Genomic DNA, 48,606 nt, shown 5'->3' on the forward strand with positions numbered 1-48,606 from the left:
GTGCGAGAAGCCTGTCCGTCGGCTCGGTTCTTTTTCTCGAGATCGCTGAGCTCACGACGCAGTCTCGAATACTCGAGAAAGTCGCCGCGATCGCATCTCATGGCGGTCCGATACCCCTCCAGCGACGTCTCGGCCTCGCGGACGGACCTGGCCAGACCGACCACCGCACGGTCCGCCTGGAACTGCGCGAACGAGGATTCCAACACCTGCCGGGACCGCGCGCGGCCGAAACGCTCCAGGAGGTTCACGGCCATGTTGTAGGTCGGGCGGAAGCTGGAGTTCAGCGGATAAGTGCGACGCGATGCGAGTGCAGCCACCGCCTGAGGGTCCATGCCCTCGGTCCACTGCACGACCGCGTGTCCTTCGACGTCGATCCCTCGCCGCCCGGCACGTCCGGTGAGCTGGGTGTACTCCCCCGACGTGATGGCCACGCGCGCCTCGCCGTTGAACTTCTCCATCCGTTCCAGAACGACGGTGCGAGCGGGCATGTTGATGCCGAGGGCAAGCGTCTCCGTCGCGAAGACCGCTTTGAGAAGCCGGCGTTGGAAGAGCTCCTCCACGACCTCCTTGAAGGCGGGAAGGAGACCCGCGTGGTGCGCGGCGACGCCGCGCTCGAGATTGTCGAGCCAATCCCAGTAGCCGAGAACGCCCAGGTCCTCGTCGCGGAGCGTGCGCATCCGGTCCTCGATCGTCTCCCGGATCTCCTTGCGCTCCTCTGAGGAGGTCAGTCGGAGACCGGAGCGACGGACCTGCTGCACGGCCGCATCACAGCCTGCGCGGCTGAAGATGAAGAAGATCGCGGGGAGGAGATTCGCTCGCTCCAGGAGCTCGACGACCTGAGGGCGGTCGAGCCGTTCGATCCGTCGCACGTTCGCCGACCGCACGGGTCGCCTCCCGCCCCGTTGCGGCCGCGGCGTCTGTACGCCCGCGTGTCGCTTGCTGCGGTACTCTTGCGCGCGACGGTTGCTCTCGTGGACCGAGCCCCCGAAGGAGCGAATGCGCATGAGCTCCTGATTCACGTGCGCCGTCGCCACGCCTGCTCGGTCGTCGAACAGCGGAAGCAGATCGTCCCGGACGAGGACGTGCTGCTCCAGCGGGACAGGGCGGGTCTCGGACACGACGACCTCGGTGCCGCCGCGGACGGTGTCCAGCCAGTCCCCGAACTCCTCCGCGTTCGACACCGTGGCGCTCAGCGAGACCAGCCGTACCGATGGCGGAAGGTGGATGATGACCTCTTCCCACACCGCGCCGCGAAAACGATCGGCGAGGTAATGGACCTCGTCCATCACGACGTAGCGCAGTCCCGTCAGCGCAGGAGAGTCCGCATACAGCATGTTGCGGAGCACCTCGGTGGTCATGACCACGATACGTGCACCGCCGTTGACGTTGACGTCACCAGTGAGAAGACCGACCTCGTCGGCGCCGTACGCATCGACGAGCTCACGGAACTTCTGATTCGACAGGGCCTTCATCGGTGTCGTGTAGAAGGCCTTGTCCCCGGCAGTCTGCATCGCACGATAGATCGCGAACTCCCCCACGACCGTCTTGCCTGCCCCGGTGGGAGCGGCCACGAGGACGCTCCGGCCCCGCTCCAGGGCGTGACACCCCGCTACCTGGAACGCATCGAGGTCGAACTTCTGACGCGCGGAGAACGCCGCCGTCTCCGGGAAGTCCTGAGCCTCGCGCGCCGCCGCATAGCGGTCGGCGGGAGAGGATGTCATCCCGCGGGCTCCGCCAGGATCTCGTCCTGACGCTTCTTCTTCCTCTTGTCGAAGAGCAGCGACAGGGAGGCGGCCGCGAAATACAGCACGATCAGGATCCCGGCGAGCATGAGCATGCTCACCACGTCAGCTGCGGGCGTCGCCAGCGCGGCGAAGACGGTGGCGATCAGGATCGCCACCCGCCAGCCTTTGAGGATCGCCCTGCCCGACATGATGCCGGCGACGTTCAGAGCGACGAGGAAGACCGGCAGCACGAAGGAGACGCCGATGACGACCATCAGCTTGAAGACGAAGTCGTAGTACTCCGGAGCGCTGTAGAAGTTCACGGCCACTCCCCCGGAAGGCGTGAAGTTGTACATCAGCTCGATGATGTGCGGCATCACCGTCAGCGCGACATAGCACCCCGCGAAGAAGAGCGGCACCGCCGCACCGACGAACGACAGGGTGTAACGGATCTCCTTCTTGGTCAGGCCGGGCATGATGAAGGCCCAGATCTGCCAGAGCCAGATCGGTGCAGACAAAAGGATGCCGAGAGCGAAGGCGATCCGCATCCTCATGTCGAACGCGGCTGTGACCGTCCCGAAGTTGAGCTTCGCGAAGTCGTCCCCACGGCTCTGGGCGACGACCTTGATCGGCTCGGAGATGTAGTCGATGACCGGAGTCGTGATGATGAACGCGACGACCATCCCGACGACGAGCCCCGCAGCGGCGATGAACAGCCGGTTGCGGAGCTCGACGAGATGTGCGCCCAGCGACATCGTCCGATCGCGGCCTCGTTTCTTGCGACCCGAGACCGCAGCGTCGATGGCTGCCACGAGCGTCAGCTGGGTCGTTGTTCAGACGACGGGTTGGACGTCGCCGTCCCCGCCGCCGTGGAGCCCTCGGTCGTTCCCGTCTTCTCGGCCTCGAGCTTGGCCCGCGCCTCGTCCTCTTCCTTCATCGCGCTCATCTCGCCCTTGAAGGCGCGAGCCGACTGTCCCATGCTCTTTGCGAGCGCCGGGAGCTTCGCCGCGCCGAACAGAAGCAGAATCACGGCAAGAAGGATGAGCAGATGCCATCCGTTCAGTCCAGCGAACATAAGAAATTCCCCTCAGTGAGTTCCGAACAGTCTACCCTGCTGAACCCTGAGAGTCACCGTTGTACAGCGCGAGTCCTGCCGCCGCCCATTCCCGGGCTGCGGTTCGCGCCGACAGGGGCTCCAGGACCTCGAGTCGCCCGCCGCATCGCCCGGCCAGCCTCTTCAGGCTCAGCGGGTCGCCGATGCGCAGCCGAGCTGTGACGACACCGTCAGAGACCGTGACATCCGCGGCTCGGTCCAGATAGTCGCGGAGCAGCGGCGCGATCCCCTCCGGGAGACGCACGGTCGCCTCACCGTCCTCCGAGCCGACGGCGAAGAGCTCCGGCACCGGATCCTCGCCGTGCTCGATCGGGATGTCGGTGAGCCGAGGCTCGCTGACCCGGTCGAGGTGGAACGTCCGCATCGCCCGGCGGAGATGACACCAACCCTGCAGATACCACTGGCCGTTGGTGATGAGAACCTTCACCGGATCGACCGTGCGCGTCGTGGACGGCGCGTCGGGCGCCCGGTAGGAGAAGGAGACGGCGACCTGGTCCTGAAGCGCGCGAGCGACCAGCGTGCGCACCTCGTCGACCGGGCCCGGTGCCACGATGACGTCGGCGGGGAGTCCGGCCGCCCCCCGAGAGAGCTTGGCGATGAGGCCGGAGATGACGCCGGACTCGGCGACGGCGGGCACGGCCGCGGCGAGCTGGAGCCCGGCGAGAAGCGCCGCCGCCTCCCTCGCGGTCAGTCTCGGGGCGCGCCGTAGGCCGACGTCGTTGGTGATCTCGATGACGCCCTGCTCATCGAGCAGATCCCAGTTGATGTCGAAGAGCTCCTGATGTTGCTGCCAGTAGCCCTCGTCGCCCGGTAGCCCGATGAGCGTCAGCTTCTCCACCATCGACCGCATCGTGGCGACGGGGACGTCGAAGTCGGCAGCGGCCTCGGCCAGGGAGACCTCACCGCGCTCGAGAAGATACGGCACCAGAGTGAGGTAGGCGCGGACCCGATCCGAGGTCAGAAGCGGCTTGCGTGCGGTCATCGTCTCCTCCCCTCTTCCCCGGAGACCGGTGCGGCATGTGCCGCGACCACGGCCTTGAGCCGGCTCATCACGGCGTCGCGGAGCTCCGGAGGCTCCACCACCCTCACCTCCGGACCGTAGGAGGCGAGCTCGTCGGCGAGGATGTGCAGGTCGACGTACGGGACACGGATTCCCTGGGCCGCCGGGGCCGCCCGACGTCCCAGACGCAGCGACGCCTCTGTGCCCGGAGTGATCTCGAGCAGTGCGGTGTGAGCGGCGGCGACGGCCTCCAGGCTCGCGAGCGCCCGCTCCCCCGCTCCCTCTCGGAGCGTGGCAGGGAACGTGTCGGCGGTCGTCGTGACGTCGCCAACGATTCGGGAGAGGAGGAACATCCGCTCCCCCTCGGCGTCCCGGTCGATCCCGAAGACGTGCCAGCGAGCCTCGTAGTCGAGCAGCGCGAGGGGCTGGACACGCCGCCGCCGCGGTGATTCCTCGCCCGGCTTGAGGTAGTCGAAGCTCACCGTGACGCTGCGCTCGATCGCATCCTGGAGCGGCGCGAAGGCGGCGTCCCGCGCCGTGATCCGTGGCGCGAAGCCGATGATCGGCTCGTCCACATCGATGCCCAGCGCGCGAATCTTGCGGACGCCGGCCTGTGCCTCACCGGAGAGCGAGCCCTCACTCCAGACACTCCCGGCCAGCCGCAGCACGGCGAGCTCTGCCGGGGTGAACTCTATGTCGACGGGCAGATCGTATTCCGCCTTCGGAATGCGATAACGAGCCTCCCGCAGGTCGTTCGGGTCGGCATGGTCGCCGAGCATCTCGATCGGGATGCCCAGCGCACGCAAGTCCTCTTTGTCGCGCTCGAACATCTTCTCCAGCGCGTCTGAACGTGTCCCCGACTCCTGGCGCTGCCGGTAGCCGGAAACGTTCTCGAGGATCTGCTGCTTGGTGAGACCGATCTCCGTGGCCATGAGCGCCACGACCAGGTTGGTCAGGCGCTCCTCAGGCGGGATCTTCGCGGCCACCGTCCTCCTAGGGGGTGTTCGAGTCGACGCCGAGGATGTCCACGACGAAGACGAGCGTCGAGTTGGCCGGGATCGTGCCGGCTGCGGCGTCGCCGTATCCCTGGTCCGGTGGGATGACGATGAGCACCTGCGAGCCGACCGTCTGACCCTTCAGCCCCTCCGCGAAGCCGGGGACGACCTGCGCGAGGTCCAGCCGCACAGGGTTCTTGCCCCAGGAGCTGTCGAAGACCTTCCGTTCCGCCCACGTCACGCCGGTGTAGTGCACCCGGACCGGCAGGTCGCCCGTGACCTTCTCGCCGTCGCCCTTGACGAGCGTCTGCGTCACGAGCCCCGTCGGCGCCTTGGCATCGGGGACGATGATGCCGGGACGGCCATCGGGTGCACGGACGACGGTCGGAAGACCGAGCGCGTCGTTGTACTGCAGCGCTCCCTCTGCGTGCGGGAGGTAGACCTTCATCACGTCGACCACGGCGATCACCGTGTCCCCGTCGGAGACCTTCAGGCCGGTAGCCGTCTGGTCCCCGAGGTCGGCCACAGGGATCCCAGCGACGATTCGAGAGCCCTCGGTGGCGCACATGAGAGCGGTCGCGATGCCCGGCACCTGAGCCTTCCAGGAGTTGACGTTCGAGAGACGTGAGAGATCGCCGTTGTACTCGGTCGCCACCAGCTCCTCGCCGGAGGTGCCGCTGTAGAGGGAGACGTCGATCGCGAGCAGCTGATCTCCCGCGGTGATGGCGCGGCCGGAGCCCGTGATCGCGTTCTCGACGACGACCTTCTTCTCCTTCACCGGGGTGCGGAGAGTCACATCCGGCTTGCTGCCCAGCTCGCCCTTGACCGTCGCTACCTGGGCGAGACCACCGGCGCCGGGGGTCTCGCAGCCCGCCCCGTCGAAGGACGGGCCGCTCGCGCATCCGGCGAGAGCGAGCGCGGCGAGGCTCAGGGTGACCAGGGCAGCGGCAGTTTTACGCACGCACCCCAGTCTAGGCCGATGTCTCCCCGGCGACGTCCGGCGACACCGTCTCGTCGGCGCGTGAGCCCGCGGCGAGTCGCGCGCCGTCTGCCGCGCGCTGGGCCTCGCGGACACGTTTGCGGAGGTTCTTGTCGGTGATCTCCCTGTCGCCGACCGCGCCAGGAGTCCACTGCTCGACGTCTTCGTCTCCGTACGACGCCTTCTTCGTGGCGCGGCGCTTGACATCGGGAGGGATCGCGCCGGGAGCCAGGCGACGCGCAGTGATGAGGAAGCCCGTGTGTGCGACCATCCGATGGTCGGGGCGAACCGCGAGGCCCTCGACGTGCCATCCTCGCACCATGGTCTCCGACGCCTCCGGATCCGTGAACGATCCGGTCCCCCGGATGTACTCCGCCACTCGTGAGAGCTGCGTGGCGGTGGCGACGTAGCAGAGCACGACACCGCCCGGAGCGAGTGCGTCGGCGACGACGTCGACGCACTCCCAGGGCGCGAGCATGTCGAGCACGACCCGATCGACGGAGCCTGCGGGGATCGCCGAGGGGAGCGCGTCCACGAGGTCGCCGACGACCACGTCCCAGCGCGACGGGACCTCGCCGAGGAAGGTCGCCACGTTCGCGCGTGCGACCTCTGCGAAGTCCTCGCGCCGCTCGAAGGAGAGCAGTCGGCCGTCGTCCCCGATCGCCCGGAGGAGCGACAGCGAGAGCGCGCCGGAGCCGACCCCGGCCTCGACGACCGTCGCCCCGGGGAAGACGTCGGCCTGCGTCACGATCTGCGCGGCATCCTTCGGATAGACGATCGCCGCTCCTCGAGGCATCGACATCACGAAGTCGCGCAGAAGCGGGCGCAGAGCGAGGTACTCGTTGCCGGAGCTGTTGGCGACGACGGATCCGTCCGGAAGTCCGATGAGATCACGGTGGCGCAGAACGCCGTGGTGGGTGTGCAGCTCGCCATCCTGTCGGAGCGTGATGGTGTGCATCCTCCCCTTGGGGCCGGTGAGCTGGACGCGATCGCCCTCGCGGAACGGGCCACTCGGTCGGACGGCGCTCACGCGTGATCTCCTCGGTCTGCTGCCAGGCTCATCGACGGCGCGGACGCAGGGCGATGCCGCCGGTACAGCGTGGCGACATCCTCCGGCGTGCGACCGGACAGGCTCGGCCAGAGCTCGTGCGCGCCCGCGTCGTCGAGCGCGACGAGGTGCGGGACGCCGATGGCGACGGTCCCTGCGGACACGGCCGCGCGCAGGCCTGTGGGTGAGTCCTCGAGAGCGACCGTGTGCATCGGATCGACGCCCAGCTCCGTCGACGCCTTGAGATAGGCCTCGGGGTGCGGTTTCGGGCGATCGACGTCGTCTCCCGCCACGATCAGGTCGAAGGACGGGAAGTCGATCAGCGACACGATGTCCTCAGCCATCCGCCGCATCGACATCGTCACGAGCGCGGTGGGGATGCCCGCATCGCGCAGGCTTCGGAGCAGCTCCTGTGCACCGGGCCGGAAGGGCACCCCCAGGGTGGCGAGCTGGCGCCTGACCTCGGCAGTGAGGTGATCGATGATCTCCCCCACACCCATGTCCACCCCGACGGCCTGCAGGATGCGGGCGCTGTCCTCCAGGCCGCTCCCCACGAGGGTGAGCGCCTGCTCATGTGTCCACGTGCCGCCGAAGGACTCCACGAGCGGGATCTCCGCGGCCATCCAATAGGGCTCGGTGTCGACGAGGGTTCCGTCCATGTCCCAGAGGACGGCGCGGGGAAGCTGAGTCACCGATCCATCGTAGCCGGGAGGGCCTGACGAACCCGCCCTCGCGTACGGACAGACGGCTACCCTGGAAGGATTCGACGCCGCACCCGCGGCGCGGAGAGGAGCGTAGTGCAGGCACTCGGACCCCGGATCGTGGTCACCGCCTTCGACGGATGGAACGACGCCGGCGAGGCTGCGACCTCGGCGGTGGGGCTGCTGCGAAGCCGCGGCGACTACGAGCTCGTCCACGCCGTCGACCCCGAGTCGTACTTCGACTACCAGTACACCCGGCCTGCGGTGGGCATGGACCCTGACGGCGTCCGGCGGCTTCGTTGGCCTCGCGCAGAGATGTGGCGACCGCGCGACGAGAGCGAGGCCACGCGGTTCTGGCTCCTCACCGGGGTAGAGCCGGCTCGTGCCTGGCAGGCCTTCGCCGCCGAGTTCATCGACGTCGCCCTCCGCGACGACGTCACCGGCTTCGTGAGCCTGGGCGCGATGCTCTCGGACGTCCCGCACACGCGCCCGATCTCGGTCTTCGCCTCGAGCGAGAACGAGGACGTCCGCGGTGTCCTCGACCTCGAGAGGTCCTCATACGAAGGGCCGGTCGGGATCCTCAGCGTGCTGGAGCACGCGGCGGAGACGGCGGGGATCCCCTCGGCCAGCCTCTGGGCCAGCGTCCCGCACTACGTCGCCTCAGCCGCGCCGTCCCCCAAGGCGACCCTCGCCCTCCTCGACCGGCTGCAGGAGATCGCCGACGTCGACGTCCCTCGCGGTCAGCTCGCCACCGAGGCCGCGGCCTGGGAGGCATCGATCGACGCCGCGGCCGCCGAGGACGAAGACATGGCCGAGTACATCCAGCAGCTCGAGCGCACGAGAGACACCTGGGACTCGCCTGAGGCGTCGGGCGACGCGATCGCCCAGGCCTTCGAGCGCTATCTGCGCCGAGACGGCGACGGCCCCGGCGACCACAAGCGCTGAGCGCCGTGGGGCCCGCCGCTCCTCGACGGGTCAGGCGGCGACGACCCCGGTGCCCAGCAGCACGAGGAGGGTCACGCCGAGCAGGATCCGGTAGATCACGAACGGCAGGAAGCTCTTCTTCGAGATCCACTTCATGAAGAAGGCGATCACGGCGAGACCCACCACAAATGCCACGCCGGTGGCGGCCAGTGTCTCACCGGGTGAGAACACCGTCGGCTCGTCGAGGCTCTTCACGAGCTGGAAGACGCCCGAGCCGAAGACCGCGGGGATCGCAAGCAGGAAGGCGTAGCGCGCGGCGGCTGCTCGCTCATAGCCCATGAAGAGCCCCGCGGTGATCGTGCCGCCCGAGCGGGAGACCCCGGGGATGAGCGCGAGCGCCTGCGCGAAGCCGTACACGACACCGTGCGGGACGGTGAGTTCTTGGAGCTTGCGGCGCTTGGCGCCGACGGCGTCGGCGATGCCGAGCAGGACGCCGAACACGATGAGCATGATCGCGACGATCCACAACGAGCGGAAGACCGTCTCGATCTGCTCCTGGAAGAACAGTCCCAGGACGACGATCGGGATGCTCCCGATGATGATCAGCCAACCCATCCTGGCGTCGGGGTCGTTGCGGGGGAGCCGGCCGACCAATGCAAGGGACCAGTGCTTGATGATCCTCACGATGTCGCGCCAGAAGAAGACGACGACGGCCGCCTCGGTGCCGATCTGGGTGATCGCGGTGAAGGCGGCGCCTGGGTCCTCCGCCGACGGCAGAAAGGCGCCGACGATGCGCAGATGCGCGCTGGACGAGATCGGAAGGAACTCGGTGAGTCCCTGGACCAGGCCGAGGAAAAGGGCTTCGAGCAGATGCATTGCGCGGGCTTTCGGTCGAGCGAGGACGTCCGCGGGCAGGTGCCGTCAGTACGTCCGGAACAGGTCGGCCAGCACCTGCTGCCCGAAGACAAGCGATTCTACGGGAACTCGTTCGTCCACCCCGTGGAACATCCCCGTGAAGTCCAGATCCGCCGGCAGTCGAAGCGGGGCGAAGCCGTATCCGGTGATGCCGATCGTCGCGAGAGCCTTGTTGTCGGTCCCCGCGCCAAGCAGGTAGGGGATCACCGGGACACCGGGGTCGTGGCGACCGAGCGCACCGACCATGGCATCCACGAGGTCTCCCTCGAACGGCGTCTCCATCCCGATGTCGCGGACCATCATCTCGATCTCGACGTCCTCCCCGACGATCTCCTGCAGCTGAGCGAGGACGGCGTCCTCCGTCCCGGGGAGAACGCGGACATCGACGAGCGCCTCCGCGCGCTCAGGGATCACGTTGTGCTTGTATCCCGCGGAGAGGACCGTGGGGTTCGTCGTGGTCCGGAAGGTCGAGCGGAGGAAGGCCTCCGCCGGGCCCGCCGCCGCGGCCAGGGTGTCGGGATCCTCGGCCGAGAGCCCAGTGAGCACGCTGAGCCGGTCAAGGAGCTCTTGCGTCGTCGGCGTCAGCCGCAGAGGCCATCGCGTCCGCCCGATCGCCGCGACCGCCTCGGCCAGCCGGGTGACCGCGTTGTCCTGGTGCAGGCGGCTGCCGTGTCCGGCGCGTCCTCGTGCCACGAGGCGGATCCACATCAGGGCCTTCTCCCCGGTCTGGAGCAGATACGCCCTGTGGCCTGCGACGTCGATCGAGTATCCGCCCACCTCGCTGATCGCCTCGGTGGCGCCGGCGAACCATTCCGGCCGTTCACGGACGACAAGAGCCGACCCTTCCACGCCCCCGTTCTCCTCGTCCGCGAAGAAGGCGAGGATCAGATCGCGTTCGGGCTGCTCACCGGCGCGAAGGAGGTCAGCGACAGCAGTGAGGATCATCGCGTCCATGTTCTTCATGTCCACCGCTCCCCTCCCCCAGAGCATGCCGTCCTTGACGACGCCCGCGAACGGATCGACGGACCAGTCATCTGCCATGGCTGGGACGACGTCGAGGTGGCCGTGGACGACCAGGGCCGGCTTGCCACGGTCCCGGCCCGGCACCCTGGCCATGACGTTGGTGCGACGCGGAACCGGTTCGAAATACTCCGCGGACAGCCCGAGCCCTTCCAGATACGCGCCGACGAACTCTGCGGCCTCCCGCTCGCCTCGCGCGTCGCCGCCTCCGAAGTTCGAGGTGTCGAACCGGATGAGCTCCGCGGCCAGGCTCGCGACTTCCGGGAGTTCGTGTTCGGGGGCAGGCATGCCCCCAGCGTAGCGAAAGCCTTCGACGCGCCCGGGCGGAGGGATCGGTTCGAGCGAGCCAGGAGAACGTGCTAATCTCGATCTTCGGTTGGCAACGACCGAACACCAGCGCGGGTGGCGGAATAGGTAGACGCGCTAGCTTGAGGTGCTAGTGCCCGCATAGGGCGTGGGGGTTCAAGTCCCCCCTCGCGCACAGACAGAAGAAGGCGGTCCCGGAAGGGGCCGCCTTCTTCCGTCTGTCAGGCGGCGCCGACGCCGAAGACGAGGCCCAGCAGGTACGTCACGGCCGCGGCCCCGAATCCGATGGCGAGCTGGCGAAGAGCCCGCCGCAGCGGCGGCCCGCCGGACAGGATGCCCACCATCGCCCCCGTGCTCATGAGGGCGATGCCGACGAGCACGAGTGCCGTGACGACCGCGGCCAGGCCTTGAAGGCCGAAGATCCACGGGAGCACGGGGATGATCGCGCCCGAGGAGAAGAGGAGGAAGCTCGAGATCGCGGCTCCCCAGTCGCTTCCGACCACGTCGTGCTCGGCCCCCCGCGAGCCGGCCGCATGGATCGGTCCGGTGACCGTCCGACGGGCGCCCAGCTTCGCCGCCGCCACCACGCGCCTGGCCTTCGTGAGCGCTTCCTCCGCCGCGACGCCACGGGCGCGGTAGACGAGGGCGAGCTCGTTCTCGTCGATGTCGAGGTCGCCCGCTGAGGCCGCCGCGTCGTCGTTCGCCTCCGTCGCCGCGAGGAGCTCCCGCTGGGAGCGCACCGAGACGAACTCCCCCGCCCCCATCGAGAGGGCGCCGGCGAGGAGGCCGGCGATGCCGCTGAAGAGCACGAAGCCGCTCCCGACCCCCGTGGCACCGATCCCCATGACGAGCGCGAGGTTGCTCACGAGTCCGTCGTTCGCACCGAACACCGCGGCTCGGAACGACCCGGAGAGCCGCCGTCGGCCGCGAGCCGCCAGGCCGCGGACCACCTCGTAATGGACCTTCTCGTCCGCCCGCATGGCCGGCGTGGCGAAGACCTCGGCGTCGTAGGGAGATCGTGCCTCGGCGTTCTGCGCGAGCGCGAGCACGAAGATCGAGCCGAAGCGCCCCGCCATCCATCCGAGGAGACGGGAGCGCAGGCCCGGCCGCGGCAGCCTCGTCGGCTCCTCCCCGAGCAGCTCCAGCCAGTGCAGTTCGTGCCGCCGCTCCGCCTCGGCGAGCGACAGCAGGATCTCCTGCTCCTCGCCGGTCCGCCGCTCGGCGAGACGCTGGTACACCCGGCCCTCAGCCCGTTCCTCGACGAGATAGCGCGCCCAGCGGCGGCGGTCCGCATCTGTCGGTTCATGGATCGTCGTCATGGGCTCCCTATCGTGCGCGCCGTCCTCCGGCGCCGTTCTCCTGCACCTTCCACGCTATCGACGCGCCCACCGAGGATCCGCGTCAGGACGCGGATTGACAGCATTTCGGGTTCCCTCATCAGAAGGGCGCACTCCGCCCGAACGGTGCAGAGGCAGTCTCTCGCCGGATCAGGAGCGGACTCGACGGCGGAGCACCTCGATCCGCGACTGCAGCTGCGCGACGGTCGCCTGCGCGACCGCCGGGCCGCCGCAGAGACGTCGCAGCTCGGCATGGACCGCCCCGTGCGGCTCCCCCGTCTGACGCGCGTAGAGCCCGACCAGGCTGTTCAGAAGCTGACGCTGCTCCTTGAGCGTGCGATGCAGTGGTGCGGGGAGCGTGGTGGCCTGTTCCGGTCCTGCCTGCGCCTCTCGCGCCTCTCGGAGTCGGGACTGCCTCGCCTGCCGTTGCAGGAGGAGCTCGTGCACGTGCTCCGGCTCGAGGAGGCCAGGCAAACCGATGAACTCCTCCTCCTCCGGCGTTCCCGGCTCGGCGAGCTGTCCGAAGTCCTTTCCCTCGAACACGACGCGATCGAAGTGAGCGAGTGACGAGATCGCCTGGTAACTGTATTCCTGCGTGAGCGCATCGGAGGCTTCCTCCTCCCGGTTCGCGGCGTCCAGCAGAGCGTCGTCGAGGCTGTCCTCCTCTTTCGTCTTGCGGTCCAGCGCGTGGTCACGCTGCCTCTCCATCTCGTTCGCGAGCTTCATCAGCACGGGCACGTTGGGCAGAAACACGCTCGCTGCCTCGCCGCGGCGCCGGGCGCGCACGAAACGGCCGATCGCCTGGGCAAAGAACAGCGGCGTCGACGAGGAGGTCGCGTACACGCCGACCGCGAGCCGCGGCACGTCCACGCCCTCGGAGACCATCCGCACGGCCACCATCCACCGGCTCGTCCCCGCGCTGAACGACTCGATCCGTCGCGAGGCCTCGGCCTCGTCGGAGAGCACGACGGTCGGCCGCTCGCCCGTGAGCTCGCGAAGGATCACCGCATAGGAGCGCGCGACCGCCTGATCTGTCGCGATCACGAGGCCGCCGGCGTCCGGCACATGGTGTCGGATCTCGGTGAGGCGTCGATCGGCGGCCGACAGCACGGCCGGCATCCATTCCCCCTCCGGGTCCAGGGCCGTTCGCCATGCCTGTGCGGTGACGTCCTTGGTGTTGTCCTGCCCGAGATGCGCCTCGAGCTCGTCCCCCGCGCTCGTCCGCCACCGCATCTTGCCCGCATACATGTGGAACAGCACCGGACGGACCACGCCGTCCGCCAGCGCACGCCCGTAGCCGTAGCGGTAGTCCGTCTGCGATATCCGAGCCCCCGACTCATCCGGCGCGTACTCCACGAAGGGGATCGGCGCGGTGTCGCTGCGGAACGGCGTGCCGGAGAGCAGCAGACGCCGGCGGGCCGAAGAGTACGCGTCGCGGATCGCATCGCCCCAGCTCAGCGCGTCACCGCCGTGGTGCACCTCGTCCAGGATCACGAGCGTTCGCGCCGACTCGGTCAGATGCCGGTGCACCGAGGACTTCGCCGCGACCTGCGCGTAGGTGACGACCACGCCGTGATACTCCCGCGAGGGCGCCCAGTGGCTGTTGCGGAACCGCGGGTCGAGGCGGATGTGCACGCGGGAGGCGGCGTCGGCCCACTGGGTCTTCAGATGCTCGGTCGGGGCGACGACGATCACGCGGTCGACCTCGCGCATCCGGAGCAGCTCGACCGCGAGCGTGAGCGCGAACGTCGTCTTGCCGGCACCCGGAGTCGCCGCCACGAGGAAATCACGCCGATCGGCGGCGAAGTACTCTTCCAATGCCTCTCGCTGCCACGCCCTCAGCTTGTCTGCGGTGCCCCAGGGCGCGCGCTGAGGAAAGGAAGGAGAGAGCATGGGACTCCACGATAGACGAGGCAGCGGACCTCGGGGCTCCGCGCTGCGGGCGTCCGTCGCCTTCGAGGGATAGGCTCGTCAGCGCGATGCGGCACACCGCGTCGCCGGCACGCCCGAGGAGGTCCCATGACCGGTCACGAACCGCCCCGCAGCCCCTTCGTCCCCAACGACACGGCGCATCCGTGGCGTCGTTTCGTGGCTGTGGGCGACTCCTTCACCGAGGGCATCGGCGATCCCGACGACTCCGTTCCCGGCGGCCACCGCGGGTGGGCCGATCGTGTCGCCGAGGTGCTCGCAACCCAGGTCGACGACTTCGCCTACGCCAACCTCGCGGTCCGCGGGAAGCTCATTCGGCAGATCAGCGACGAGCAGGTCGAGCCCGCGATCGCCCTCAACCCCGACCTCATCTCGATCTGTGCGGGCGGCAACGACGTGATCCGACCGGGGACGGATCCGGATGAGATCGCGAACCTCCTCGACGACGCCGTGACCCGGCTGTCCCGCACGGGAGCGGCCGTCGTGCTGTTCACCGGCATCGACACGAACTTCACGCCTGTCTTCCGCCCGTTCCGTGGCAAGGTCGCGATCTATAACGAGAACGTGCGGGCGATCGCGGACCGGCACGACTGTATCGTCGCCGATCAGTGGGGGCTCAAGGTGATCCAGGACACGCGCTTCTTCGCTGACGACCGTCTCCACATGAACGCGCTCGGTCATCACGAGGTCGCCCGTATGGTGCTGCGCGCGCTCAACGTGCCGAACGACCTCCAGGAGAGGGAGCCGGACCCGCTTCCGGGGCGGAGCTGGCGGGAGGCGGCGGCGGGCGATCTGGTCTGGGCACGCGAGTATCTCGTGCCGTGGGTGCTCCGCCGTCTCCGGCACCAGTCCTCCGGCGATCACATCGAGGCGAAGCGCCCCGCTCCGGCGCCCGTCGTGCTGCCGACGGCCGACCCTTCGGAGAAGCAGGGTCTCTGACTGACGCCGCGTCGCCCGGGGCGAGCGGCCTCACGGCGAGCGTTCAGGATCCCGGTGGATGGCGGAGCGCCCAGAGCGCCACCGCCGTCGTGGACGCGACGTTGAGCGAGTCCACCCCGCCCGCCATCGGGATCGCCACGGTCGCGTCGGCGATCGCGAGCGCCCGTGCGGAGAGGCCGTCGCCTTCCGTGCCGAAGGCCAGGGCGACGCGCTCATGTCGGGCGGCCGCAAACTTATCGAGCGACACCGCGTCCTCGTCGAGCGCGAGCGCGGCGAGGAGAAACCGCGCATCCGTCAGCGTGTCGGACAGCGCCTCCCAGCTCGCGAAGCGGCCCCACGGAACCTGGAAGACGGTCCCCATGCTCACACGGACGCTGCGCCGGTAGAGCGGGTCCGCGCAGCCCGGCGAGACGAGAACGGCGTCGGCCCCGAGCCCGGCCGCGGCCCGAAACGCCGCACCGACGTTCGTGTGGTCCCGGACGTCCTCGAGCACGAGCACGGTCCTCGCGTCTCGGATCAGCTCCTCGACGGAGGGCTGATCCGGCCGGTGCATCGCGGCAAGAGCGCCGCGATGCACCGCGTATCCGGTCACCCCCTCGGCGACATCGTCCGGCACGAGGTACACGGGCACCGCAGCGGTGTCGGGCGTGCTCGCGAGGAACGCCACGATCCCATCCAACCAGCGCCGCTGCACCAGGACAGAGCGAGGCCGGTGTCCCGCGGCCAGTGCACGGGCGATGACCTTCGCGGACTCGGCGATGTACAACCCGCCCTTCGGCTCCGTCCGCTGCCGCAGCGCCGTGTCGGTGAGACCGCGGTAGTCGTCCAGACGCAGATCGCCCGGGTCGTCGAGAGGCACGATGTTCACCCGTCCACCCTCCCAGCCTCGGTACGCAGGTGCCCTCTAGACTCGCGGAGGGAGGTTCCGTGTCCACAGTCTCGGCGCAGATGCGCACGCAGATCGCCGACGCCGCGCGGGTGCTCCACGGACGGCGGATCGCCTTCCTCACCGGAGCGGGGATCTCGACGGAGTCGGGGATCCCCGCCTACCGCGGAGAGGGATCGACCCCGCGTCGCGCGCCGATGACGGTGCAGGACTTCCTCGCCTCCGACACTGCACGCCGGCGCTACTGGGTCGGCGGACACCTCGGCTGGCGCTCCTTCGGCTCTGCCGAGCCCAATGCCGGCCATCGCGCGATCGCCGCCCTCGAGCGTGCCGGCGTCACCGGCGGAGTGGTCACCCAGAACGTCGACGGACTGCATCTGCGAGCGGGGTCGTCGCGGGTGGTCGAGCTGCACGGCACGATGCGCGGTGTGACCTGTCTCCGTTGCGGGCAGGCATACGACCGCGGTGCGATCGCGGAGCAGATCGACGCTCGCAACCCCTGGATCACCGTCCCGGAGAACGTCGTCCTCCGTCCCGACGGGGATGTCGCCCCGGAGAGCACCGACGGCTTCGTCCTGCCCACCTGCACCGTGTGCGAAGGGATGCTGAAGCCCGATGTCGTCTTCTTCGGCGAGTTCGTCCCCAGCGACCGTTTCCGCGTGGTCGAGGCGCTCATCGCCTCATGCGACGCCCTCCTCGTGGCCGGCTCCTCGCTTGTCGTGAACTCCGGGATCCGCGTGATCGAGCGTGCGCGCCGTCGCGGCCTTCCCCTCGTCATCGTCAACCTCGAGCCGACCAGGGCCGATGTCTGGGCCGATGCCACCGTCGCCGGCCGCACCGGCGACGTCCTTCCCGCCCTTCAGGAGCTTCTCGCGTGACCTTCATCACCCTCGTCCGACATGGCCAGACCGACTGGAACCTCGCTCGCCGCATCCAAGGGTCGACCGACATCCCCCTCAACGAGACGGGACGCGAGGACGCCCGCACAGCGGCGAAGGCGCTCGCCCGCGACGCGCACGACGCGGTCTACGCCAGCCCGCTACGGCGTGCGCAGGAGACCGCGGGGATCATCGCCGCGGAGCTGGGACTGGCTGCGCCTGCGCTCACGCGGGGGCTGCGCGAGCGCGAGTTCGGCGAGGCGGAGGGCATGTCCGTCCCTGACTACCTGGAGCGATATGGGGACTGGCATGCAGAGGTGCCGGGGGCGGAGACGATGCACGCCGTTCGCGACCGTGCCCTCGACTCGATCGACCGCATCGCCCGCGCGGCTCGCCGGCGATCGAGTCCCCGCACGGAGTCCATCGTGGTCGTGAGTCACGGTGGCGTCATCCGCGCCCTCCTGCTCCACGTCTCCGGCGGCGCCCTCCCCCGCGACGGCGAGCCGCTGCGCAATGGATCGGTGCACCGCTTCGTCGCCGATAGAGGCGAGCTCCGGCTGCTCGACCCCATCGGCGTCTGACCCGTCCGAGTCAGCGTCCCGCACGGGCGAGGACGGCGCGGGCGTGTCGCAGCAGGGGCCCGTCGATCATCCGTCCGCGAAACCGGAAGACCCCTGCCTCGCTCTCGGCCGCGGCCAGCACGTCGGAGGCCCAGGCGATGTCGGAGTCGGCGGGCCGATAGGCCTCGCGGATCGCCGGCGCCTGCTTCGGGTGGATGCAGGCTGTCGCCCGGAAACCGGAGGCTGCGGCGTCCTCGGCCTCCGTCGACAGCCCGTCGAGGTCGTCGATGTCGAGGTGGACCGCGTCGATCGCGGCCTTGCCCGCAGCCCCCGCGGCGAGCAGCACGCGCGCACGCGCGAACCGGGCGATGTCGCGATAGCCCGCGTCGGAGCGACGGCTGGACATGCCGCCGAGCGAGGCGACGAGGTCTTCCGCGCCCCACATGAGCGCCGCCACCCGCGGATGCCGGGCGATCTCCGGAGCCGACTGCACACCGAGGGCGGTCTCGCACAGCGCGATCGCCCGGTACCGCTCATCCAGGACGTCGAAGGACGACGCTTGCTCTGCCTTCGCGACCATCACCCACCGGAGCCCGGTCCCCGCCAGCGCACGGAGATCGGCGTCGGCGTCGTCTGTGCCCAGCGGGTTGATCCGGACGATGGTGCTCGCGGGATCCAGGTCCGCGGACGCCAGCGCGAGACGCGCGGAGTCCTTGGCGTCGGGCAGCACCGCGTCTTCCAGGTCGATGATCACGGCGTCCGCGCGCACGGACGCCGTGGCGTAGCGATCCGGCCTATCCGCGGGACAGAAGAGCAGCGCGGGCCCTCGCTCCCAGGGAGCTGAGCCCTCGGAGGGGTGGTCCCTCGGTGTCGGCTCAGCAGCGGTCATCGTCGTTCCCCGTCCGGGAGCCGGTGGACGAGCACGGTTCTGGACGCGGTCGCGACGACGATCCCGTCCTGGTTCCGCCCCGTGTGCGCGAACGTGCAGATCCCCTCGCCCTCGCGAGACGAGGACAGGCGCTTCTCGGTGACCACGCTCTCGGTGTAGAGCGTGTCGCCCGCGAAGAGAGGATGAGGGAAGGCGATGTCGCCGAGACCCAGCTGAGCGACCAGCGTCCCCTGCGTCAGCTGAGCGACCGAAGAGCCCACCATGGTGGAGAGCGTCCACATGGAGTTCATCAGACGCTGCCCGAAGGGCTTCTGCTCCGCTGCGAAGGCGGCGTCCAGATGGAGCGCCTGGGTGTTCATCGTGAGGGTCGTGAACAGGACGTTGTCTGCCTCGGTGGCCGTCCGGCCAGGACGGTGCAGGTAACGGGCACCGAGCTCGAGCTCCTCGTAGTACAGACCCCGCTGGACGATGTCGGTCATATCCGCCACGCTACCCGGCCAGGCCCAGCGCACGGGCGATCACGAGCAGCTGCACCTCGGTGGTCCCCTCGCCGATCTCGAGGATCTTCGAGTCGCGGTAGTGGCGAGCCACCGGGTACTCGTTCATGAAGCCGTTCCCGCCGAAGATCTGGGTCGCGTCGCGGGCGTTGTCCATCGCCGCCTCGCCGGCGACGAGCTTGGCGATCGCCGCCTGCTCGGCGAACGGCTCCCCCGCGTCACGCAGGCGCGCCGCGTGGTGCCAGGCGAGCCGTGCGGCATGCACCCTGGCACGCATGCGCGCGAGGGTGAACTGCGCGTTCTGGCGGGTGCTCAGGGCGCTGCCGAAGATGATCCTGCTCCTGGCGTAGTCCACGGCCGCCTCGAGGCACCCTTCCGCGGCACCGGTCGCGAGCGCCGCGATCGCGATCCTCCCCTCGTCCAGGATGCTGAGGAAGTTCGCGAACCCGCGACCACGCTCACCGAGCACGTTCTCCTCCGGCACCCGCACGTCGTCGAAGGTCAACGGATGTGTATCCGACGCATGCCATCCCACCTTGTCGTAGGCGGGTTGCACGGTGAACCCCGGTGTCCCGCTGGGGACGATGATCGTCGAGATCTCCTTCCGGACCTTCCCTTCGACCTCCCGTTCGCCCGTGACCGCGGTGACCGTCACGAAGCGCGTGATCGAGGTGCCGGAGTTCGTGATGAACTGCTTGGAGCCGTTGATCACCCACTCTCGGCCGTCGAGCCGCGCGGTCGTCTTGGTCGCGCCGGCGTCGCTTCCCGCCTCGGGCTCGGTGAGGCCGAAGCCGGCGAGGGCCTGCCCGGAGAGCAGCGCAGGGAGCAGCTCCTGCCTCTGCGCCTCCGTCCCGAACCGGAACACCGGCATGGCGCCGAGGCTGACCCCGGCCTCCAGGGTGATGGCGATCGACTGGTCGACCCGGCCGAGCCCCTCGATCGCGAGACAGAGCGCGAAGTAGTCGCCACCCTGCCCGCCGTGCTCCTCGGGGAACGGCAGGCCGAAGAGGCCCAGCTCGCCCATCTGACGAACGACGTCCATCGGGAGGGTGTGGGTGCGGTCGGCCTCATAGGACTGCGGGGCGACGACGGTGTCGGCGAACTCCCGGACCATTCCGGCGAGCTCACGCTCCTCGGGGCTCATGTCGATCATCACGGCTGCTCCTCCTCGGTCTCTTCCTGACTGTCGATGGCGGCGACGATCTGATCGCGCCGTACCTGGTCTCCGATCGTGACCCGCAATCGCACCGTTCCGTCGTGCGAGGCGAGCACGGGGTGCTCCATCTTCATCGCCTCGATCGACACGATCCGCGCTCCCGCTCTCACCGTCGTGCCGTCCATGACGTGCAGGGCGACGACCGCTCCCGGCATCGGGGCGCGAAGGACCGGATCAGTTCCGCCCGCGGCACGCTCCCGGCGAGCGAGCCTGCGATTCGCCGCCTCGCGGCGGGTGAGGGGTGTCAGCGCGGTCGCACGACCCTCGGCGTGCACCCACACCACGCCGTCGGTGCCGACGGCTGCGGTGACGTCCTCCGGGGGTCCCTCCCCTGCCGCAGCGGTCAGCACCGTCTCGCCGAACGCGAAGGACACCTCGGGCACGACGGACTCCGCGTTCAGCCGCCACCCGTGCCGAGAGGTCCACAGCGGAGAGGCGTGCGCATGAGGCTCCGCTCCTCCGGCGGCCTCCGCCGCACGCCGATCCCGTACGACACGCGCCGCAGCAGCAAGGCCGCCCGCACTCGGCGCCGGGTCCGCGAACGGCGGGCGGCGGTCGATGAGCCCGGTGTCGAGGTCGCCCGCGACCACCGCGGGATCGGCGAGCAGGTCACGCAGATAGGGGATGTTGGACTCGACGCCGAGGAGGATGGTGGCCGCGAGCCCGGCATCGAGCCGTCGCAGCGCTTCATCCCGGTCGTCGCCGTGCGCGATGACCTTCGCGAGCATCGGGTCGTAGTCGGCGGTCACCGTGCTCCCGGTCTCGATCGCGGCGTCCACCCGGACGTCGGTGGCCGGGGCCCACAGCAGCACCTCGCCGGTCGCGGGCAGGAAGCCGCGCGCAGGCGTCTCCGCGTACACCCGCGCTTCGACGGCGTGCCCGCTCATCGTCACCTCCTGCTGGGTGAGGGCGAGTGGATGGCCTGCCGCGATACGCAGCTGCTGCTCGACCAGGTCGATGCCGGTCACGAGCTCCGTGACCGGGTGCTCCACCTGCAGTCGTGTGTTCATCTCGATGAAGAAGAACTCGTCCGGCCGGTCCGCCGCCACGAGGAACTCGACGGTCCCCGCCCCGCGATACTCCACCGAGGCCGCGGCCGCGCACGCGGCCTCGCCGAGCCTTCGACGGGTCTCCGCGTCGATCGTCGGCGACGGCGCCTCCTCGATCACCTTCTGATGCCGGCGCTGCAGCGTGCACTCTCGCTCGCCCAGGTGGATCACCGTTCCGTGGGCGTCCGCGAGCACCTGCACCTCGATATGCCGCGGACGCTCGACGAGACGTTCCAGCAGCAGGGTGTCATCGCCGAAGCTCGCCGCGGCGACCCGTCGCGCTGTCGCGAGCGCATCGGGAAGCTCACCGAGGGTGCGCACGACCTGCATGCCCTTGCCGCCGCCGCCCGCGGAGGGCTTCACGAGCAGGGGCAGACCCGCCTCTCCCGCCGCCGTCACGATCTCCAGGTCAGAGAGCCCCGCAGCGCTGAAGCCGGGGACGATCGGCACTCCGCGAGCGGCGACGTGGTCGCGGGCGCGGATCTTGTCGGCCATGACGTCGAGCGCGCGCTCCCCTGGGCCGACGAAGACGATGTCTGCAGCTGCGCATGCCTGGGCGAAAGCGGCGTTCTCGGAGAGGAAGCCGTAGCCGGGATGGATCGCCTGCGCATCCGTCTCGACGGCGGCGCGCACCACCGCCCCGATGTCGAGGTAGGAGGCGGCCGCTGCGGCGGGGCCGATCCGGATCGCCTCGTCGGCCTCCCGCACATGCGGCGCGTCGGCATCAGCGTCCGAGTAGACGGCGACGCTGCGGATGCCCAGCCGGCGGAGCGTGCGGATCACGCGGCGAGCGATCTCGCCACGATTGGCGACGAGGACGGTGGAGAAGAGCTGCGCGGTCATGGCGTCACATCCGGAACAGGCCGAAGCGGGAGTCGGGCAGGGGGGAACGCGAGACCACGTCGAGCGCGAGTCCCAGGAGGTCGCGGGTCTGCTCCGGGTCGACGATGCCGTCGTCCCAGAGTCGGGCGGTCGCGTAGTACGGCTCCCCGCGCTCCTCATAGGACGCACGGATCGGCTCCTCGAAGGCCGAACGCTCCTCGGCGTTCCATTCCTCGCCGCGGGCGGCGAGCTGGTCGGCCTTCACGGTCGACAGCACGGATGCGGCCTGCGCACCGCCCATGACCGAGATGCGGCTCGCCGGCCACGTCCAGAGGAAGCGCGGTGAATAGGCACGGCCGCACATCGAGTAGTTGCCGGCGCCGAACGAGCCGCCGATGACCACCGTGAGCTTCGGCACGCGCGTCGTCGCCACCGCGGTGACCATCTTCGCTCCGTCCTTGGCGATGCCTCCCGCCTCGGCGTCGCGGCCGACCATGAATCCCGTGATGTTCTGCAGGAAGAGGAGCGGGATGCCCCGCTGGTCGCAGAGCTCGATGAAATGGGCGCCCTTCTGGGCGGACTCCGAGAACAGGACCCCGTTGTTCGCGATGACGCCGATCGGATGCCCGTGCAGACGGGCGAAGCCGGTGACGAGCGTGTCGCCGTAGTCCGGCTTGAACTCCGCGAAGCTTCCGCCGTCGACGAGGCGCACGATCACCTCATGCACGTCGTAGGACGCGTTCACGTCCACCGGGACCACGTCGTACAGACTCGAGTCCTCCGCCGGCTCGACGGCGGCGAGCACCTCCCAGGCCGGCTCGGCCGGGGGTGGAAGCGTGGCGACGATGTCACGGACGATCTCGAGGGCGTGCTCATCGTCCTCGGCGAGATGGTCGACCACACCGGAGACACGCGCGTGGAGCTCTCCCCCGCCGAGCTCCTCCGCGGTCACGACCTCGCCGATCGCGGCCTTCACGAGCGGCGGGCCGCCGAGGAAGATGGTGCCCTGGCCACGAACGATCACCGTCTCGTCGCTCATCGCGGGGACGTAGGCGCCGCCCGCCGTGCACGAGCCGAGGACTGCGGCGATCTGCGGGATCCGCTCTGCCGACATCCTCGCCTGGTTGAAGAAGATACGGCCGAAATGCTCGCGATCAGGGAAGACCTCGTCCTGCATCGGCAGGAAGGCGCCCCCTGAGTCGACGAGCGCGATGCAGGGCAGCCGGTTCTCGAGCGCGATCTCCTGCGCACGCAGGTGTTTCTTGACAGTCATGGGGAAGTACGTACCGCCCTTGACCGTGGCGTCGTTGCAGATCACCATCACCGCCCGGCCGTGGATCAGGCCGATGCCTGCGATCACTCCCGCGCCCGGCGCCTCGCCCCCGTACAGACCCTCTGCGGCGAGCGGCGCGACCTCGAGGAACGGGCTTCCCTCGTCGAGCAGACGGCGGACGCGCTCGCGTGGTAGGAGCTTTCCTCGAGCCACGTGACGTTCACGGGAGGGCTCCGGCCCTCCCATCGCCGCCTGCGCGACACGTGTGCGCAAGGCTTCGGCGAGAGAGCGCTGGGTCGGCGCGTCCGTCATCGTGCGGTCCTCCTCGACTCGCGATCCGCTCCGCTCCGCTCCGGCTATGGTGGCGACAAGTGAAACCGGTTAGTGTGCATTAACCAACATTCCCAGGTTAGCGAGGATTAACTGAAGTGGCAACCACGGCACGCGAGCAGGCCAAGCTCGACCGCAAGGAATCACTCGTCCGCGCCGCCTCCGCGCTCTTCGCGGAGCGCGGCTACGCAAGCGTGAGCCTGGAGGAGATCGGTGCGGCGGTGGGCGTGAGCGGGCCTGCCGTCTATCGCCATTTCACCGGGAAACAGGCGCTGCTGGGCGCGGTGCTGGTGGGCGTGAGCGAACGGCTGGTCCTCGACGGCCGCCGGGTCTGCGCCGACGTCGCCGACCCGGGCGAGCGTATGGCGGCGCTCGTCCGCTTCCATGTCGACTTCGCGCTTCGCGAACCGGACGTGATCCGGGTCCAGGACCGTGATGTCGCCCATCTCGGCGACGAGGACCGGCAGCGAGTGCGGGCCCTGCAACGGAACTACATCGAGCTCTGGGTCGACGCGCTCGAACCACTGATCGAAGCCGCACCGCCCGAGCTCCGCCTCCGCGTGCAGGCCTGCTTCGGACTGATCAACTCCACTCCGCACAGCACGAGGGCTGCCGAACGATCCTCGACGCGCACCGGCTCGATCCTCGCCGCGATGGCGCTCGCGGCTTTGCGCGCCAGTTGAGACACCGACCTCGCGGCGGACACGCCTGCGTCCAGACGTAGGATGGAATCCTCGACCGAGGGAGTGCCGCCTGTGAACCCCGCGCCCGCACCCGCCTGGCGGATGTGGCTCATCTGGGTGGTCGGGGTCGCGGCCTACGTCCTCTCGGTCACAAACCGCACCTCGCTCTCCTCGGTCGGTGTCGACGCCGCGCATCTCTTCCACGCCGACGCGTCCACGCTCTCGCTGTTCGCGGTGCTCCAGCTCGCGGTCTACGGGCTCATGCAGATCCCGGTGGGCATCCTGCTCGACCGCCATGGCTCTCGACCGGTCATGGTTGCCGGCATGGTCCTCATGACGATCGGTCAGCTGGTGATGGCGTTCGCGCCGAACGTCGGCATCGCGATCGTCGCTCGCATGATCCTCGGCGCCGGCGACGCCGCGATATTCCCCGGCGTCCTCCGCGTGGTCGCCACCTGGTTTCCCGCCCAGCGGGGCCCGCTGATGGCCCAGCTCACCGGTGTCGTCGGGCAGATGGGACAGCTTCTCGCCCTCGTGCCCATGGCGGCGCTCCTGCACGCGACGTCCTGGACCATTGCGTTCGGGAGCCTCGCGGGACTCGGCGTGCTGTTCGCCGTCCTTGTCCTGGGAGTCATCCGCAACCGTCCGCCTGAGTTCACGAAGGACGTCTCGGTCAACACCGACACCGGCGCCATCCGCGTCGTGACCTCCCGCGCGGACCTCCGAGTATCCCTCCGCGCGGCGCTCGCGCAGCCGGGCACGCGTCTCGGCTTCTGGTCGCACTTCACCACACCGTTCGCCGGAACCGCCTTCATCATGCTCTGGGGTGTCCCGTTCCTGACCGTCGGCGAGGGCCTCTCCCCCGCGACCGCGTCGCTCGTCACGACGGTCTTCGTCGTCTGCGGTGTCGGGTTCGGGCCTCTCATCGGCGCACTGTCCTCCCGGCATCCGACCAGCCGGTCGCTCGTGATCGTGCTGCCGACCGTCGCGATCCAGCTCGTCGCCTGGCTCGCGGTCATCGCGTGGCCGGGTCCCGCTCCGCTCTGGCTGCTCATCCTCCTCGCCATCGCCCTCGCCTCTGGAGGCCCTGCCTCCATGGTCGCGTTCGACCATGCCCGCGCGCACAATCCGCAACATCGCCTGAGCACAGCGACCGGGATCGTCAACGCCGGCGGTTTCCTCGCCGGTCTCGTCGCGATCTTCCTGATCGGTCTCGTCCTCGATCTGCAGGGCGCGGGGTCGCCCGACACCTACACGCTCGACGCCTTCCGCTGGGCCTTCCTCATGCAGGTTCCGCTGTGGCTGCTCGGCACCGCGCTCATCCTGCGCGAGCGACGCCTCACCCGTCTGCGGCTCGGGCTCGACCGTCCACGGCGGCGCTGAGCCGCAGACGGTCGACCAGAGACGGGAGGCCGGCGTCAGAGAAGAAGCATGGCGCGCCCCGGCTCCTCGAGCACGTCTGCGACGGCCTTGAGGAACTGTGCGCCCTCCGCGCCGTCGACCAGACGGTGATCGAAGGACAGACTCAGCGTCATGACCTGTCGCAGGGCGACCTCACCCCGGTGCTCCCACGGCTGACGGCGGACGGCGCCCACCGCGAGGATCCCGGACTGACCCGGCGGAAGGATCGGAGTCCCGGCGTCGATCCCGAACACGCCGATGTTCGTCAGCGAGAACGTTCCGCCGACGAGGTCAGCGGGTGAAGTCCTGCCCGCGCGCGCGGTCTCGGTCAGCGCGCCGAGCGCGCCGGCCAGATCCCGCAGGGACAGCCGTTCGGCATCCCTGATGACCGGCACGATCAGTCCCCGCTCCGTCGCCGCGGCGATGCCGAGGTCGACGTAGTGGTTGTGCACGATCTCTCCCCCGCCCTCGTCCCAGGTCGCGTTGAGACCGGGGAACCGGGACAGCGCGAGGCAGACGGCCTTCGCGATCACCGCGAGCGGACCGATCCGGGGGCCGTCCCGGAGCACCTGGTCCTCCCGCAGCGACGCGATGAGCTCCATGGTCGCCGTGACGTCCACCGTGTGGAAGGTCGTGACGTGCGGTGCGGTGAAGGCGCTGCGGACCATCGCCTCCGCGGTGTGCTTGCGCACCCCGCGGATCGGGAACCGGGTCGTCGCCCGATCCCCCGCCGGCCGCTGCGGCGAAGGCAGCGGGGGCGCCCCCCGCTCCGCGTCCGGCGCCGAGGAGACACCGGACGCCCGGTCCGAGATCCGCTCGCGATAGGTGTCCACGTCGGCGCGGGTGATCACGCGGTCGCCGAGCTCGGCGGCAACGAGGACGAGGTCGATCCCCAGCCCCTTGGCATATGCGCGTACCGGCGGCGTGGAGCGCGGACGCTCCTGCGCGTGCACGGGCGGCGCCTCGACGACGACCGCGTCGTGCGGCGCCGCCTCCAGCACCGCCGTGTCCGCCGTGTCCGCCGTGTCGGTCGGCGTACCGCCCCGACGTGCACGACGAGCGGGACGGCCCTTCGCGGCCGGCGCGCTGCCATAGCCGACGAGGTTGGGCTGTGCCTTCTCCTCCTCCGCCTCGTCCGAGGACGCCGGGGTCACCGGATCCTCGCCCTCGACCGTGAACGCGATCAGCGGCGCGCCCACCTCGACGGTGTCACCCGCTGCGGCATGCAGCGCAGCGACCGTGCCTTCGTAGGGCGACGGCAGCTCGACCACGGCCTTCGCCGTCTCGACCTCCGCGAGGGTCTGGTTCAGCGTCACCGTGTCGCCCTCGGCGACGAGCCACTGCACGACCTCCGCCTCGGTCAGGCCCTCGCCGAGGTCGGGGAGAAGGAACTCCTGCTTCATCGGTCGGCTCCCGTCAGGACGTTCGGCTCCTCGAGCAGACGGTCCACCGCATCCAGGATGCGATCGAGATCCGGCAGATGGAACTTCTCCAGCTTGGCCGGCGGATAGGGCACGTCATGCCCCGTCACGCGCAGCGGCGCAGACTCGAGCCAGGTGAAGCACTTCTCGGTGATGCTCGCGATCACCTCCGCACCCACTCCGGCCTCGCGAGACGCTTCGTGCACGACGACGACGCGTCCGGTGCGACGCACCGACGCGCAGACGGTGTCATAGTCGACCGGCGAAAGGGAGCGGAGGTCGATCACCTCGAGCGAACGCCCCTCGTCAGCCGCGGCCTCAGCGGCGTCGAGCGCGGTCTTGACCATGTTCCCGTAAGCGAGGATCGTCGCGTCCGTGCCCGCCCGCACGACCTGGGCGAGCCCCATCGGAGCCGCATCCGCGGCAGGCGCGTCCAGATCCACCTCGCCCTTGGCGTGATACTGCCGCTTGGGCTCGAAGAAGATGACCGGGTCGTCGCTCGCGATCGCCTGCTGCAAGACGGTGTAGGCGTCCTGCGGATTCGAGACCGCGACGACCCTCAGCCCCGCCGTGTGCACGAAGTACGCCTCCGGCGACTCCGAGTGGTGCTCCGCCGCACCGACGCCGCCTGCCCAGGGCACGCGGATCGTGATCGGCATCTTCACACGCCCCTGGGTGCGGTAGTGGAGCTTGGCGACCTGCGAGACGATCTGGTCGAACGCCGGGTAGATGAAGCCGTCGAACTGGATCTCCACCACCGGACGGTATCCGCGGAAGGCGAGCCCGACGGCGGTGCCGACGATGCCGGACTCCGCCAACGGCGTGTCGATCACCCGCTGTGCGCCGAACTCGTCGAGGAGCCCGTCCGTGATCCGGAAGACGCCGCCGAGCTTGCCGATGTCCTCACCGAGCAGCACGACCTTCTCGTCGTCGAGCATCGCCTGGCGGAGGCCGGCGGTGAGCGCCTTGCCCATCGTGAGCTGCGTCATCTCAGGCCTCCTCGAACGTGGACAGATAGGTGGCATAGGCGGCACGTTGCTCCTCGAGACCGGAGTGCGGCCTCGCATACACCGCGTCGAAGACCCCGAGCGGCTCGCGCGTGGTCATCCCGAGGGTCGCCGCACGAAGCTCCCGCGCAGCGGTTTCGGCCGCCGCGGCGATCTCCGCGGCCTGCGCGTCATCCAGGGCGCCGGCCTCGCGCAGCAGGCGCTCCACCCGTGTGAGCGGGTCACGCCCTCGCCATTCGTCCAGCTCGTCCGCACCGCGATAGCGCGTCGGGTCGTCCGCGGTGGTGTGTGGTCCCATCCGGTAGGTCACGGCCTCGATGAACACCGGCCCCTTCCCCGCACGGGCGTGCTCAAGCGCCCAGCGCATCGCCGCCATGCTGGCCAGCACGTCGTTGCCGTCGACACGCAGACTGGGGATCCCGAACCCCGGAGCCCGCCCCGCGATCGGGTACGCCGACTGCACCGTCACCGGCTCGGAGATCGCCCAGTGGTTGTTCTGGCACACGAAGACGACCGGCGCTCGATAGGAGGAGGCGAAGATCATGGCCTCGTTGACATCGCCCTGGCTCGTCGCGCCGTCGCCGAAATAGGTCACGGCCACCTCGTCCGTGCCTTCGTGGGCGATCCCCATCGCATAGCCGACCGCATGCAGCGTCTGCGCGCCGATGATGATCTGCGCCGGTGCGACCTTGCGCTCGGCCGGGTCATACCCCGCCCCCTCCTCTCCGCGCCAGACGCGCACGAAGTCACCGGGCTCGGCGTCCCGTGTGTAGAGGACGCCGACCTCGCGATAGCTCGGGAAGACCATGTCGTCCCTGCGGAGGGCCCGTGCGGTGCCCACCTGGGCGGCCTCCTGCCCCTGACACGGCGCCCACAGGCCGAGCTGACCCTGGCGCTGCAGAGCGATGCCCTCGGCGTCGATGCGTCGGACGATGCTCATGTCGCGGTACAGCTCACGCAGCTGATCGAGCGTGACATCGGCGACGTAAGGGTCCAGGAGCGCATGCGCGCGTCGTGCCCCCTCTGGCGTGATCAGCTGCTCGGTGAGCGCGAGATCCGATTCCTTGTCGGCGATCGGTGTGATGCTGGGTGACATCCGCGTCCTCCTTCGTCGACCGCCCTCGTGAGGCGGCACGGCGTCATCGCCGTTGACCCGAGGCTACGACCGGTCAGCACCTAGCTCAAGCATTCGGGGACTTCTTGAGCATGTTGCCAAAATGGCTGCGATGGACGGCTGCTAGCGTTTGGCACTATGTCCGCACTCGACCGTATCGACCTCGACCTTCTCGACGCGCTCGCCGTCGAGCCACGCGCCACCGTCGTCGCTCTCGCCGAGAGGCTCGGCCTCTCTCGCAACACCGTCCAGGCCAGGATGACCCGCCTCGAGCAGTCCGGCGTGTTCCTTCCCTACGAACGCTCCTATGCGCCCGCGGTGATCGGCTTCCCGCTGCAGGCCTTCGTCAACATCGGTGTGCGCCAGACCGAGCTCCCTCGGATCATCGCCGAACTGTCCCGGGTGCCGGAGATCGTGCAGGCGCACGGTCTCAGCGGCTCGGTCGACATCCTGGCCAGAGTCGCATGCCGCGATGCGAGGCATCTCTTCGACACCGACGCGCGGATCCTGTCGATCGACGGCGTGGAACGGACCGAGACGTCTCTCGCGATGGGCGAGGTGATCCCGTTCCGCGTCGCCGGGCTCATCGGGATGGCGCGTAGGGAAGTCTGAGGAAGCGGCGGATGGCGCCCGCCGCGGCGGCAGGCGCCTCATAGTGGATGAGGTGGCCCACGCCGTTGATCTCGAAGAGCCCGGCTCGGGGGAAGAGGGTAACCAGGTGCCGCTCCGCCTCGATCGGGGTGATGTCGTCGCGCTCGGCGGCGACGAGGAGCGTGGGCACGTCGATCCGCGCCGCGTACTCGCGGACATCGTGGGACACGCTCGTCACGAACGCGTCCCGCAGCATGTCGCGATCGGCGAAGCGTGAGAAGTAGCGATCGTGCTGGTCGTGGATGAACCGTCGGAGAGCGGGGTCATCCGTCTTCGCCATCGTGACGCTCATCACCCGCACGATCAGCGGATGCCGAAGAAGTGCCGTGCCGATGCTTCGGGGCAGTCGCGCTCCCAGCGCGTAGTAGAGGATCGCGAGACGGGTCATGAAGGCCTTCGGACCTTCCAGAGCCGGCGCGCCGATCGGGTTCACAAGGATCAGACGCGGCGTGTCCAGCCCGCCGGCGACGGCGGCCGCGCTCACGATCGAGCCGAAGGAGTGCCCGAGGACGATCGCCCCCGGTGCCACCTGGGCGACGAAGGCGGCGAGCCAGTCGGCATAAGCGGCGATGTCATGTCTCCGGCCGGGAAGCGGCGCGGTCTCACCGAAGCCCGGGAGATCGGGCATGATCACCCTCACATCCGGCAGGTACGCGACCACCGGCTCCAGGCCGTGATGATCGCCGCGGAAGCCGTGCACCGCGACCACGGTCGTGGCCTCGGGATCATCGGCCCCGTAGGTCCAGTACGCCGTCGTGCCGCCGAGGAGATCGACCTCGCCTCTTCGCACGGGAATGCGGCTCAGACGTTCGGCGTAGGGCGAGGGGACGGACACCCTTCGAGTCTACGGGCGCGCCGGCCCGGGCATGTCCGTGCCGCGTCCTAGCGTGAGGGCATGGCCCCCGATCCCCTCCTCCCCTCCTGGATCGACCGTGTGGGCGTCTTCGACCTGGAGACGACAGGAGTCGACGTCGTCCAGGATCGGATCGTGACCGCGCACGTCGGTGTCCTCGACCGACACGGCCGCGAGATCGCGGCGCGTTCTTGGCTCGCCGACCCCGGGGTCCCCATCCCCGACGAGGCCACGGCGATCCACGGCGTCACGACCGAGCGCGCCCGCCGCCACGGCGCCTCCGCAGCACATGTCGTGGGAACGGTCACCGCATCGCTCCGCTCCCTCCTCGCGCAGGGTGTTCCGATCGTCGCCTACAACGCCTCCTTCGACTTCTCACTGCTCGCGCACGAAGCCCGCCGCCACGGCATCGAGCCTCTGGTCCGCCCCTCCCCCGTGATCGATCCCCTGGTGATCGACAAGGCCTACGACCGTTACCGTCCAGGCAAACGCACCCTCGCGGTGGTCGCGGCCCATTACGACGTCCTGCTCGACGACGCCCACGAGGCCTCCGCCGATGCCATCGCTGCCGGGCGCGTGGCCCAGGCCTTGGCTCGTCGGTTCCGCCTGCCGGAATCGGCCGGCGAGCTGCATACCCGCCAGATCGGCTGGGCGCGGGCGCAGGCCGAGAGTCTCACCGAGTACTTTGTCCGTATCGGCCGCCTGGATCCCGCTCAGAGCCTTGATGGCGCGTGGCCGGTGCGGTGAGGAGATATCCCTCTTTCGGAGGATGCGATGCAGGGAGCCGTGTCCTTAGGCTCGACTCATGAGCGACGTGTTCGGATGGATCGTGATCGCCGTGATGATCGCACTCCCCGTCGCGCTCGCGGTCATGATGGCCGTGAGCCTCTTCTCCCGCCGGCCGGTGGAGGAGAAGTACGAGCATTCCCGCGGCGGCGGGGCGATCGGAGTCTTCGACGCGATCTGGTCTCCCTCCGCGCACGAGGCCGGCATGGAACGTGACCGTGCGACCAAGCGCACGGCGCCCGCTCCGTCCCCGGGCGATCCGCCGTGGTCCATCTCTGGCGACCGCATCCGGATCGACGTCACGGAGCGGTCGTAGCCCGACGAGTACAGGGCTATGACCGTAGCGCTGCGTATCCTCCTGCAAGGTCTGTCGCCGCGAGCCCTGTGCCGCGCAGGTAGCTCGCGGCTGTCGACGACCGACGGCCACTGGCGCAATACGCCACGATGGGTCGGTTCCGGCCGATCTCGGCGGCACGGCTCGCGAGCTCGGCCAGCGGAATGCGCACGGCCCCGGGGATGCCCCCGCTCGCGTACTCGCCGGGGTTGCGCACGTCCACGAACACGACCGAATCCTGGGCCAGGAGGTCCTGCACGTTCTCAGGCTGCACTCTCGGCGCGGCCTCCACGAGCGCGCTGTCGAGCAGAGCTTCCTCGGACACGTAGCCGAGGACGTTGTCGATCCCTACGCGGCCAAGCCGAGTCCTCGCCTCAGCGGCTCGATCTTCGGAAACGACCACCACAACCTCATCGGCGAGGTCGGCGAACATCCCGACGGTCTCCGCGAAACGACCGTTCAGATCCACGTTGATCGCCGCGGGAAGCGTCCCCAGGCTGAAACGCGCCGCATCCCTCCCGTCGATCAGAAGCGTCCCGGCGGGCACTGCCTCCGGCGCGATGGGCGCCGGCGCGGTGGTGTCGAGCAGCGGGTGGACCCGGCGGTTCGCGATGGCGTCCTGTGAGAAGTAGCGTGGGATCGATGGCTGCCCTTGGAGCAGCCGGTCGACGAACTCTTCTTCGGACAGAGGCTGCAGCGCGGGATTGGTCGCGCGCTGCTCCCCGATCGTCGACTCCGGCGCGTCGGAGAGGTTCCGTCCGCACGCAGACCCTGCGCCGTGCCCTGGAAAGACGCGGACGGAGTCCGGAAGGCCCCTGAACAGGCTCACCGTGCGATGCATGGCCTGGGCGAGCTCGCGAGGATCTGCCCCGACGGCCACGGCCAGATCCGGCCTGCCGACGTCTCCGATGAACAGCGCGTCCCCGGTGAACACGGCGCTGGGCTCACCTCGCCCGGGCTCGTGGACGAGAAGACTGATGGATTCCCAGGTATGCCCTGGCGTCTCAAGGACCTCGATCTCCAGATCGCCCAGACGCAGCCTGTCGCCATGTGCGAACCGGCGGATCGGATAGTCCGCCTCGGCCTTTGCGCCGTAGCCGATCCACGCGCCGGTGGCCTCGGCGACCTCCAGGTGCCCGGCGAGGAAGTCCGCGTGGAAGTGCGTGTTCATCACACCGACGATTCGCAGGTCGGCTTCGTCTGCGTCGTGGAGGTAGTCCGCGACGTCCCGTCGGGGATCGACGAGCAGAGCCTGACCCGACCGCTCGTCGCCGAGCAGGTATGAGGCCTGAGAGAGACAGTCGATGTAGTACCGGTTGATGATCATCAGCTCGTCCTTTCCGATCGGATCACATGCGCCCCGGAAGAATCGCATTCCAGTAGAGGAACGGCAGGAGATAGCGCTTCAGGACCCACATGTCCAGGCGCTCCTTCGTCGTGTCGATCCCCGGGAAGCTCGGCGCGGGCGCGTCGCCATAGGTGAACTCCGCCAGCACCACCTTTCCGCGCGCCGTCGTCAGGGGACAGCAGGTGTAGCCGTCATATGAGGCCGACAACGGCCGTCCGCCGAGGAACGCGAGGAGGTTGGTGACGAGGACCGGCGCCTGCTTGCGAATCGCCGCTCCTGTCTTCGAGGTGGGAAGCGCAGCGACGTCGCCGATCGCGAACACGTTCGGGAATCTCAGATGCTGGAGGGTGCCGGGATCCACATCGACATATCCCCGCGGATCGCCGGGGGCAGCGAGCGGAGACTCCCGCACCCAGTCGGGGGCGGACTGCGGCGGGACGAAATGGGCGAAGTCGTAGGCCAGCGTCTCTTCGCCGTCGGCGTGGGCGAAGGTCACGGTGCGCGCATCGGCGTCGATCCTGGTCAGCTCACGCTCCAGAAGGACGCGGATCCCGTAGCGGGCTGCGACCTGCGTAAGCGTGTCGGCGAACGGCTTCACACTGAAGATCGCCGCGGCGGGAAGCACCATGGTGATGGAGATGTCCTTGTCTACGCCGGTCCTCCGCCAGTGATCGGCCGCGAGATAGGCGATCTTCTGGGGAGCGCCGCCACACTTGACCGGGCCGGGTGGCGCGCTGAACAACGCGTCGCCCGAGCGCATCGCCCGGATCTTCTCGGCCGTCTTGGGGGCGAGGTCGTACCGATAGTTGCTCGAGGCGTGCGGTCCCTCGACCGCGGCGGCGAGGCCAGGAATCCCGTCCCAGTTCAGCTGGATCCCCGGGCACAGGACGAGAGTCTCGAATGAGATCTCCGAACCGTCGTCGAGCACGACCGCGGACCGATCCGGCGAGACCTGCACCGCGCTCGCCCGTATCCAGTCTGCCCCTGCCGGCATGACCGCGGACTCCCGCCGTCTCGTCGCCTCCGCGCTCACGAGCCCCGCCCCGACCAGCGTCCACATCGGCTGGTAGAAGTGCGCGTCGGCAGGCTCGACCACGGCGATTCGGAGGCGCTTCCGCGCCAGTCGGGATGCCACGCTGAGACCGGCATTGCCGCCCCCGATGATCACGACGTCATAGCCCATCTCATCCCCCCAGACATTCTTCGAGAGACCGGCGGGCACAACGTAACACAGCGTCCCACGGCCACGAAGGAGGCTGGCCTGGGGAAGCCGACGCCGCCCAACGGGGCGGCATGGGACCACGAAGGCCCCCGGCTCCTGGAGCCGGGGGCCTTCGTCAGCCGCTTACTTGGCGGAGCCGCCGAAGTTCTTGAAGCGCTGGTTGAACTTCTCGACACGACCGGCCGAGTCCATGATGCGCTGCTTGCCCGTGTAGAACGGGTGGGACGCCGAGGAGATCTCGACGTCGATGACGGGATACTCCACGCCGTCCAGCTCGATCGTCTTGTCGCTCGTGACGGTCGAACGGGTGAGGAAGGTCTCACCCGAGCCGAGGTCGCGGAAAACGACGGCCTGGTAGTCGGGGTGAATGTCAGTCTTCATGGGAATCCTTACGTGGCGCCCTGGATTGTGCCAGGGACGAGGGAAGTCTGCGGTGCTGAGAGCACCAAGGTTCGATTCTAGCAGAAGGGACGCGCGCGGCTCGATCAGCCCGCGGCACGCGCGGCGAAACGACCGTCCACGCTGTCGAGCAGGATCGGGAGGCCGAACGTCTCCTCCAGCGCCTCGGCGGTGAGCGCCTCGGCGATCGGTCCCGCGGCGACCACATGCCCCTCTCGGAGGAGCAGCGCGTGCGTGAAACCAGGCGGGATCTCCTCCACATGGTGGGTCACCATGATCATCGCCGGCGTCGCCGGGGATTGCGCATAGCCGCCGAGCAGCGCGAGCAGTTCCTCACGGGAGCCGAGATCGAGGCTCGCCGACGGCTCGTCCAGCAGGAGCAGCTCCGGATCGGTCATCACGGCACGGGCGATCTGCACGCGCTTCTGTTCGCCGTCGCTGAGGGTCCCGAACACGCGGTCGGCGAGATGGTCCAGCTTCCACTGCTCGAGCACACGACGTGCACGGCGTTCGTCGATCAACTCGTAGGACTCGTTCCAGCGGCCGGTCACCGAGTACGCGGCGGTCATGACCGTGTCGAGGACGGTCTCCTCTCGCGGGATACGCCGTGCCATCGCGGAGGAGGCGAACCCGATCCGGGGGCGGAGCTCGAAGACGTCGGCGCGCCCCAGCGTCTCCCCCAGGATGTCGACACGACCGCTCGTCGGATGCAGAAGCGTGTCGGCGAGCTGGAGCAGCGTCGTCTTCCCCGCACCGTTCGGACCGAGGACGACCCAGCGCTGGTCGTCCTCGACGACCCAACTGAGATGATCGACGATGTTTCGGCCGTCGCGACGCACGACGACATCGGTGAGTTCCAAGACGCCAGGCATGGCTCTCAGCCTATCGGCTCAGGCGATGAGCTCGGCGTAGAGAGCCCTCGTCGTGTCGGCGATCGCGCCCCAGCTGAACTCGCGGGCAGCGCGCTCGCGCCCTGCCTCGCCGAAGGCCGCCGCCCGCGCCCGGTCGGCGGTCACCTCCGTGAGCGCCGTGGCAAGATCATCGACGAAGCGCTCCGGATCGACCGGCGTCCCGGTGCCGTCCTGGACCTGCTCGATCGGCACGAGCCGTCCCGTCTCTCCGTCTGCCACGACCTCGGGGATCCCGCCGGTCGCTGTGCCCACGACGGCCGCGCCACACGCCATCGCCTCCAGGTTCACGATCCCCAGCGGCTCGTACACGGACGGGCACACGAAGGTCGTCGCCGCGGTCAGGATCGCGGACAGCTCCCGCCGCGGGAGCATCCGCTCGATCCACACCACGCCGTCGCGCGTCCGCTGGAGGGACCGGACGAGGCCCTGCACCTCGGCCATGATCTCCGGCGTGTCAGGGGCTCCCGCGCACAGGACGAGCTGGACGTCGGTCGGCAGCGCGGCGGCGGCCCGAAGAAGATAAGGGAGACCCTTCTGGCGAGTGATCCGTCCCACGAAGACGATCGAAGGACGGTCCGGGTCGATTCCCTGCGCTCTCAGGAAGGCGTCGTCCCGCACCGGATGCCAGGCCTCGACGTCGATGCCGTTGTGGATCACGTGCACCCGACCCGGGTCCACCTGCGGATAGCTTCGGAGGATGTCCGCACGCATGCCGGCGCTCACTGCCACGACCGCGGCAGCGTTCTCGTACGCCAGCCGCTCGATCCCGCTCGAGACCGCGTAGCCGCCGCCGAGCTGCTCGGCCTTCCAAGGACGCAGCGGCTCAAGGCTGTGCGCGGTGAGGACATGGGGGATGTCGTGCAGCTGCGCGGCGATGTGCCCTGCGAAGTTGGCATACCAGGTGTGGCTGTGCACGAGGTCCGCGCCCGCGACATCCGGGACGATGGTCAGGTCGGTGCCCAGGGTCTGCAGCGCAGGATTGGCGGAAACGAGCTCGGCCGGCGTCGGGTAGGACGCGGTTCCCCGCTCGATCCTTTCCCCTCCGAAAGCGCGGACGCGCACCTCCATGCGTGCGCGGAGCGCCTTCACGAGCTCCGCCACATGCACTCCGGCGCCGCCGTAGACCTCTGGCGGATACTCCTTGGTGACCATGTCCACGCGCATGCCCTGAACGCTAGTACAAGGCTGTGAAGGGCATCTATGGTGGAGCCATGTCGGTACCCAAGAAGGTCTTCGGGATCATCCTCGCCGGCGGCGAGGGCAAGCGACTCATGCCGCTGACCGCGGACAGGGCCAAGCCGGCGGTGCCGTTCGGCGGACAGTACCGACTCATCGACTTCGCGATCTCGAACCTCATCAACTCCGGTCTCCGGCAGATCGTCGTGCTCACGCAGTACAAGTCGCACAGCCTCGACCGGCACATCTCCCAGACCTGGCGGATGTCCGCCCTCCTGGACTCCTACGTCACCTCGGTGCCCGCTCAGCAGCGGCTGGGAAAGCGCTGGTTCTCCGGCTCCGCCGATGCCATCCTGCAGAGCTTGAACCTCATCACCGACGAGCGGCCGGACATCGTGGTCGTGGTCGGCGCCGACCACGTGTACCGCATGGACTTCCGTCAGATGCTCGAGGCACATGTCGCGTCGGGCGCGAAAGCCACCGTCGCGGGGATCCGTCAGCCGCTCGCCCTTGCCTCCCAGTTCGGCGTCATCGACGTTGCCGCGGACGGCTCCGGCCGGATCAATCGGTTTCTGGAGAAGCCCCTTGACGCGACCGGCCTGCCGGACGCACCTCACGAGGTGCTGGCCTCGATGGGCAACTACATCTTCGACGCCGACGCCCTCATCGAGGCCGTCGAGTCCGACGGCGAGCTCTCCACCTCCAATCACGACATGGGCGGTGACATCGTGCCGTCGTTCGTCGAGAGAGGCGAGGCCGGGTTCTACGACATGCGCGAGAACGAGGTGCCAGGGTCGTCTCCTCGCGACCGCGCCTACTGGCGGGACGTGGGGACGATCGACTCGTTCTTCGACGCGCATATGGACCTCATCTCGACCCTCCCGGTGTTCAACCTCTACAACATGGAATGGCCGATCCACTCGCAGGCGGTGAACTCGCCGCCCGCGAAGTTCGTGCGGGACTCGGTCGGCCGTATGGGCAACGCGATCGACTCGATCGTGTCGCTCGGTTCTGTGCTGTCGGGCACCCACCTCGAACGGAGCGTGGTCGGACCGTGGACACTCGCCGGAGGAGGATCGACGATCACCGACTCCGTCCTCTTCGACGGCGTCCGTGTCGGTCAGGGCGCACGCGTCCACCATGCGATCCTGGACAAGAACGTGGTGCTCCTGGACGGTGCGACCGTCGGGGTCGACCGGGAGCGCGACCTCGCCCGCGGGTTCACGGTCACCGACTCCGGAATCACCGTGGTCGGGAAGGGCATCCGGATCGAGCCCTGAGAGCCGCTACGCTCGTCGCGTGACCGCTGCGCGCTTCCTCGTCGTCCTCGATGCCGACTCCACCCTCATCCAGGACGAGGTGATCGAGCTCATCGCAGACGAGGCAGGTCGTCGCGCCGAGGTGCAGGCGGCGACAGAGGCCGCGATGCGCGGCGAGGTCGACTTCGCCGCGAGCCTGCGCTCCCGCGTCTCCGCTCTGGAGGGGGTTCCGCTCGCCGCCTTCGAACGGGTGCGCGCCCGTGTCCGGCCGACGCCGGGCGTTCGGGACCTCACGGCGGCCGTCCATACCCGAGGTGGGATCGTAGGAGTCGTCTCCGGCGGCTTCCACGAGATCCTCGACCACATCGCGCCAAGCCTCGGCGTCGACCGCTGGCGGGCGAACCGGCTGGAGGTCCGGGACGACGCTCTGTCGGGTCGCGTTGAGGGCGAGGTCGTCGACGCGACGGCCAAGGCGGACTCCCTTCTCGCCTGGGCCGCCGAGTTCGGAGTTCTCCCGGCGCGCACGATCGCGATCGGCGACGGTGCGAACGACCTCCGGATGATGGACGCCGCAGGACTCGGTCTCGCCTTCAACGCGAAGCCCGCCGTGCGTGCCGCCGCGAATCTCGTGATCGCTCGTGGGGACCTCGCCCAGGTCATCCCGCTCCTGCCCTGAGCCCCGTCCGGCACCGGGTCCCGATCGCTCCACGCCGAGCCTCGTCGTCCGGATGTGTCGGGGCCGGAGCTACCCTTTCCTCATGGATGTCATCCTGGTTCCCGGCCTCTGGCTCGATGCCGACTCCTGGACTCCCGTGCTCCCGGCGCTCCAGGCAGCCGGGCACCGTCCACGGCCACTCACCCTGCCAGGAGTCGGCGAACCCGCCTCCGCCTCGGCGGGGATCGGGATCGACGACTGGGTCGCGGAGGTCGTCCGAGCTGTCGACGCGGCTGCCCAGCCGGTCGTCCTCGTCGGCCACTCCGGTGGAGGGAACGTGGTCTGGGGTGCTGCGGATGCTCGTCCGGACAACGTGCGTCGGCTCGTCTTCGTCGACACCGTTCCTCCGCCCTCCGAGCACGGCATCGGCGAGTTCACGACCGTGGACGGGGTGATCCCGTTCCCCGGCTGGGACTCCTTCGACGCGCCGGATGTCGCTGATCTCGACGACGCCGCGCGCGCACGCACCACCTCGCTCCTGCACAGCATTCCCGCACGCGTGCCCACCGACCCCCTGACCCTCACCGACCCGCGACGCTATGACGTTCCCGTGACCCTGCTCATGGGCACGCTCACGAAGGATGAACTTGATGAGTATCTGGCGCAGTGGGGCGCCTACGGCGAGGAGTACCGTGCGATCCGCGATGTCGAGGTCGTGCGGATCGGCTCAGGGCACTGGCCGCAGTTCTCCGTACCGGGACGGCTCGCCGAACTGCTCGTGTCCGCGATCGACCGTTGACACTGCGACGTCGCCCTCGGGCCCCGGTCAGTGCCCCATGCCGAGGCCGCCGTCGACCGGGATGACGGCTCCGGAGATGTAGGCGGCATCGTCCGAGGCGAGCCACGTGACCACTCCGGCGACTTCGTCCGCCGTGGCGAAGCGCCCGGCGGGGATGCTCGCCTTGTACTGCTTCTGGGTCTCCTCGGGCAGCTCCGCGGTCATGTCCGTCTCGATGAACCCCGGGGCGACGACGTTGGCCGTGATCCCCCGGCCGCCGAGCTCACGAGTGAGCGACCGCGCGAAACCCACAAGGGCGCTCTTGGACGCCGAATAGTTGATCTGCCCCGCCGAGCCGTACAGCCCGACGACGCTCGAGATGAGGATGACACGACCGAAACGAGCCCGGAGCATCCCCTTCGAGGCCCGCTTGACGACGCGGAAGGTGCCGCCGAGATTGGTCGCCACGACGCTGTCGAAGTCGTCCTCGCTCATGCGGAGCAGCAGCGTGTCCTTCGTGATGCCGGCGTTGGCGACGACGACCTCGACCGGGCCGAGCTGCCGCTCGACCTCGGAGAACGCCGCGTCGAGCGACATCGCGTCGGTCACGTCCGCCCGGACGGTGAGAGTCCCCTCAGGCCCCTGACCGCTGCGTGCCGTCACCGCCACCCGATAGCCGTCGCGGACGAACCGCTCGGCGATCGCATAGCCGATCCCGCGATTTCCGCCGGTCACGAGTACAACGCGGTCCGTCGCCATCCATAGCTCCCTGGTTCGGTGTCTTCAGCCCGGCCAGCCTACCGATCGGAGGCCCGGTGAATTGACAACGCCCTGGACACGCCGCGAGTCTGGGGGGCCGGTGTTCGCGATCACCGTGATCACCGGCCTCGTCCTCTTCGGCTCCGCGTTCCTCGCGTACCTCCCGTCCTCGTCCTCCTGAACGGCCGTCCGTCTCCGCTGACGGGACGCGCGCATGGGCACCGTCGGGGGAACTGTCGGCGTAGGCTGGGATCACCGTGAGAAAGACCGCGAACGCACCTTCCGTCACCTCCCTCCCGCGTGCTCCGCAGGACGAGGCGCGCGGGCGTGTGCGCCACTACATCATCACGATGGGGATCCGCGTCGCCTGCTTCCTGCTCATGGTCCTCGTGCAACCCTACGGGTGGTACACCTGGGTCTTCGGCATCGCCGCGGCAGTTCTGCCGTACGTCGCCGTCGTTTTCGCCAACGCCGGCGACGACTCGGTCCCGACCGTCGCGGAGACGCCGGCGCAAGAACTGGCTCCGCCGGTCGAGCCCGCAGTCGAGGCCGGCACGACGACGATCACCCTCCGAGAGAGCGGCGTCCTGCCGCCGTCGACTCACGACGAGCCCACGCCGTGAGCCTTCTGTCCGGGACTCCGGAAGCAGCCGAATGCTCGCGCGCCGGCTGCCGAGCGTCGGCGACCGTGCGCATCGTCTGGCGGAATCCGCGCATCCACGGCCCCGAGCGGCGCAAGGTGTGGCTCGCCTGCCCGGAGCACCGGGACTACCTTCGTGACTTCCTCCGAGCGAGGGACTTCCCCGTCGAGGTCGAGGAGCGCGCACCGTGAGGCGCCAGAGGCTGCTCCGTTGGGCCGGATACGTGGCGGTCGCCATCGTGTTCGCGGTCGTGTGCGCGTTCCTCTCCAACTGGCAGTTCGAGAGGAACGACGGCAAGGAGACGCAGATCCGCCTCGTCGAGGCCAACTACGACGCCGCGCCGGTCCCGCTCGGCGATCTGCTCGCTCACGACGCGACCCTCGCCGAGGAGGACCAGTGGCGCCCCGTCGAGCTGCGCGGCGTCTACGAGCAGGAGCAGCAGCTCCTGGTCCGCAACCGCCCGCACGGCGGCACCAGCGCGTTCGAGGTGCTCGTGCCCTTCCGCACCGACGACGGGCGGGTGTTCGTCGTGAACCGCGGGTGGGTCGCGCCCGGCGAGGGCCAGACTCCGGACGCGGTGCCGTCGGCGCCCGCGGGCGAGGTCTCCGTCGTCGTCCGTCTCCGTCCGGGTGAGCCCCTCCCCCCGTCCGGCAGAGGCGCGCCGGACGGGCAGGTGCCGAGCATCAACCTGCCGTCCGTCGCCGAGAAGATCGGCGGGAGCGACGTCGACACCGGCGCCTACGGCGAGCTGGTCCGCGAGGATCCGGCGCCAGCCACGCGCCCGCACGCCTTCGACGCGCCGTCCGAGGATCCGGGTCCCCACCTCTCCTATGCGATCCAGTGGATCCTCTTCGCCCTCATGGGCTTCATCTTCATCGGCTACATCATCCGCACCGAGATCGTGAAGCACCGCGAGGAGAGCGCAGGGCGCCCGCCTCGCGGACCGCGCCGTCGCCGCGATCGCGACATGGCCGACGAGGACGCCCTGCTGGACGCCGTCGAGAGCCCCTGAGAGCTCGCGGCCTCCGGCTCAGGCGAGCTCGATGAGGTCTTGGTACTCCTTGCTCCAGATGTCCTCGACGCCGTCCGGGAGGATGAGCACCCGCTCAGGGTTGAGCGAGGCCACGGCGCCAGGATCGTGGGACACCAGGACGACCGCGCCCTCATAGTGTGCGAGGGCGCCGAGGATCTCCTCGCGCGAGGCGGGATCGAGGTTGTTCGTCGGCTCGTCGAGCAGCAGCATGTTCGCCGAGGAGACCACGAGCGTGGCGAGCGACAACCGGGTCTTCTCCCCTCCGGACAGCACACCGGCGGGCTTGTGCACGTCGTCGCCGGTGAAGAGGAACGAGCCGAGGACCTTGCGCGCGTCGGTCTCGTTCAGATCGGGCGCCGAGGACATCATGTTCTCCAGCACGGATCGCGAGACGTCGAGGTTCTCGTGCTCCTGCGCGTAGTAGCCCACCTTCAGGCCGTGCCCCGGCTCGAGCCGCCCGGTGTCCGGCTCGTCGACGCCGGCGAGGATGCGCAGCAGCGTGGTCTTCCCCGCCCCGTTCAGACCGAGCACGACGACCTTGGAGCCGCGGTCGATCGCGAGGTCGACGTCGGTGAAGATCTCCAGAGAGCCGTAGGACTTGCTGAGACCTGAGGCCTGCATCGGCGTCTTCCCGCAGGGCGCGGGCTTCGGGAAACGGAGCTTGGCCACCCTGTCCTCCTGGCGCACCTCCTCGAGCCCGGAGAGGAGCTTCTCAGCGCGGGCCATCATCTGATGCGCGGCTGCGGCCTTGCTCGCCTTGGCACCGAAACGTGCGGCCTGCTGCTGGAGCGACGTCGCCTTCTTCTCGGCGTTCGCGCGCTCCTTCTTGCGACGTTCCTCGTCGGCGACGCGCTGGCGCAGGTAGTTCTTCCAGTTCATGTTGTAGATGTCGATGACCTGGCGGTTCGCGTCGAGGTAGAACACCCGGTTGACCGTCTCGCCGACCAGCTCGACGTCATGGCTGATGACGATCAGGCCGCCCTTGTAGCCCTTGAGGAAATCACGCAACCACACGACGCTGTCCGCGTCGAGATGGTTGGTCGGCTCGTCGAGGATCATCGTCTCCGCGTCGGAGAAGAGGATCCGGGCGAGCTCGATGCGCCGACGCTGGCCGCCGGAGAGCGTCTTCAGCGGCTGGTCGAGGATGCGGTCGGGCAGCGAGAGGTTGTGCGCGATGGACGCCGCCTCCGCCTCCGCCGCGTACCCGCCGAGCGCCTCGAAGCGCTCGGTGAGGTTGCCGAAGCGGCGCATCGCCCTGTCCGCGATCGCGGGGTCGTCCGAGCCCATCGACTCCGAGGCCTCGCGCATGCCGAGCGTCAGGCTCCCGAGGCCGCGCGCGTCGAGAATACGGGTGCGGGCCAGCATCTCCGGGTCACCCGAACGCGGGTCCTGAGGCAGGTAGCCGAGTTCTCCGCTGCGGTCGACTCGTCCGTCGGAGGGCAGCAGATCCCCCGCCAGCACCTTGGTGAGGGTGGTCTTGCCCGCTCCGTTGCGCCCGACGAGCCCGATCTTGTCGCCATCGGCGACGCGAAAGGACACGCCCTCCATGAGGAGGCGTGCTCCGACGCGGATCTCGAGGTCGTGCACGGCGAGCACAGCAGACGTCCGTTCTTCCGAAGGGGGTGGCGGCCGGATGGCCAGCCTCCCAGTATAGGCCGCGCCGTCCTCCCTCCTCCGACGCCGGCGGGCTCAGGGGACGATGCCCCGGGCTACGAGCGCCTCCCCCACCTGATCGGCGTGCCGCATCGTCAAGGACAGCACGGGGACGGACGCCCCAGCGCCGAGCCGCACGCCACGCGCGGTCTGCGCCTCTCGAACATGGCCGACGATGCCGCCGACGACGGGGATCATCGCGATCGTGAGGGACAGCGTCAGCGCCACGACGTCCGGGTCCAGGCCGACGCGGCGGGTCGGCGCCAGCAGCCGCCGGAGCGCTTCCAGAAGCTCTCCGAGGCGGGTGGTGGCGGTGACGAGCTCGGCGAGAAGCAGGAGTGCCACGATCCGGCCGGTGTTCACGACGGCGGCTTCCGCCGAGGAGAAGACCAGGAGGGCCGTGCCGAGGACGAGGACCAGCCAGCGCAGCCGCCACCATGCGCACCCGAGCGCGCGCCATGACTGGCCGGTCGCCGGATAGGCCACGCTCGTGCCGATCAGCGCCGCCGTGGAGCCGACGATCCCGAGCGGGAGAAACGACAGCGCGAGGGCGATCCCCGCGAGCACGAGCAGCTTCACCCCTGCCGGGATCCGGTGCAGCACGGTGCTCCCGGGACGGAAGAGCGGCCTCATCCGCAGCTCCGCCGGTAGGCGAGGATCACGTCGTCCGGAGCGCCGACCGCCCGCACCCGGCCGCCGTCGAAGAGAACCGCCTCGTCGCAGCGCGCCGCGAGCTCCAGATCGTGGGTCACGATGATCAGCGGCACCCCGATGCGCTCGATCAGGAGGTCTCCGATCATGCGCGCGTTGCGCAGGTCGAGCATCGTCGTCGGCTCGTCGGCGACGACCAGGCCCGGGTCGGTCGCGAGGACCGCGGCGATCGCCAGAAGCTGCCTCTGGCCGCCGGACAACTCGGCGACCGGCACGTCCGCGCTGTCGGCGAGCCCATATCGGTCCAGGACGGCGGCGACCCGTTCCTTCGCCTCCGCTGCCGGGAGGTCACGCACTGAGAGCGCGACGTCCTCCGCGGGCGTCGGCATGAGGATCTGCGCCTCAGGGTTGGCGAAGACGAAGCCGACCAGGCGCCGCACCGTCATGCGCTCCCTCCGCACATCGTGCCCGAGAACCCGTACCTCTCCGGACGACGGCTCGGAAAGCCCGTTGAGCAGCCGGACGAAGGTGGACTTGCCCGACCCGTTGGCCCCGACGATCGCGGTCCTGCGCGCGCCGAGCCGGAGGGACACCTCGCTCAGCACCGTGCGACCGTCGACTCGAACGGTGACGTCCGAGACGACGACCTCAGGCGGCACGCGGCGCGCCTGCCTCGCCGGGGATCCCGCGCGCGCCCGCCCGCTGCGGAAAGGCCCGCGGATACGCACGATGGAGAGCGGTGACGAGCACGGTCGCTGCGGCGACCTTCAGAAGATCGCCGGGGAGGAAAACGAGACAGGACAGCATGGTCGGCCCGAGCGGGACTCCGGTCACGAGCGCCTGCACCGGCACTCCGAAGAGGTACACGACGAGAACGCCGCCGCCGAGAGCCGCGAGCCCCGCGCGCCACCAGGAGAACGATCCGGTTCGCATGATCAGCCCGACCACGACGACGCCGGCGACCCAGCCGACGAGATAGCCCGCCGTCGGTCCGAGGAACACTCCCAGTCCGCCCCGCCCGCCTGCCAGGACCGGCAGGCCCACCGCGGCCAGGGCGAAGACGACGAGGGCGGCCAGGGGCGCGCGTCGTGCGCCGAGCACGAGCCCGGCGAGCATCACCCCGAGCGTCTGGGCGGTGATCGGCACCCCGCCCGGCAGCGGGACCGTCACCATGCCGAGGACGACGATCAATGCCGCGAACACGGCGATGCGGGCGACATCGGCGCCGGCTGTACGAACGGGAGCGGCCATGCCATTCCTTCCTGAACACTGTTCACCTGAACGGCGTTCAGTATACTGGTCGGATGTCGCCGCCGCGCACCGGTCGCCACGACCGCGACCACATCGTGGCCACCGCACTGGTCCTCCTCGACGAGGTGGGCCTCGCCGATCTCACCATGCGCCGTCTGGCCGCCGAGCTCGACGTGCAGCCGAGCGCCCTCTACTGGCACATCCGCAGCAAGCAGGAGCTGCTCGCGGCCGTCGCCGACCGGATCCTCGATCGCGTGCAGGTGCCGGCCAATGCCTCTCCGACCGTCGAGGATCGTCTGCACGCGGCCGCCCACGGCATCCGCGACGCGCTCCTCGCCTACCGTGACGGCGCCGAGGTCGTCCTGAGCACCGAGGCGCTGCGTCTCGGCTCCTCCCGAGCGCTCGATCTCCTCACCTCGGCCTTGCTTTCCGCCGACGGCGGTTCCGACGAGACCGCGGTCGCCGCGGCTGAGGCCGCTCTCCAGTTCATCCTCGGGCACACCACTCTCGTGCAGCAGCGGATGCACGCCGAGAGCCACGGTGCGGCGGCGGATGATGTCGACGACACCACGCCGGATCGGGTGTTCGAGACGGGCATCCGCCTTCTCGCGCGAGGCTTCAGCCCTGTCTCCGGTCGCCGAGCCTGAGCCCAGGGATGAGAGCGACGAGCGACAACGCTCCCGCGATCGCGAAGACCACGGCGAAGCCCGCCGGCCCTTGTCCCACAGCCGCGACGGCGAGGCCGGAGACCGCGATCGCCACTGCGGAGCCGGTCGAATCGGCGATCGACAGCGCAGAGGAGTTGAAGCCTTCGCTCCCCTGCGCCGAGTAGGCGAGTGTGAGCACGGTCAGCCGCGGATACAGCAGCCCCATCCCGCCGCCGGCGAGACCCCACCCGACGACGACGACCCACGGCATCGCCCCCGTGATCGCGCACAGGAGGACGGCGACGAGCGCCAGAAGAAGGAGCCCGAGCGCGATCAGCGCGATGCGCCTGCTCCCGAGTCGATCGCCGTGGCGGCCCTGGATCGAAGACGCGCCGGCCCACGCCAGCGCGGCGGCGGTGAGGGCCAACCCGGCCCAGGTCGGCGAGAACCCGAACCTCTGCATGAGCAGATACGGGATGTACGCCTCCGCGGCGAAGAACGCACCGGCGACCATGCCTCGCAAGAGCACGACGCTCGGCAGCCCCGGTACGCTCCGCAGGGTCCCTGCGGGAAGCAGCGGGCGGATCGCCAACGCGATCACGATCACGGCGAGAAGCGCGAACGGCGATGACCACGGAGCCGGGGCGTCGACGGCGAGCCCCACCCCGACCGCCGAGAGCGCGACAACGACCGCGAGCAGCAGCCGTGGGGCGATGCGGCTTCCGGCCTGCGCCGGATCCCCGGCCCCGAGGTCCACGCCGCGCAGGCGGGAGACGACGAGGACGAACGCGATCGCCACGAGCACGGCGACGCCGAGGAACGCCCACCGCCAGTGCAGGTACTGCGCCACCGCCCCGGCGAGGAACGGACCGATCATCGACGGGACCACCCAGGCAGCGGCGAACGCCGCGAAGATCCTGCCGTGGAGGTCGGGCGGATAGAACCGGGCCACCACCACGTACAGAGCGACGGTCTGTGCGCCCGCCCCGAGACCCTGGACCAAACGCCCGATCAGGAGCACAGGCATGTCCGCCGCAACCCCGGCGATGAGAAGTCCCGCGATGAAGAGACCGACCGCGACATAGAGCGGAAGCCGGGGGCCGACGCGATCGCTCCACGCCCCTGCCGCGACCATTCCGATCACGCCGGTCGCGAGGGTCCCCCCGAAGGCGACAGCATAGAGCGACTCGCCGTGCAGCTCCGCGCTCACGATCGGCATCACCGTCGTCACCGCGAGCGATTCGATGGCGGCGAGGAAGATGAGGGCGACCGCGCCGATCGTCACCCCGGCGTAGCGTCCTTTCCAGACCGACACGGCAGCATCGGTCACGGGGGCGGCGCTCACGTGTTCCGCAGCGCCGCGATACGCAGCACCGCCTCGCGCAGCATCTCGGGAGAGCAGCCCAGGTTGATGCGCACGTGTCCTGCCCCCTCGACGCCGAACGTCGGTCCTCGGTTGAGGGCGACGCGCGCTTCCTTCAAGATGCGGACGGCCGGATCCTCCCCCCACCCGAGCTCGCGGAGGTCGACCCAGGCGAGGTACCCGGCCTCGGGAATCCGATACCGAGCCTCGGGAAGGTGCTCCGCCAAGAGATCCGCCAGCAGCCGGCGGTTGACATCGAGCGCGGCGAGGAGCGCGTCAAGCCAGCCGTCGCTCTCCTCACTCCAGGCCGCGACGGACGCCAGAGCTCCGAAGAGGCCCGTTCGCCATTCGACCTCGGGGGGCAGCCCGCGTACGATCGCGGCGGTCCGCTCCCCTGCCGTCACCATCACCGCACACTTGAGGCCGGCCAGGTTGTAGGCCTTGCTCGCGCTGGTGACGGCGAACCCGACCTCGGCCGCGGTCGCAGAGGCGTCCAAGAACGGCGTGTAGACAACCCCCTGCCCCACGAGCGGCGCGTGAATCTCATCGCTGACCACGGTCGCGCCATGCGCCTTCGCGATCTCTGCCAGGCGGGCCAGAGTCTCGCGCGAATGCACGGTCCCGGTGGGGTTGTGCGGGTTGCAGAGCAGCACCGCGCGCGCACCCTCGGCCAACGCACGTTCGATACCCTCCAGATCGAGCTCCCAAGAGGTACCCGTGTCGCGCAGCGCGACAGGCTCGACGACGCCCCCGGCCTCCGCGACGCAGTCGAAGAAAGGCGGATAGACCGGTGGCGCGATCACGACGCGATCTCCCGGCGCGATGACCTGCCGCAGGATCTCGACGACCCCCATCATCACGTCACACGTCGAGCGGACCTGTGCCGGCTCCACCTTCCATCCGAAACGACGCAGGGCGAAGGCGGCGAAGGACGAGCGGATACCCGGGTCGGCCGGCGTGTATCCCGTGTCGCCGAGGTCCACCGCCTCGTGCAGCCGAGTGCTGATCGCGTCGGCGAGCGGGAAGTCCGTCTCCGCGACGAAGAGCGGCAGGACATCCTCGGGATAGGTGCGCCATTTGGTGCTGGTGCGCTGGCGCAGAAGGTCGAGGGGAAGAGCACGGAGCGGGGGGATCGTCACTCCTCGACCCTATCCACCCCGCGACCGCCGAGGGCCCGTGCATCGGCAGATGACGACCGGCGAGACAACAGGGGGTTGGGGGGGGGGGGGGCGGGCCCCCCCCCCCCCCGCACACAGAAGGCGGCAGGAACGCCCACCCC

50 protein-coding genes and 1 tRNA gene (1 of these 51 only partly in view) are annotated in these 48,606 nt (G+C 69.4%); 17 read left to right on the forward strand and 34 right to left on the reverse strand.

The window, feature by feature from the left end; all coding sequences use genetic code 11:
* The 8 genes from ACP15J_RS01925 to ACP15J_RS01960 all read right to left on the reverse strand — a co-directional run.
* Window positions 1–1,721, reverse strand: the 5' portion of a protein-coding gene (locus tag ACP15J_RS01925) for a DEAD/DEAH box helicase (RefSeq protein WP_424935719.1). The gene continues 757 nt to the left of window position 1, outside the view; the window shows 1,721 of its 2,478 coding nt (coding positions 1–1,721); its start codon is at window positions 1,719–1,721; its stop codon lies beyond the left edge, outside the window.
* Window positions 1,718–2,479: a twin-arginine translocase subunit TatC gene (gene tatC, locus ACP15J_RS01930; RefSeq protein ID WP_424980868.1), complete on the reverse strand. Its 762-nt coding sequence runs from the start codon at window positions 2,477–2,479 to the stop codon at window positions 1,718–1,720. The genes ACP15J_RS01925 and tatC overlap by 4 nt, the downstream gene beginning before the upstream one ends.
* A 62-nt stretch (window positions 2,480–2,541) precedes the next feature.
* Entirely contained in the window at window positions 2,542–2,799 is a 258-nt protein-coding gene (gene tatA, locus ACP15J_RS01935; protein ID WP_197220690.1) for a twin-arginine translocase TatA/TatE family subunit, read from the reverse strand.
* A 31-nt stretch (window positions 2,800–2,830) separates the two neighbouring features.
* Window positions 2,831–3,820, reverse strand: a complete 990-nt coding sequence (locus tag ACP15J_RS01940) for a helix-turn-helix transcriptional regulator (protein ID WP_424935718.1) — start codon at window positions 3,818–3,820, stop codon at window positions 2,831–2,833.
* A complete protein-coding gene (locus ACP15J_RS01945; RefSeq protein ID WP_424935717.1) occupies window positions 3,817–4,824 on the reverse strand; it encodes a helix-turn-helix transcriptional regulator in 1,008 nt (335 codons plus the stop codon). The genes ACP15J_RS01940 and ACP15J_RS01945 overlap by 4 nt, the downstream gene beginning before the upstream one ends.
* 7 nt (window positions 4,825–4,831) lie before the next feature.
* Window positions 4,832–5,794 (reverse strand): FKBP-type peptidyl-prolyl cis-trans isomerase, encoded by a 963-nt coding sequence (locus ACP15J_RS01950; RefSeq protein ID WP_424935716.1) that lies wholly within the window; start codon window positions 5,792–5,794, stop codon window positions 4,832–4,834.
* Window positions 5,795–5,804: 10 nt separating this feature from the next.
* Complete coding sequence (locus tag ACP15J_RS01955; RefSeq protein WP_424935715.1) at window positions 5,805–6,842, reverse strand: tRNA (adenine-N1)-methyltransferase; 1,038 nt, start codon at window positions 6,840–6,842, stop codon at window positions 5,805–5,807.
* Window positions 6,839–7,519 carry an HAD family hydrolase gene (locus ACP15J_RS01960; RefSeq protein WP_424980869.1) on the reverse strand — a complete coding sequence of 227 codons (681 nt, stop codon included), beginning with the start codon at window positions 7,517–7,519 and terminating at the stop codon, window positions 6,839–6,841. The genes ACP15J_RS01955 and ACP15J_RS01960 overlap by 4 nt, the downstream gene beginning before the upstream one ends.
* A gap of 138 nt (window positions 7,520–7,657) precedes the next feature.
* Here ACP15J_RS01960 and ACP15J_RS01965 point away from each other — a divergent pair, with 138 nt between their 5' ends.
* The gene (locus ACP15J_RS01965) at window positions 7,658–8,506 is read left to right on the forward strand and encodes a PAC2 family protein (RefSeq protein ID WP_424935713.1); all 849 of its coding nucleotides are present in this window, start codon (window positions 7,658–7,660) and stop codon (window positions 8,504–8,506) included.
* Window positions 8,507–8,536: 30 nt separating this feature from the next.
* Here the strand turns inward: ACP15J_RS01965 and ACP15J_RS01970 are convergent, their stop codons facing one another.
* Entirely contained in the window at window positions 8,537–9,361 is an 825-nt protein-coding gene (locus ACP15J_RS01970) for an undecaprenyl-diphosphate phosphatase (protein ID WP_424935712.1), read from the reverse strand.
* A 45-nt stretch (window positions 9,362–9,406) separates the two neighbouring features.
* Window positions 9,407–10,708, reverse strand: coding sequence for a M20/M25/M40 family metallo-hydrolase (locus tag ACP15J_RS01975; RefSeq protein WP_424935711.1), 1,302 nt, complete (start codon window positions 10,706–10,708; stop codon window positions 9,407–9,409).
* Window positions 10,709–10,816: 108 nt separating this feature from the next.
* Here ACP15J_RS01975 and ACP15J_RS01980 point away from each other — a divergent pair.
* A tRNA-Leu gene (locus ACP15J_RS01980) sits at window positions 10,817–10,901 on the forward strand.
* Between the two features lie 46 nt (window positions 10,902–10,947).
* Here the strand turns inward: ACP15J_RS01980 and ACP15J_RS01985 are convergent.
* Window positions 10,948–12,045 (reverse strand): VIT1/CCC1 transporter family protein, encoded by a 1,098-nt coding sequence (locus tag ACP15J_RS01985; RefSeq protein ID WP_424935710.1) that lies wholly within the window; start codon window positions 12,043–12,045, stop codon window positions 10,948–10,950.
* A 168-nt stretch (window positions 12,046–12,213) separates the two neighbouring features.
* The gene (locus tag ACP15J_RS01990) at window positions 12,214–13,956 is read right to left on the reverse strand and encodes a DEAD/DEAH box helicase (protein ID WP_424935709.1); all 1,743 of its coding nucleotides are present in this window, start codon (window positions 13,954–13,956) and stop codon (window positions 12,214–12,216) included.
* Between the two features lie 126 nt (window positions 13,957–14,082).
* Between ACP15J_RS01990 and ACP15J_RS01995 the strand changes: the two genes are divergently transcribed.
* Window positions 14,083–14,931, forward strand: a complete 849-nt coding sequence (locus ACP15J_RS01995; protein ID WP_424935708.1) for an SGNH/GDSL hydrolase family protein — start codon at window positions 14,083–14,085, stop codon at window positions 14,929–14,931.
* A gap of 43 nt (window positions 14,932–14,974) precedes the next feature.
* Here ACP15J_RS01995 and ACP15J_RS02000 read toward each other — a convergent pair whose 3' ends face one another.
* Window positions 14,975–15,799 (reverse strand): TrmH family RNA methyltransferase, encoded by an 825-nt coding sequence (locus tag ACP15J_RS02000; protein ID WP_424980828.1) that lies wholly within the window; start codon window positions 15,797–15,799, stop codon window positions 14,975–14,977.
* An 80-nt stretch (window positions 15,800–15,879) separates the two neighbouring features.
* Between ACP15J_RS02000 and ACP15J_RS02005 the strand changes: the two genes are divergently transcribed.
* Window positions 15,880–16,695: a Sir2 family NAD-dependent protein deacetylase gene (locus tag ACP15J_RS02005; protein WP_424980870.1), complete on the forward strand. Its 816-nt coding sequence runs from the start codon at window positions 15,880–15,882 to the stop codon at window positions 16,693–16,695.
* Complete coding sequence (locus ACP15J_RS02010) at window positions 16,692–17,276, forward strand: histidine phosphatase family protein (protein WP_424935705.1); 585 nt, start codon at window positions 16,692–16,694, stop codon at window positions 17,274–17,276. Before ACP15J_RS02005 ends, ACP15J_RS02010 begins: the two co-directional genes overlap by 4 nt.
* Before the next feature lie 10 nt (window positions 17,277–17,286).
* Here the strand turns inward: ACP15J_RS02010 and ACP15J_RS02015 are convergent, their stop codons facing one another.
* The 5 genes from ACP15J_RS02015 to ACP15J_RS02035 are packed head-to-tail and all read right to left on the reverse strand — an operon-like array spanning window position 17,287 to window position 23,313.
* Window positions 17,287–18,144, reverse strand: a complete 858-nt coding sequence (locus ACP15J_RS02015; RefSeq protein WP_424935704.1) for an HpcH/HpaI aldolase/citrate lyase family protein — start codon at window positions 18,142–18,144, stop codon at window positions 17,287–17,289.
* Window positions 18,141–18,623: a MaoC family dehydratase gene (locus tag ACP15J_RS02020; protein ID WP_424935703.1), complete on the reverse strand. Its 483-nt coding sequence runs from the start codon at window positions 18,621–18,623 to the stop codon at window positions 18,141–18,143. The genes ACP15J_RS02015 and ACP15J_RS02020 overlap by 4 nt, the downstream gene beginning before the upstream one ends.
* 10 nt (window positions 18,624–18,633) lie before the next feature.
* Window positions 18,634–19,794, reverse strand: coding sequence for an acyl-CoA dehydrogenase family protein (locus tag ACP15J_RS02025; RefSeq protein ID WP_424935702.1), 1,161 nt, complete (start codon window positions 19,792–19,794; stop codon window positions 18,634–18,636).
* Window positions 19,794–21,749 carry a biotin carboxylase N-terminal domain-containing protein gene (locus tag ACP15J_RS02030; RefSeq protein WP_424935701.1) on the reverse strand — a complete coding sequence of 652 codons (1,956 nt, stop codon included), beginning with the start codon at window positions 21,747–21,749 and terminating at the stop codon, window positions 19,794–19,796. The genes ACP15J_RS02025 and ACP15J_RS02030 overlap by 1 nt, the downstream gene beginning before the upstream one ends.
* A 4-nt stretch (window positions 21,750–21,753) precedes the next feature.
* Window positions 21,754–23,313, reverse strand: coding sequence for a carboxyl transferase domain-containing protein (locus ACP15J_RS02035; protein WP_424935700.1), 1,560 nt, complete (start codon window positions 23,311–23,313; stop codon window positions 21,754–21,756).
* Between the two features lie 116 nt (window positions 23,314–23,429).
* Between ACP15J_RS02035 and ACP15J_RS02040 the strand changes: the two genes are divergently transcribed.
* Together ACP15J_RS02040 and ACP15J_RS02045 are read left to right on the forward strand one after the other, a co-directional pair.
* Window positions 23,430–24,014, forward strand: a complete 585-nt coding sequence (locus tag ACP15J_RS02040; protein ID WP_424935699.1) for a TetR/AcrR family transcriptional regulator — start codon at window positions 23,430–23,432, stop codon at window positions 24,012–24,014.
* A 42-nt stretch (window positions 24,015–24,056) separates the two neighbouring features.
* The gene (locus tag ACP15J_RS02045; protein WP_424935698.1) at window positions 24,057–25,397 is read left to right on the forward strand and encodes an MFS transporter; all 1,341 of its coding nucleotides are present in this window, start codon (window positions 24,057–24,059) and stop codon (window positions 25,395–25,397) included.
* 35 nt (window positions 25,398–25,432) lie between these two features.
* Here ACP15J_RS02045 and ACP15J_RS02050 read toward each other — a convergent pair whose 3' ends face one another.
* The 3 genes from ACP15J_RS02050 to pdhA are packed head-to-tail and all read right to left on the reverse strand — an operon-like array spanning window position 25,433 to window position 28,939.
* The gene (locus ACP15J_RS02050; RefSeq protein WP_424935697.1) at window positions 25,433–26,818 is read right to left on the reverse strand and encodes a dihydrolipoamide acetyltransferase family protein; all 1,386 of its coding nucleotides are present in this window, start codon (window positions 26,816–26,818) and stop codon (window positions 25,433–25,435) included.
* On the reverse strand, window positions 26,815–27,825 hold the full coding sequence (locus tag ACP15J_RS02055) for an alpha-ketoacid dehydrogenase subunit beta (protein WP_424935696.1): 1,011 nt from the start codon (window positions 27,823–27,825) through the stop codon (window positions 26,815–26,817). Before ACP15J_RS02055 ends, ACP15J_RS02050 begins: the two co-directional genes overlap by 4 nt.
* Before the next feature lies 1 nt (window position 27,826).
* Window positions 27,827–28,939 (reverse strand): pyruvate dehydrogenase (acetyl-transferring) E1 component subunit alpha, encoded by a 1,113-nt coding sequence (gene pdhA, locus ACP15J_RS02060; protein WP_424935695.1) that lies wholly within the window; start codon window positions 28,937–28,939, stop codon window positions 27,827–27,829.
* 156 nt (window positions 28,940–29,095) lie between these two features.
* On the opposite strand from pdhA, the gene ACP15J_RS02065 reads away from it, so the two are divergent.
* On the forward strand, window positions 29,096–29,569 hold the full coding sequence (locus ACP15J_RS02065) for an Lrp/AsnC family transcriptional regulator (RefSeq protein ID WP_197220681.1): 474 nt from the start codon (window positions 29,096–29,098) through the stop codon (window positions 29,567–29,569).
* Here ACP15J_RS02065 and ACP15J_RS02070 read toward each other — a convergent pair.
* The gene (locus ACP15J_RS02070; RefSeq protein ID WP_424935694.1) at window positions 29,541–30,443 is read right to left on the reverse strand and encodes an alpha/beta fold hydrolase; all 903 of its coding nucleotides are present in this window, start codon (window positions 30,441–30,443) and stop codon (window positions 29,541–29,543) included. The two genes, ACP15J_RS02065 and ACP15J_RS02070, sit on opposite strands and share 29 nt — an antisense overlap.
* 60 nt (window positions 30,444–30,503) lie before the next feature.
* Between ACP15J_RS02070 and ACP15J_RS02075 the strand changes: the two genes are divergently transcribed.
* Both ACP15J_RS02075 and ACP15J_RS02080 read left to right on the forward strand, forming a co-directional pair.
* Window positions 30,504–31,208 carry a 3'-5' exonuclease gene (locus ACP15J_RS02075; RefSeq protein ID WP_424935693.1) on the forward strand — a complete coding sequence of 235 codons (705 nt, stop codon included), beginning with the start codon at window positions 30,504–30,506 and terminating at the stop codon, window positions 31,206–31,208.
* A gap of 58 nt (window positions 31,209–31,266) precedes the next feature.
* A complete protein-coding gene (locus tag ACP15J_RS02080; protein WP_424935692.1) occupies window positions 31,267–31,563 on the forward strand; it encodes a hypothetical protein in 297 nt (98 codons plus the stop codon).
* 16 nt (window positions 31,564–31,579) lie between these two features.
* Here the strand turns inward: ACP15J_RS02080 and ACP15J_RS02085 are convergent, their stop codons facing one another.
* The 5 genes from ACP15J_RS02085 to glgA form a co-directional block, all read right to left on the reverse strand.
* A complete protein-coding gene (locus tag ACP15J_RS02085) occupies window positions 31,580–32,908 on the reverse strand; it encodes an MBL fold metallo-hydrolase (protein WP_424935691.1) in 1,329 nt (442 codons plus the stop codon).
* 22 nt (window positions 32,909–32,930) lie between these two features.
* Window positions 32,931–34,112 carry an NAD(P)/FAD-dependent oxidoreductase gene (locus ACP15J_RS02090; RefSeq protein WP_424935690.1) on the reverse strand — a complete coding sequence of 394 codons (1,182 nt, stop codon included), beginning with the start codon at window positions 34,110–34,112 and terminating at the stop codon, window positions 32,931–32,933.
* Window positions 34,113–34,274: 162 nt separating this feature from the next.
* Window positions 34,275–34,532 carry a type B 50S ribosomal protein L31 gene (locus ACP15J_RS02095; protein ID WP_157312653.1) on the reverse strand — a complete coding sequence of 86 codons (258 nt, stop codon included), beginning with the start codon at window positions 34,530–34,532 and terminating at the stop codon, window positions 34,275–34,277.
* A 104-nt stretch (window positions 34,533–34,636) separates the two neighbouring features.
* A complete protein-coding gene (locus tag ACP15J_RS02100; protein WP_424935689.1) occupies window positions 34,637–35,422 on the reverse strand; it encodes an ABC transporter ATP-binding protein in 786 nt (261 codons plus the stop codon).
* An 18-nt stretch (window positions 35,423–35,440) separates the two neighbouring features.
* The gene (glgA, locus tag ACP15J_RS02105; protein ID WP_424935688.1) at window positions 35,441–36,625 is read right to left on the reverse strand and encodes a glycogen synthase; all 1,185 of its coding nucleotides are present in this window, start codon (window positions 36,623–36,625) and stop codon (window positions 35,441–35,443) included.
* 47 nt (window positions 36,626–36,672) lie between these two features.
* Between glgA and ACP15J_RS02110 the strand changes: the two genes are divergently transcribed.
* The 3 genes from ACP15J_RS02110 to ACP15J_RS02120 all read left to right on the forward strand — a co-directional run bounded on the left by ACP15J_RS02110 (window position 36,673) and on the right by ACP15J_RS02120 (window position 39,350).
* Complete coding sequence (locus ACP15J_RS02110; RefSeq protein ID WP_424935687.1) at window positions 36,673–37,917, forward strand: glucose-1-phosphate adenylyltransferase; 1,245 nt, start codon at window positions 36,673–36,675, stop codon at window positions 37,915–37,917.
* Window positions 37,918–37,936: 19 nt separating this feature from the next.
* On the forward strand, window positions 37,937–38,572 hold the full coding sequence (gene serB / locus ACP15J_RS02115; protein ID WP_424935686.1) for a phosphoserine phosphatase SerB: 636 nt from the start codon (window positions 37,937–37,939) through the stop codon (window positions 38,570–38,572).
* Between the two features lie 82 nt (window positions 38,573–38,654).
* The gene (locus ACP15J_RS02120; protein ID WP_424935685.1) at window positions 38,655–39,350 is read left to right on the forward strand and encodes an alpha/beta fold hydrolase; all 696 of its coding nucleotides are present in this window, start codon (window positions 38,655–38,657) and stop codon (window positions 39,348–39,350) included.
* Between the two features lie 27 nt (window positions 39,351–39,377).
* On the opposite strand, the gene fabG is transcribed toward ACP15J_RS02120, so the two are convergent.
* Window positions 39,378–40,088: a 3-oxoacyl-ACP reductase FabG gene (gene fabG, locus ACP15J_RS02125; RefSeq protein ID WP_424935684.1), complete on the reverse strand. Its 711-nt coding sequence runs from the start codon at window positions 40,086–40,088 to the stop codon at window positions 39,378–39,380.
* A 257-nt stretch (window positions 40,089–40,345) separates the two neighbouring features.
* Between fabG and ACP15J_RS02130 the strand changes: the two genes are divergently transcribed.
* Genes ACP15J_RS02130 through ACP15J_RS02140 form a run of 3 tightly spaced genes read left to right on the forward strand, consistent with a single transcriptional unit; the run spans window position 40,346 to window position 41,741 of the window.
* Window positions 40,346–40,711 carry a DUF3099 domain-containing protein gene (locus ACP15J_RS02130; RefSeq protein WP_424935683.1) on the forward strand — a complete coding sequence of 122 codons (366 nt, stop codon included), beginning with the start codon at window positions 40,346–40,348 and terminating at the stop codon, window positions 40,709–40,711.
* The gene (locus tag ACP15J_RS02135; RefSeq protein ID WP_424935682.1) at window positions 40,708–40,920 is read left to right on the forward strand and encodes a hypothetical protein; all 213 of its coding nucleotides are present in this window, start codon (window positions 40,708–40,710) and stop codon (window positions 40,918–40,920) included. The genes ACP15J_RS02130 and ACP15J_RS02135 overlap by 4 nt, the downstream gene beginning before the upstream one ends.
* A complete protein-coding gene (locus tag ACP15J_RS02140; RefSeq protein WP_424935681.1) occupies window positions 40,917–41,741 on the forward strand; it encodes an SURF1 family protein in 825 nt (274 codons plus the stop codon). The genes ACP15J_RS02135 and ACP15J_RS02140 overlap by 4 nt, the downstream gene beginning before the upstream one ends.
* Before the next feature lie 18 nt (window positions 41,742–41,759).
* Here ACP15J_RS02140 and ACP15J_RS02145 read toward each other — a convergent pair whose 3' ends face one another.
* The 4 genes from ACP15J_RS02145 to ACP15J_RS02160 form a co-directional block, all read right to left on the reverse strand.
* Window positions 41,760–43,358, reverse strand: a complete 1,599-nt coding sequence (locus tag ACP15J_RS02145) for an ABC-F family ATP-binding cassette domain-containing protein (protein ID WP_424935680.1) — start codon at window positions 43,356–43,358, stop codon at window positions 41,760–41,762.
* 93 nt (window positions 43,359–43,451) lie between these two features.
* Window positions 43,452–44,048: a CbiQ family ECF transporter T component gene (locus ACP15J_RS02150; protein WP_424935679.1), complete on the reverse strand. Its 597-nt coding sequence runs from the start codon at window positions 44,046–44,048 to the stop codon at window positions 43,452–43,454.
* A complete protein-coding gene (locus ACP15J_RS02155; protein WP_424935678.1) occupies window positions 44,045–44,725 on the reverse strand; it encodes an energy-coupling factor ABC transporter ATP-binding protein in 681 nt (226 codons plus the stop codon). The genes ACP15J_RS02150 and ACP15J_RS02155 overlap by 4 nt, the downstream gene beginning before the upstream one ends.
* Entirely contained in the window at window positions 44,715–45,317 is a 603-nt protein-coding gene (locus ACP15J_RS02160; protein WP_424935677.1) for a biotin transporter BioY, read from the reverse strand. The genes ACP15J_RS02155 and ACP15J_RS02160 overlap by 11 nt, the downstream gene beginning before the upstream one ends.
* A gap of 53 nt (window positions 45,318–45,370) precedes the next feature.
* On the opposite strand from ACP15J_RS02160, the gene ACP15J_RS02165 reads away from it, so the two are divergent.
* Entirely contained in the window at window positions 45,371–45,964 is a 594-nt protein-coding gene (locus ACP15J_RS02165; protein ID WP_424935676.1) for a TetR family transcriptional regulator, read from the forward strand.
* Here the strand turns inward: ACP15J_RS02165 and ACP15J_RS02170 are convergent.
* On the reverse strand, window positions 45,936–47,294 hold the full coding sequence (locus ACP15J_RS02170; protein WP_424935675.1) for an MFS transporter: 1,359 nt from the start codon (window positions 47,292–47,294) through the stop codon (window positions 45,936–45,938). The two genes, ACP15J_RS02165 and ACP15J_RS02170, sit on opposite strands and share 29 nt — an antisense overlap.
* An 11-nt stretch (window positions 47,295–47,305) precedes the next feature.
* Complete coding sequence (locus ACP15J_RS02175) at window positions 47,306–48,466, reverse strand: MalY/PatB family protein (protein ID WP_424935674.1); 1,161 nt, start codon at window positions 48,464–48,466, stop codon at window positions 47,306–47,308.
* Window positions 48,467–48,606 lie beyond the last annotated feature (140 nt).

Source organism: Microbacterium sp. S308A+ (assembly GCF_049800815.1).
Classification (GTDB): Bacteria; Actinomycetota; Actinomycetes; order Actinomycetales; family Microbacteriaceae; genus Microbacterium.

Bases quoted from the DNA above. Each gene is read 5' to 3' on its own strand.
- ACP15J_RS02025 (WP_424935702.1), bottom strand. From the start codon at position 19,794: ATGATCGACATGAGCCCCGAGGAGCGTGAGCTCGCCGGAATGGTCCGG.
- ACP15J_RS02085 (WP_424935691.1), bottom strand. From the start codon at position 32,908: ATGATCATCAACCGGTACTACATCGACTGTCTCTCTCAGGCCTCATAC.
- ACP15J_RS02005 (WP_424980870.1), top strand. From the start codon at position 15,880: ATGCGCACGCAGATCGCCGACGCCGCGCGGGTGCTCCACGGACGGCGG.
- ACP15J_RS02095 (WP_157312653.1), bottom strand. From the start codon at position 34,532: ATGAAGACTGACATTCACCCCGACTACCAGGCCGTCGTTTTCCGCGAC.
- glgA (WP_424935688.1), bottom strand. From the start codon at position 36,625: ATGCGCGTGGACATGGTCACCAAGGAGTATCCGCCAGAGGTCTACGGC.
- ACP15J_RS02080 (WP_424935692.1), top strand. From the start codon at position 31,267: ATGAGCGACGTGTTCGGATGGATCGTGATCGCCGTGATGATCGCACTC.
- tatA (WP_197220690.1), bottom strand. From the start codon at position 2,799: ATGTTCGCTGGACTGAACGGATGGCATCTGCTCATCCTTCTTGCCGTG.
- ACP15J_RS01940 (WP_424935718.1), bottom strand. From the start codon at position 3,820: ATGACCGCACGCAAGCCGCTTCTGACCTCGGATCGGGTCCGCGCCTAC.
- ACP15J_RS02160 (WP_424935677.1), bottom strand. From the start codon at position 45,317: ATGGCCGCTCCCGTTCGTACAGCCGGCGCCGATGTCGCCCGCATCGCC.
- ACP15J_RS02055 (WP_424935696.1), bottom strand. From the start codon at position 27,825: ATGACGCAGCTCACGATGGGCAAGGCGCTCACCGCCGGCCTCCGCCAG.
- ACP15J_RS02150 (WP_424935679.1), bottom strand. From the start codon at position 44,048: ATGAGGCCGCTCTTCCGTCCCGGGAGCACCGTGCTGCACCGGATCCCG.
- ACP15J_RS01975 (WP_424935711.1), bottom strand. From the start codon at position 10,708: ATGCCTGCCCCCGAACACGAACTCCCGGAAGTCGCGAGCCTGGCCGCG.
- ACP15J_RS01960 (WP_424980869.1), bottom strand. From the start codon at position 7,519: ATGGACGGAACCCTCGTCGACACCGAGCCCTATTGGATGGCCGCGGAG.
- ACP15J_RS01985 (WP_424935710.1), bottom strand. From the start codon at position 12,045: ATGACGACGATCCATGAACCGACAGATGCGGACCGCCGCCGCTGGGCG.
- ACP15J_RS02050 (WP_424935697.1), bottom strand. From the start codon at position 26,818: ATGAAGCAGGAGTTCCTTCTCCCCGACCTCGGCGAGGGCCTGACCGAG.
- ACP15J_RS02090 (WP_424935690.1), bottom strand. From the start codon at position 34,112: ATGGGCTATGACGTCGTGATCATCGGGGGCGGCAATGCCGGTCTCAGC.
- ACP15J_RS01990 (WP_424935709.1), bottom strand. From the start codon at position 13,956: ATGCTCTCTCCTTCCTTTCCTCAGCGCGCGCCCTGGGGCACCGCAGAC.
- tatC (WP_424980868.1), bottom strand. From the start codon at position 2,479: ATGTCGCTGGGCGCACATCTCGTCGAGCTCCGCAACCGGCTGTTCATC.
- ACP15J_RS02035 (WP_424935700.1), bottom strand. From the start codon at position 23,313: ATGACGGACGCGCCGACCCAGCGCTCTCTCGCCGAAGCCTTGCGCACA.
- fabG (WP_424935684.1), bottom strand. From the start codon at position 40,088: ATGGCGACGGACCGCGTTGTACTCGTGACCGGCGGAAATCGCGGGATC.
- ACP15J_RS02015 (WP_424935704.1), bottom strand. From the start codon at position 18,144: ATGACCGCTGCTGAGCCGACACCGAGGGACCACCCCTCCGAGGGCTCA.
- ACP15J_RS02100 (WP_424935689.1), bottom strand. From the start codon at position 35,422: ATGCCTGGCGTCTTGGAACTCACCGATGTCGTCGTGCGTCGCGACGGC.
- ACP15J_RS02120 (WP_424935685.1), top strand. From the start codon at position 38,655: ATGGATGTCATCCTGGTTCCCGGCCTCTGGCTCGATGCCGACTCCTGG.
- ACP15J_RS01995 (WP_424935708.1), top strand. From the start codon at position 14,083: ATGACCGGTCACGAACCGCCCCGCAGCCCCTTCGTCCCCAACGACACG.
- ACP15J_RS02075 (WP_424935693.1), top strand. From the start codon at position 30,504: ATGGCCCCCGATCCCCTCCTCCCCTCCTGGATCGACCGTGTGGGCGTC.
- ACP15J_RS02020 (WP_424935703.1), bottom strand. From the start codon at position 18,623: ATGACCGACATCGTCCAGCGGGGTCTGTACTACGAGGAGCTCGAGCTC.
- ACP15J_RS02065 (WP_197220681.1), top strand. From the start codon at position 29,096: ATGTCCGCACTCGACCGTATCGACCTCGACCTTCTCGACGCGCTCGCC.
- ACP15J_RS02030 (WP_424935701.1), bottom strand. From the start codon at position 21,749: ATGACCGCGCAGCTCTTCTCCACCGTCCTCGTCGCCAATCGTGGCGAG.
- pdhA (WP_424935695.1), bottom strand. From the start codon at position 28,939: ATGTCACCCAGCATCACACCGATCGCCGACAAGGAATCGGATCTCGCG.
- ACP15J_RS02045 (WP_424935698.1), top strand. From the start codon at position 24,057: ATGGAATCCTCGACCGAGGGAGTGCCGCCTGTGAACCCCGCGCCCGCA.
- ACP15J_RS02110 (WP_424935687.1), top strand. From the start codon at position 36,673: ATGTCGGTACCCAAGAAGGTCTTCGGGATCATCCTCGCCGGCGGCGAG.
- ACP15J_RS02165 (WP_424935676.1), top strand. From the start codon at position 45,371: ATGTCGCCGCCGCGCACCGGTCGCCACGACCGCGACCACATCGTGGCC.
- ACP15J_RS01970 (WP_424935712.1), bottom strand. From the start codon at position 9,361: ATGCATCTGCTCGAAGCCCTTTTCCTCGGCCTGGTCCAGGGACTCACC.